Raw genomic sequence first — 57,671 nt, 5'->3', positions numbered from 1 at the left:
CACCGCATGCGCCATCGCATTGGCTTCCACATTCACCTTACCCGTCGCGCTGTCCGTCGTCTGGCTGTGAATGATTTCCGCCACATACGGGCTCACTGCGCCACTCGCCGCCTGCGCCAGGTTACCCCCCGCCAGACCCTGCATCGCCGCCGTTACCGCCTGCGCCACCTTCTGGTACTTTCCGCCCGTATCGTAGTCCGCCGTCGCCGTCCGGCTCACCTGCGCGCTGATTTGCTCCTCGCTCGGGCTGGCATTCCCTCCCGCTACCAGCTTCGCCCGCGCCGCTGCCCGCGCCGCCGGGTCGCCCTGCGCCGCCTGCGCGTTCAGCTTGCCCTGCGTCACCAGCACATCACTCACCTGGCGCCCGATTTCACCTATCTTCTGCGCCGTCGCCAGACGGTTCTGCTCTTTCTCCTTATCAAATATCGGACTCAGCGTCTGGTTCGCATGCGCCGCATCCCGGCTTAACCCCGTCACGTCCTGCTGCTGATTCGCGCCGTCGCGGATAACGATACTGCCCTCGCTCACCGCCGCCCGCGTCAGCGAACTGTCGCTGCCGCTGCCGTTCGCCCCCATCAGCAGACCGCTGGCCGCATTCCCAAGGAACTGCCCCGCCACGCTACCGCTCGTGCTCACCCCCGCGCTCTGCTGCTCCACGCTGTACTCGGCATAGTTTTTAATATCCCGGAAACCCAGCGTCCCGGTATCCAGCCGGTTCAGCTCCGCCGCCGCCGTGCTCGCCAGCACGCTGCCGTTCAGCTGCGTATGCCCGCCCACCTTCACATCAAAACCGCCCTCGCCGGCAAAAATCCCCGTCTGCGCCTCCACCGACGCCCAGGTGCTGTGCATTTTGCTCTGGCTCAGGTTAAGAGACCCCGAACCGCCGCCCATGCTGCCGCTCGCCCCCACGCTGCCGCTACGCTGCTTCGAATCGTAGTTATCGCTGTCCTGCTCGCTGCTCAGCGTCAGGTTACGCCCGACGTCCATTGTCACCTGATGGCCGCTCACCTGCGCCCCGGTCAGCGTCGTATCGCGACCGCTGACGATAGTCACCCGCTCACCGGCGCTGAGGGTCGTTTCGTTATGCGTCAGGCTGTTGCCCTTCTCGTGGCCCTTCCCGGCGTTGGCGCTGGCGCTGACCGTCAGCCCGTTCGCGCCCTGACCGAAGTTAATACCGACGCCAAACGAACTCCCATGGCTCTCGTTTTTACCGCTCAGGGTGCTGGCGTTCTCCGCAGAGAATAAATTCACATCGCGCGCGGCATTGAGCAACGCGCTGCCGCCGGCCTGCAGCTGGCTGCCCTCAACGTTGATATCCGTCTCCGTGGCGATAATGCTGAGATTGTTGCCGGCCATCAGGCTGCTGCCGCGGCTGGTGTTCTGCGTTTGTCGCTGAGTGGATTTCGAGGACTGGCTACCCCAGGAAAGGTTGATCCCTATCATGCTCTCCGAACTGGAATCCGCAGTCTGCATCTGCGATGCCTGATACGCCTGTACGCCCGATAATGCCGACTGCAGCCCGCTCAGCGCGGCGAGACGGCCATTGCTCTCGGTGCTGGCCTGGTTGGCGCTGGAAACCGCGGTATTAATGGCGCTGCCCACCATCCCGGATAACGCCAGCGTCAGGCCGCTGGTTTTCTGCTCCACGGTATGGGTCTGGGTGCTCTGGTTTTCCGCTGCCAGAATATTCACGGTTTTACCGGTCAACGCCATATTGTTGCCGGCCACCAGGTCAGATCCCTGAACCGTCAATACATTACCGGCGCTCAGTCTAAGGTTGCCCTGTGAGCTTCCGACGGTACTGGCGGCGCTACTCAACGCCGTCGTCACATCGGTGGCTTTCAGCGACGAACTGCCGACGCTGAAGCCAACGCCGCCGGTGCCGGAAAAGCCGCTATGTTTCTCTTTACGTAGATGGTTTTCCTGGCGACGCTCCTCGGCGGTGGTGATGGTCAGGTTACGCCCCGCCACAAGGTTGACGTCCTGGGTGCCGGCAACACTGCTGCCGGACACCAGCAGGTCGCGCCCGGCCTGCATCACAATACTGTCACCGCTAAAATTGCTGCCGATGGCGTTCTGCGCCCACACTTCATCGTGAGTGGTGAGCGAGCGGCGAGCCAGCAGGCCGCTGCTGCTTTGATGGCTGTTTTCCGTCAGGTGCCATGAGGACTCGCCGCTGCTGAGGTTAATATCATTGCCGGCGGCAACCGTCAGGCTGCTGGTCGCCGTCACGCTGGCGGCGCGGGCATTCATATCGTGGCCGGCGGACAGCGCCACCGCGCCGCCGTTAATTTGCGTGCCGATATCGCTACGCTGGGTCAAGGAACGATCGTTGCCTTTCCCCCAGCTTCCGCTTTCGCTATGGGTGGTGGCGAGCGTCTGCAGGTTGAGATCGTTGCCGGCGATAATCTGCGTCTGGCTGCCCGCCGCGCTGTTACTCACCATACTTGCCGTCAGATTAATGTTATGTAACGCCTGCAGCCCCAGCTGGCCGTTTTCATTCTGGACATAAATCCCCGCAGGCCGATCGAGGCTGATGTTACCTGGGCCGCCGCCGAGGGTGCTGGCGCTGTTGATATCACGCCCGGCTTGCGCGATCAGGCTATCGCCGCCTTGCAGCGTTCCGCCAATATTGTTGATATCAGTACGCGCGTTTAGCGTAAGCTGGTTGCCGCCGATATAGCCGCTGTTATGAATGTTTTCCGCGGTTAGCTGGGTCACGCCGCGGCTGTGGATGTGCCCGCTGTTGGTCACATCACGGCTCACGCTGAATGCCACGTTTTCACCGCCAAGCAACGCGCCGCTGCCATCGAGATCGCCCGCTTTAACCCGCGCGTAAACCTGCGGCACCAGCACCTGCTGCACGGAGCCATCCGTTAGCGTGACCTCTCTGGCGACCAGCCAGACCATATCGCTGGTCAGCAGCGCCATCTGCGCTGGCGTCAGCGCCACCCCGACCATCAGGTTGTACTGTTTGGCGAAGGCGACGCCCGCGTCCATCAGCGCCCGGTACTGCTCTTCATCGTTACTGTAGCCCTGCAGGTAGCGCCCGCCGCTCAGCTTAACGATCTGCTCACGCACCAGCCGCTGTTCGTAATAGCCGTCGCCAAGCCGCTTCATCGCCTGATCAACGCCCAGCTGATTTTGCATGTAGTCGCTGGCGAGCCACGCTTTACCGTTGGTAAAACGCGGATCGGTTTCCACCAGATAGCCTGCTTTAGCCTGCGGATCGATCTGATACAGACTGCTGACAGGAAGCCGGGTATCCGGCGTGACGACGCGAATAACCGTTCCGTCAGCGTTAACCGGCGTCACTTCCACCAGTCGTCCGGCGGGTATTTCGCCTGTTTCATCGGCGCGATCGCGCGGATTAATCACACCGCTATGGCCATCAATTTGGGTATTGCCCTGCCACTCCATGGTTTGCAAATCGATGGTCTGAACCGTCGGCGTCGGTTCATATTCGCTGCTTTTTTTCCCCTGGCTGGTTTTGGTGCCGCCAAACGGGCGGCTGGTCTTTTTCTCATACCAACGGGTCTGGGTGCCGACGTCGGTGGTCACCCGTTTGCCGGTCGTGGCGACGTTGTTTAGTTCGCCAATCACGCCACCGAGCGCTCCTCCGGCGATAATCTGGCTATCGTAGTTATTCAGCTTATCGCTGTTGATGATGAGCCGGCCGCCGGAGAGGATTTTGCCAGGATCGCTTTCCACCACCTGCGTTTCCACAACGGTACGCTGGTACTGGTATTCATAGAACTCATCGCCGCGGCTACCGTCCGGCATGATGGCGTCGTGAACGCCATATTTGTTTTTATAGCTGGTATCGACCAGCGACCAGTCGAAGCGCTGTACCGATCCTTTCAGCGCCGCTTCATGGCGCCATGACTGCTCGACCACCACATCTTTCGTCACCAGATGATCGTTGTAGTTATTGATTTGTTGGATATCGAGCGCCATATCACCGGCGGACTCAAGCGTTGCGCTGTGGTTATTAAACACTCCCGCCCGGCCGCTGAGCGAACCGTCTTCAGCAAGCTGACCGCCAATGGCGAGCGTACCGTCGCTGTAGATTAGCGCGTGATCCTGGTTATTGAGCGTGCCGACGCCCATTGCCAGCGATGCCCGTGCGGCAATCGTCGCCGCCACGCCGTTCTCCGCGGCGTTAGTCAGCGTTGCCGCCTGCAGCGCGACGGCGTCGCCGTACAGGCGCCCGCTGCCGATATTGGTTAACGTCGTGGCGACAATATGGGTTAAACCACCGTCAATCAGCCCCCGGTTGACCAACTCGCCGTTGACCGTCAAATGGTTCTCGCCAGCGCTGATTTCACCTTCCTGACGGTTATCCAGCTTCGCCGCATAGAGATTGAGCGCCCAGCCGGCGCTGATAACCCCCTGATTAATCAGCCCCAGCCCGGAAAGATTCCACTGCAGGTTGCCGTTGGCGATGACCCTCCCGGCGTTATGAAACGCCTGACGCAACGTGAGCGACATATCGCCCTGAGAGAGCGCCTCGCCATCGCCGCTGAGGGAATCGGCATCGAGGCTAAGTTTGCTCGCGGCAAGTAACGTTCCGCCCGTATTAGCCAACGCCAGGTTGACGCCTGCTATTTCCAGAGCGGCGGCGGAGACGATCTGCCCCTGCCGGTTATCCAGCCCCCGGTTGTGAATGGTGATGTTGAGATTACCGCCGGACTGCAGTTCTCCCTGCCGGTTATCAACGGTGGCGCTCTGAATACCCAGGGCATCAAAGGCGGTAATAGTGCCCTGCTGGTTATCCAGTAAACCGCTCGTCGTCAGGTTGACGCTGCCCCGCTGCGCCGTGCCTATCTGCCCGTGACGATTATTAAGATTTTCAGCCTGGAGTTGGATATCGCCGCTGGCGATGATATTCCCCTGCGAGTTATCCACCCCATGGCGCGCAGTGAGCTGAATGTCGCCCTGCGCCGCGCTGATTTTTCCGCCATGGTTGGTAAGATTGTCGGCGTCAAGCTTGATATTGCCATTTGCGGCAAGAACGCCTTCGCGGTTATCCAGCCCTCCTTCAGCGCTCATGGCCAGGTCGCCCTGCGCCGCAATCACTTGCCCCTGCTGGTTCCGAAGGCTGGCCACTTGTAGAGAAAGGCTGCCGCCAGCAACGATATTCCCTTGCGAATTTTCCAGCTCGTGACGCGTAGTGAGCTGAGCATTGCCCTGCGTCGTGCTGATTTTACCGCTGCGATTATTAATGTTATCGGAGTGCAAAACGATATTGCCGTTAGCGGCAATAGTGCCTTCGCCATTGTCCAGCGCGCCTTCGCTGGTAATAGACATGCCGCCGCTGCCGGTATGCAGCAGCGTTCCGTTTTGATTGAGCAACTGGCTGGTGCTGAGCGTCAAAGCATGGCTGTTGCTGGCAATCTCACCGCCGCGGTTATCCAATCCCGCACGAAAATCAAGGCGTAGATCGTCCTCGCCCATCTGCTGGATTACGCCCTGTTGGTTATCCAGCGCCATTGCTTTCAGCTCAAGCTGGCTGGCCGTCAACAGGCCACTGTGGTTGTTGAGTTTGCCGCTGGTGGCCAACTGGAGTTTTTCGCTGGCCGCCACCACCGCATCTCGGGTGGTGATATCGCCGGACGCGGCGCTGACCACGATCCGCGCCCCCGAGGTTCGACTGTTATCAAGATCCACCGTCCTGCCCTGCGCCGTCAGCGTTCCTGCCGCCATATTGCGGCCATTCAGCGCCAGCGAGCTCTGGCTATTCAGCGTCAGCGCGCCGCTGCTGGCGGTAGAACCATCGCTATTTAATCCGGCGGCGAGCGTACTGTTTTGCGCGCTACGCAAAGCGTTGGCGGCAATCCGCGTATCGCCTTGCGCGGCGATCATGCCGTCATTGGTTAGCGTCGCGCTGGCCGTCACCACGCTATCTTTTCCGGCGTACAGCTGCCCCTGGTTGTGAAGATCGCCCTTAACGGACAGTTGTAGATTCTGCGCGGACTGAATCACGCCGCTGTTGCTGAGCGCGCCATCAGCGCTGATTGCTACATCCCCCGCCGCCGCGCCGATATTGCCGGCATTGTGAACGCCTACGCCGCGCTCGGTACCGACAAGACGAATTTTATGGGCGTACATCCCGCCCAGGGCGCTGACGTCTATCGCCACCGCTGGCGGCGCACTGCCGTCGGCTGATTTTGCCGTCGTTCGGCTGTGCGCCGCATCGATCTGATGACGCCCTGCGGTGACCTTTAGCTCCTGCGCCCAAACCCCGGCGTTGATTTTCACCGCGCGGGCGAGCAGGTCGGTACTGTCTACCGAGCTCGCATCAAGGCCGCCGCCCTGTACGATAATTTCGCCGCGATTGACATCATAACCACTAATCTGCCCGTTACCGTACTGCACCTGGCCTGTCGTCAGCGTCGCGCGGTTGGCATTGATGAACCCGCAGCCATCGCAGCTAATTCCGGCAGGGTTAGCGATAACCACCTGCGCTTTTTGTCCGGCAACCTCGATATAGCCATTCAGCCGGCTCGGATCGCGGGTATTCACCTCGTTGAGGATCACTCTGGCTTCCCCTTTCGCCAGATTCGGGTTGCCGGCGACCATCCCGGCCAGTTGGGTTGAAGTGTTAGCGTGGCTGTTATTCAGCACCACGCCGCGCCCATCGACATCAAACTGGCTGTAGACGTTGCGTGAAACGCCTGCGCCGCTCGGTGTCTGAATATTGACCTGCGGCGTGCCATTGGCGCTATTGGCGATCTGCGGTTGCTGGCCGCCGGGCGCATGGTTATCGGCGACAATCGCCGCCTGAGCCGGAGTGAGACAGGAAAAAGCGAGCAGAAAGCTAAAAGCCAGCGGCGCCAGGGAGGACGTCAGCGTCGACCCGGTTCGCGCGTCGGCGCCGGATTGCGGCGACACGCCCGCCCGATGAGAGCGGGTCGTTTCCGCCACCACCATCAGCATCCCGCGAGCCTTATTAAATACGATTCGATAAAAGCGTTTATTCATTGCCGTTACTCGTCATCCGTTGTCCACCGCGGCGCGGAAGATCGTCCATGTGCGCAGCACGCGCCGCCGGGCGGCGCGTGAGTAAAGTCAGTAGTTCCAGCTGACGCTGAAACCAAAAGTCGCCGGGTCGGTTTTAAAGCCATCTGGTTTGGCTAAAGGGATACCGGCGAACAGGTCGTAGCTGGCGCGCTGGTACTGGCCGCGCAGCCCTGCCACGCCCCCGGCGAGGTGTTTGCCCACCAGCGTTTCACTGCCTGCGCCGCCGACTTCGCCGTAATCCGCCCCCAGATAAAACTCCTGCCCCGGCAACGGAGTCGACCAGGCGATATCGTTACGTACGTACCAGCCGTGACTGGCGGTCAGGGTGCGCTCGCCGTCAAAGCCGCGTACCGTCCAGCGGTTGCCGATGGAAAACATATCCGGCGAAGTCAGCGGCGTGCTGCTCATCTGCCGCTGATAGCGGCTGGTAAAGCGAAAATTTTGCCCGCCCAGGGCAAAAGGCAAATTGAGCTGAGCATTGAATTGCAGGATTTTGCTGAGGGCGGTTGCTTCTCCCCACTGCTCTTCCGGCGCGGGCTGAGCGCCAAACCAGCGGGTACCGCGCTGATAGCTCGCTCCGGCATCGAGAGTGGCGTTGCCCAGGTAATGGCGATGCTGCAGACCAAGCTTCCAGGCCGCCGTCTGCCGCCGCTGAACGGCAATCTCGGTGTCGTTAATGAAGTTGCGCTGCTCGCGGGCTAACACATCGGCGCTAAGCGTGGTCTTCTGACTACCGCTACGGTGCAGTACGCGGCTCATCTGGAAATCAACGTTCTTGCTTTTACCGCTGTACTGGTAATCGCCGTTGGCCCCCGCCACGGTTTGCACATAATCGTACTGGCTGGCGGTTAATCCGAGCTGCCAGTAACCCAGCGGAATCGAATAGTGGCCGGTCAGGTTCTTTGAGGATTTACCGCCGTTGCCGTCGAGGTTATGTGAGCCGGAAAGGTAAAAAAGATCGCTTAAGGCTAGCGGGTTATCCAGTGACAGCGTCAGGTTCCCCTGATAGCGGCCGGTGGCATTAGAGCCGGAATCATCGAGCGAGGCGTCGACGCGCCAGAAGCGTTCCTGTCGGCGGTTAATGACAATATCGCTTTGCCCAGGCGTTTCGCCCGGAACAATTTCCATGCTGGCCTGTACCGTCGGCAGGCGCTGCAAGTTTTCCAGCCCCTGTTCAATATCGCGCAAATCCAGTAGTTTCCCGTCAGTCGCCGGAAATGCGCTCGCCAGCCACAGATAATCATCGCTGTCCTCCGTAAGCCTGGCTTCACGGATATAACCCGGCATCACCACCAGGCGTAAAACACCGCTTTTTAAATCCTGCTGCGGGGCAAGGATCCGGCTGGTGATATAACCGCGATCGATTAATATATTCTGCAACTGGGCCATCAATAGATTTATTCCCTTCCCACCCAGACAACGCCCAATCGCTTTATTTGTCTGGCGCTGGAGCGGAAGCCAATGCGGTAAGGCTTCAGCGCCCTGCAAAATAACCTGAGAAATAGCAAAGCAAGGTTGTTCCACGGGAAATAAACCATCATCGACATTTATTTCTTCCGCGGATAAATGAATATCCGGTGACGGAGGCGCGAGCTGACTTTCCAAGGCTTGCTGGCGCTGCTGCTGGTTGATGAACTGCTGCTCACGTTCGGTATCCCCAGGCGCGGCGTATCCCCACACTGGCAGCGCAGAGATAATAAAAACCTTATGAATTAAACTCCATTTATTCATTATTATTAAAGCCAAAGCCATCCATGTTGGATACAACGAAAAGTTATAACCTTTAAATACATTCAAACGTGTATAAATATCAACTCATATTAACAAGGCAATCACCGCAAAAATAATTCAGCGGGAATTTCATCAATGGCAGGCTATTTTCATCGGATCAGTGAATATATTTCAGTAACCGATGTAAAGTGTGAAGTCATTATGAAATGAGAAAAATGAGTTTAAATTGATATATTCTGACGCAGGTATGCCTCGCGACACACGACAATACCCCGTGATCTCAATCACATATTTCCCTCTTGCTCACTTCATAGCCAACCGCTTACCCCGGCTAGCGACCGCTTAACCCCGCATATAACCACTCACCGATTTACCCAACTTTACGCGCGCGGCGTTCTGGCAAGATCGGAGGCAGCCTAGCTAATCAATACCTCCACCAACCCAAACACAAAACCAGACGGCTTCGGCCAATTATTAATCTAATTAACGCCAGGTTTTACTATGGATACCAAAAAACTACTCAAGCACATACCCTGGGTGATTCTCGGAATCATCGGGGCATTTTGCCTCTCAGTCGTCGCGTTGCGCCGCGGTGAGCACGTCAGTGCCCTGTGGATCGTCGTCGCGTCGGTTTCCGTGTACCTCGTCGCCTACCGTTATTACAGCCTGTATATCGCGCAGAAGGTGATGAAGCTTGACCCAACGCGCGCGACGCCGGCGGTCATTAATAACGATGGCCTGAACTACGTGCCGACCAACCGCTACGTGCTGTTTGGCCACCACTTCGCCGCCATTGCCGGGGCCGGCCCGCTGGTTGGCCCGGTACTGGCCGCGCAGATGGGTTATCTGCCGGGCACCCTCTGGCTGCTGGCCGGTGTGGTGCTGGCGGGCGCGGTACAGGACTTCATGGTGCTGTTTATCTCCTCGCGGCGTAACGGCGCTTCGCTGGGCGAGATGATTAAACAGGAAATGGGGCCGGTACCGGGTTCTATCGCCCTGTTCGGCTGCTTCCTGATTATGATCATCATCCTCGCGGTACTGGCGCTCATCGTGGTGAAAGCGCTGGCGGAAAGCCCGTGGGGCGTCTTTACCGTCTGTTCGACGGTGCCTATCGCGCTGTTTATGGGTATCTACATGCGCTTCCTGCGTCCAGGGCGCGTGGGTGAAGTCTCGGTGATCGGTATCGTGCTGCTGGTGGCATCTATCTGGTTCGGCGGCATCATTGCCCACGACCCGTACTGGGGCCCGGCGTTGACCTTTAAAGATACCACTATCACCTTTACCCTGATTGGCTACGCGTTCATCTCCGCGCTGCTGCCGGTATGGCTGATTCTGGCGCCGCGCGATTATCTGGCCACCTTCCTGAAAATCGGCGTGATCGTCGGCCTGGCGCTGGGGATCGTTATCCTCAACCCGGACCTGAAAATGCCGGCAGTGACCCAGTACATTGATGGTACCGGCCCGCTGTGGAAAGGCGCGCTGTTCCCGTTCCTGTTTATTACCATCGCCTGCGGCGCGGTCTCCGGTTTCCACGCGCTGATCGCCTCCGGCACCACGCCGAAGCTGCTGGCCAACGAGACCGACGCCCGCTTTATCGGCTACGGCGCGATGCTGATGGAATCCTTTGTTGCAGTCATGGCGCTGGTTGCGGCCTCGATTATCGAACCGGGCCTCTACTTCGCGATGAACACCCCGCCGGCAGGCCTTGGCATCGTCATGCCAAACCTGCATGAAATGGGCGGTGAAAACGCGGCGATGATCGCAGCGCAGTTGAAAGAAGTCACCGTCCACGCGGCGGCGACCGTCAGCTCCTGGGGCTTCGTGATTTCACCTGAGCAGATCCTGCAGACGGCGAAAGATATCGGCGAACCTTCAGTCCTGAACCGCGCCGGCGGCGCGCCGACGCTGGCCGTCGGTATCGCCCATGTGTTCCATAAAATCATCCCGATGGCGGATATGGGCTTCTGGTACCACTTCGGTATCCTGTTTGAAGCGCTGTTTATCCTCACCGCGCTGGATGCGGGTACCCGCGCAGGCCGCTTTATGCTGCAGGATCTGCTGGGTAACTTCGTGCCGTTCCTGAAAAAAACCGACTCGCTGGTCGCCGGTATTATCGGTACCGCCGGCTGCGTCGGGCTGTGGGGCTACCTGCTGTATCAGGGCGTGGTCGACCCGCTGGGCGGCGTGAAGAGCCTGTGGCCGTTGTTCGGTATCTCTAACCAGATGCTGGCCGCGGTGGCGCTGGTGCTTGGCACCGTCGTGCTGGTCAAGATGCAGCGCACCAAATATATCTGGGTCACCGTTATCCCGGCTGCGTGGCTGCTGCTGTGTACCACCTGGGCGCTGGGCCTGAAGCTGTTCAGCAGCAACCCGCAGATGGAAGGCTTCTTCTTTATGGCTCAGCAGTATAAAGAGAAGATTGCCGCCGGCGGCGAGCTGACCGCACAGCAGATCGCCAACATGAACCATATCGTGGTCAACAACTACACCAACGCCGGCCTGAGCATTCTGTTCCTGGTGGTGGTGTATAGCATCATCTTCTACGGCATCAAAACCTGGCTCAATGTCCGCAACAATAAGGTGCGTACCGATAAAGAGACTCCGTACGTGCCGGTACCGGAAGGCGGCGTGAAGACCTCGTCACATCATTAATCCTGATGCCGGATAGCGCTACGCTTATCCGGCCTACAAAAAGCACATTAACGTAGGCCGGATAAGGCGCGAGTCGCCATCCGGCTTTATTCGTTATCTGGAACTTACAATGTTTGGTAACTTAGGTCAGGCAAAAAAATATCTCGGTCAGGCGGCGAAAATGCTGATCGGCATTCCGGATTACGACAACTACGTCACCCATATGCAAACCAACCATCCGGATCAGCCGTACATGACTTATGAAGAATTCTTCCGCGAACGCCAGCAGGCCCGCTACGGCGGCGACGGCAAAGGCGGCGTACGCTGCTGTTAATGGAGGCAATAATGGCACCGATTGCAGTCACCCTATTAACCGGTTTTCTCGGCGCAGGAAAAACCACCCTGTTGCGCCACATCCTTAATGAGCAGCACGGTTTCAAAATCGCCGTGATTGAAAATGAATTTGGCGAAGTTTCCGTTGACGATCAATTGATCGGCGACCGCGCCACGCAGATTAAAACCCTGACCAACGGCTGTATTTGCTGCACGCGCTCCAACGAACTGGAAGATGCCCTGCTCGATCTGCTCGACAGCCGCGATCGCGGCGAGATTGCCTTCGACCGACTGGTGATTGAATGCACCGGCATGGCCGACCCAGGGCCGATTATTCAGACCTTTTTCTCCCACGAGGTGCTTTGCGAACGCTATCTGCTGGACGGCGTGATTGCCCTGGTCGACGCCGTCCATGCCGACCAGCAGATGGATCAGTTTACCATTGCCCAGTCGCAGGTCGGCTACGCGGACCGGATTCTGTTAACCAAAACCGATGTCGCCGGCGACACCGAAAAGCTGCGTGAACGGCTGACGCGCATTAACGCGCGGGCGCCGATTTATACCGTCATCCACGGCGATATCGATTTAAGCCAGCTCTTTAATACCAGCGGTTTTATGCTGGAAGAGAAGGTTGTCAGCGCCACACCGCGCTTTCATTTTGTGGCAGAAAAACAGAACGACGTCTCGTCGATTGTGGTCGAGCTCGACTATCCGGTGGATATCAGTGAAGTTTCACGGGTGATGGAAAACCTGCTGCTCTCCTTCGCCGAACAACTGATGCGCTATAAAGGCATGCTGTGGATCGACGGCGAGCCAAATCGCCTGCTGTTCCAGGGCGTGCAGCGCCTCTACAGCGCCGACTGGGATCGCCCATGGGGCGATGAAACGCCGCACAGCACGCTGGTGTTTATCGGCATTCAACTGCCGGAAGAAGAAATCCGCGCCGCGTTTGCCGGGCTCCGTAAATAGCCGCCGCAAGGAAGAATCCCTCCCCCGATGGGAGAGGGATTCTTCATGATGGATGGTTTAGCGGCGAACGACCACCAGCTTCTGATTCACAAACTCTTTGATACCGAGGTCGGAAAGCTCACGGCCAAAGCCGGAGCGCTTCACGCCGCCAAAAGGCAGCTCCGGCGCGGTATCCGTTAACCAGTTGATATAGACCATGCCGGTTTCAATCCCCGAGGCCATACGCTTCGCCCGCTCAATGTCCTGACTAAACACCGCGCCGCCCAGGCCGTAGTGAGAGTCGTTGGCGAGCTCAATCGCCTCATCATCGTCTTTCACCACGTATATCTGCGCCACCGGGCCAAAGAACTCTTCGAAGTACGCCGGGTTCTCACGGGTAATTCCCGTCAGAATAGTGGGTTCGTAGAAATTACCTTCGCCGGAAACCGGCTTGCCGCCGAGGTGTAATTTGGCGCCATGCTTCACCGCCTCGTCGACCTGTTTACTTAAGGTTTCCAGCGCCTCTTTCGACGAGAGCGGGCCAAGGGTGGTGCTTTCATCGAGCGGATCACCGATCTTCACCTGGCGGAAGGCATCGCTAAACTTGCTCAGGAACGACTCGGCGATTTTTTCATGCAGAATGAAGCGTTTAGCGGCGGTGCAAACCTGCCCGGCGTTGTTCAGCCGCGCCTGTACGCCTATTTTCACCGCGCGTTCCAGGTCGGCATCGTCGAGTACCACAAACACATCATTGCCGCCCAGCTCCAGCGTCGCTTTCTTGATATGTTTCGCCGCCTGCGACGCCACGATGCCGCCCGCTTTTTCCGAGCCGGTCAGCGCCACCCCCTGCACCCGATCGTCAGCGATGATTTTCGCCACCTGCTCCTGAGAGATAAACAGGTTGGTCCACGCCCCTTCCGGCGCGCCAGCCTCGCGCACCAGATGCGCGAAGGTCTCGGCGCATTGCGGAACGATGCTGGCATGTTTAGCAATAACCGGATTACCGGCCGCCAGATTTGGCGCCAGCACGCGCATTAACTGGTAATAGGGGAAGTTCCACGGCTCCACCGCCATTAAGACGCCGATGGGATGGTGTTCAACCCAGGCTTCGCCAAGGTCGGAGGGATACTTCACCGGCGCCAGGAACCGTTCGGCGTTGTCGGCATAATAGCGGGCGATCTGCGCGCAGAGTTTGACCTCGCCGCGGCTCTGTTTAATGAGCTTGCCCATCTCCTGGCTGGCGATTTTCGCCAGCTCCTCCGTCCGGCTGTCGATAAGGTCGGCAAGCTTATGCAGCACCGGCAGACGCTGCGCAATATCGCCTTTCGCCCACGCAGAATGATAAAGCGCATCGGCCTGCCGCAGCGCCGCCTCCACGTCCGCATCGCTGTGTGCGGGATAGCTTTTAATAAGCTGGTTATTCGCAGGATTCACTGTCTGATAAGCCATATCGCATGTCTCCTTGTTATCGCTATTAACGCAGTCAAAAATGCCGCTAAGGATATTAAGGGTAGTCGAGATAGCTGACGACGCGGGTAAAGTTAGGTATATCCGGAATATTCCATGAGGGCAAACCGCGCTTTCACGAGCCGTGCCGAAAGCTATTTTCTGCTTGCTGCATACGTGACCTGACTTTGGCAGCCCACTCGCAAATTGACCCGCGCCTACAGGAAGTTGTGCCGATTTTTGCATGACCTTGCCGTCAGGTTATATGCTTAACCCTATGGAAAAACTCGCTGAATTAAAACGCGCCAAACTGCTGGCGCTGTCGCTGCTGCTCATTGCGGCGGCGCTGTTTATCACTACGCTGCTGCTACCGCCGACGCCGTGGGTCAGCGCGCTGAAGGCTATTTCCGAAGCGGCGATGGTCGGGGCGCTGGCCGACTGGTTTGCGGTGGTGGCCCTGTTTCGCCGAATTCCGCTGCCGTTTGTCGCCCGCCATACGGCGATCATCCCGCGCAATAAAGACCGTATCGCCGATAATCTTGGCCATTTCGTGCAGGAGAAGTTTCTTGATACTCCCTCACTGGTGGCGCTGATCCGCCGCTACGAACCGGCCTTGATGCTCGGTAACTGGTTTAGCCAGCCCGAAAACGCCCGCCGTGTGGGCCAACATCTGCTACAGGTGATGAGCGGTTTTCTCGAGCTCACCGATGATACCCGTATTCAGCGTCTGCTGCGGCGCGCGGTGCACAAGGCTATCGATAAGGTCGACCTGACGCAGACCAGCGCCATGATGCTGGAGGGGCTAACCCGCGACAACCGTCATCAAAAGCTGTTGGATTCACTAATAAGCCAGCTGATCGCCCTGCTACAGCGCGACAGCTCACGTGCCTTTATCGCCCGCGGTATCGTGCACTGGCTGGAGACCGAACACCCGCTGAAGGCCAAACTGTTACCCACCGAGTGGCTTGGCGAGCACAGCGCCGAAATGGTCACCGACGCGGTAAATACGCTGCTCGATGAGGTCACTCAGGACCGCAGCCACCAGATTCGCCAGGCCTTTGACCGCGCGGCGCAGAAGCTTATCGACAATCTGAAATCCGATCCGCAAATGGCGCAAAAAGCCGATAACATCAAAGCGTATCTGAAAAACGATGAGACCTTTAATCGCTATCTCGGCGAGGTGTGGGCGGATCTGCGCGGCTGGGTGAAAAACGATATCAGCAGTGACGATTCGCGCATCAAGCAACGGATCGCCGAGGCCGGTCAGTGGTTCGGCGAAACGCTGGTGCGCGACGACGCGCTGCGTGAATCGCTGAATGAGCATCTGGAGCAGGCGGCGCATCGGGTCGCGCCGGAATTCGCCGCCTTCCTGACTCGCCATATCAGCGATACGGTCAAAAGCTGGGACGCGCGCGATATGTCGCGACAGATCGAGCTCAACATCGGCAAGGACCTGCAGTTTATTCGCATCAACGGCACGCTGGTCGGCGGCACTATCGGCCTCGGCCTGTGGCTGTTATCGCAAATTCCGGCCCTGCTGCATCTGCATATCGGCTGACAATGGTAGCATCATAACCATTCTAACGATGAATACCCGACGGCAAGGAGACGGCTATGTCATGGATTTCGCGATTGAGCGCCCGCTACTGCGCATCGCTGTTCTTTCCGATGGCGCTGATCCTGTACGATTTTTCCGCCTACCTGACCACCGATCTCATCCAGCCGGGGATCCTGCACGTAGTGCGGGATTTTAACGCCGATGTGGCGCTGGCTCCGGCCTCGGTGAGCCTGTATATGGCCGGAGGAATGGCGCTACAGTGGCTGCTGGGGCCGCTTTCCGATCGTATTGGCCGCCGACCGGTACTGCTGAGCGGCGCGCTGATTTTTACCCTCGCCTGCTTCGCCACCCTGTGGACGACCTCAATGACCCAGTTCCTGATTGCCCGTTTTGTGCAGGGCACCAGCATCTGTTTTATCGCCACCGTCGGCTACGTCACCGTGCAGGAGGCCTATGACGAAAAGCGGTCGATCAAGCTGATGGCGGTGATTACCTCCATCGTGCTGGTGGCGCCGATCGTCGGTCCGCTTTCCGGGGCGGCGCTGATGCACTTTATCCACTGGAAAGCGCTGTTTGGCATTATCGCCGCAATGGGGCTGGTGGCCTGGCTGGGTTTACTGTTTAACATGCCGGAGACGGTGCGTCGCGGCGACGTGCCATTCAGCCCGCTCGGCGTGGTGCGCGATTTTCGCGACGTCTTCCGCAACCGCATCTTTTTACTCGGCGCCGCCACGCTGGCGCTGAGCTATATTCCGCTGATGAGTTGGGTGGCGGTATCGCCGGTGATTTTAATGGACGCCGGCGGGCTCACCACCAGCGAGTTTGCCTGGAGCCAGGTGCCGGTCTTCAGCGCGGTCATTATCGCTAATCTGTCGGTGGCGCGCTGGGTGAAAGACCCGACTCGCCCGCGCTTTGTGTTAAGCGCCGTGCCCATCCAGATGGTTGGTCTGGCGATCCTGATTATCGGTAATCTGACGTGGCCGCACGTCTGGCTGTGGTCGGTGCTCGGCACCTGCTTCTACGCCTTCGGTATCGGGCTGATTTTCCCGACGCTGTTCCGCTTTACCCTGTTTTCCAACGACTTGCCGAAAGGTACCGTGTCCGCCTCGCTGAATATCGTGATCCTTAGCGTCAGCGCATTGTCGATTGAAGGCGCGCGCTGGTTATGGTTCCATGGCGGCAGATTGCCGTTCCACCTGCTGGCGGTAGCTGCCGGGATCGTCGCCGCCTGCTGTCTGGCAGGGTTACTCCGTAATTTGCGCCAGCGTTCAGAGGCGGTCATCGAAGCCCGGCAATCCTGAATAACCTACAGAGAATAACCACGCATGAGCGATATTGAACTCAGCCCGGCACAGCGCGATCTGCTGCGCGAGCGGCTAAGCAAGTACTGCGAAGAGACCTTTAACCTGGAGCTGGAACAGTTCGACGCCGAGTTTTTTGTCGACTTTATCGCCAAAGCGCTGGGGCCTTTGTTTTACAACGCCGGTATTGAGGAAGCCATCCGCACCCATCTGGCATGGAGCGAGCGCATTCAGGAAGAGATGGATTTGAAGAAGGTCTATTAACGCCGTCAGGATGGGCGGGAGATCAACAAACACATACAAATAACATGGTTATAATGGCGACTCTTTCATCATCTCCCGTGTACGGGGAAGGAAAATCATGTCGCTTATCACCGATCTACCCGCCCTCTTCGATCAATTCTCAGAAGCTCGCCAGAAAGGCTTTCTCAGCGTAATGGAACTCAAAGAGCAGAACGTGCCGCTGGTCGGTACCTACTGCACTTTTATGCCCCAGGAGATAGCCATGGCGGCGGGCGCCGTGGTCGTCTCACTGTGTTCCACTTCTGATGAAACCATCGAAGAGGCGGAGAAAGACCTGCCGCGCAACCTCTGCCCGCTGATTAAAAGCAGCTACGGCTTCGGCAAAACCGATAAATGCCCCTACTTTTATTTCTCCGATCTGGTGGTCGGCGAAACCACCTGCGACGGCAAAAAGAAGATGTACGAGTACATGGCCGAATTCAAGGCGGTACACGTAATGCAACTGCCGAACAGCGCCAGCGACGCCGCCTCCCGCGCGTTATGGAAAGCGGAGATCAAGCGTCTGCAGCAGGTGATTGAAACCCGCTTCGCCACGCCCATTAGCGAAGCGGCGCTGCATGAAGCCATCGTACTGAAAAATCGCGAACGCCGCGCGCTGGCCAACTTCTATCGCCTCGGGCAACTCAATCCGCCGGCGCTTAGCGGCAGCGATATTCTAAAGGTGGTTTATGGCGCCACCTTTCGCTTCGACAAAACCGCGTTGATTGACGAACTCAATGCCATGGCGGAAAACATCCGCCGACAATGGCAGGAGGGAAACCGGTTAGCCTCCCGCCCGCGCATTCTGATCACCGGCTGCCCGATCGGCGGCACGGCGGAAAAAGTCGTCCGCGCTATCGAAGAAAACGGCGGCTGGGTGGTGGGCTACGAGAACTGTACCGGCGCGAAGGCCACCGAGCGCTGCGTGGCGGAAGATGGCGACGTCTACGATGCCTTAACCGATAAATATCTCGCCATCGGCTGCTCCTGTATTTCACCTAACGACCTGCGCCTGCAATTGCTAAGCCAGATGGTTGAGGAATACCAGGCCGACGGCGTGGTCGATGTCATTCTGCAGGCTTGCCATACCTACGCCGTGGAATCGCTGGCGATTAAGCGTCACGTTCGCCAGCGGCACGACATTCCTTATATCGCGATCGAGACCGATTATTCGACGGCGGACTTCGGCCAGCTCAGCACCCGCGTCGCCGCGTTTATCGAAATGCTATAAGGAGCAAGCGTGATCTACTCGGTAGGTATTGATTCCGGCTCCACCGCCACCAAAGGCATCCTGCTGGCAGACGGCGCCATCGTGCGCCGTTTCCTCAGTCCGACGCCCTTTCGCCCCGCCGATGCCATTCACGAGGCCTGGGAGACGCTGCGCGCGGACCTAGCGGCAACGCCTTTCTTAACCCTCACCGGCTATGGTCGCCAGTTGGTCGATTTCGCCGATAAACAGGTCACCGAAATTTCCTGTCACGGGCTCGGCGCGCGCCTGCTGGCGCCGGAAACCCGCACGGTGATTGATATCGGCGGCCAGGACAGCAAAGTCATTCAGCTGGATGCGCAGGGCAACCTCAGCGATTTTCTGATGAATGACAAATGCGCCGCTGGTACCGGGCGCTTTCTGGAAGTGATTTCACGGACCCTCGGCGCCAGCGTCGACCAGTTGGACGCCATTACCGAAGGTGTAGAACCGCACGCCATCACCAGCATGTGTACGGTGTTCGCCGAGTCGGAAGTCATCAGCCTGCGTTCCGCGGGGGTTGCCCCGGAGGCGATTCTGGCCGGGGTGATCAACGCCATGGCGCGGCGCAGCGCGAACTTTATTGGCCGTTTATCGGCGCAGGGACCGCTGCTGTTTACCGGCGGCGTCAGCCACTGCGCCGCCTTCGCCCGCATGCTGGAGAAGCATGTTGGCATGCCGGTCGCGACCCATCCCGACGCCCAGTTTGCCGGGGCGATCGGCGCGGCGCTGATCGGCCAGCGCCAGCGGAGGCGCGGATGAGCAAATATCTATTCTTATTCCATTCAACGGCGGGCGTCGTGCGGATGCGCAAAGCCTTGCAGGCGGCAGGAATGACCTTCGAGGTGAAGGATATTCCCCGCCAGCTGCGCAGCGGCTGCGGGTTGTGCGTATTGATTGAGGGGAGCGAAAAAACAGCGCGAAGTTGGATAATCGCCGGGCATACTGCGGCGCTGTATCAGCAAAACGGGGAAGCGTGGCGCTGCATCGCCCGCTTCCCGCAGGAGGATTAATCGGTCACTACAAAGCGGGTCGGCGCGAAGCAGTTCAGTACCCGATGGACCAGAAACACCATGGTCAGCGTCGCCACCAGCGATACCGTGACCGAAGTGATGCGGTACAGGTCGCTGAACACCAGATCCTGATTCGGATGCAGATTCTGGCCAAACATAATACCGATAGTGGTGATGCTGGCGAATCCCACGCCCGCGCCCACTTTTTCCATCACGTGCAGGCGGGCGCTAAAGGCCAGACCAAGACCAATCAACGGCATCATCAGGATCATGTGGTTGCTGAAATCATAGATAATCAACTGCACCACCAGAATGTACAGACAAGCCAGTACCACCCCCGCCACACGCCAGATCGAGCTGATTACCGCGCCGCGATAATGCATCGGAAACAGGATCAGTACCCCGGCCATCAGCGCCGATAGCGAATCGCTCAGATCGCAGATCTGAAAGATCACAAAGATAATGGTCGCAACCGTGCCGGAAAGCAGCGATTCATGACGGATCCGCGCGGCGTCTTTCTCTATGCGCGGCGGCGGCTTACGCGGTTCAACATCCGGGATCAAATAGTGCAGCAGCGCGCTCAGCGCCACCGCCATCACGCAGGCCTCCATATTGGAGAACATCAGCGTGTGCCAGTTGCTGGTGGGATAGCTCATAAAATTGAGCATCGTGCTCTGGCACACCACGCCCATCGACCCCAGCAGGAACAGCGGCCCCTGGCTCATGAAGCGAAAGCGCATCACATACAGACCGAACACAACTAACGTCATGATCACCGGCCACTGCGACAGATAGCCAACGATGAGCACCATTTCGACGCAATTGACCGCCGCGCTGAACACAAACTGCCGGGCGACGTGGCGGTTGAATACCGGCACCAGCGACATCAGCATCAGCGGATAAACGACGAAAAACACGCCGTACTGCACGTCGTAGAAGGTCGAAATACTCAGCGCGATGGTCCCGGCAACGGCAATGCGTACCGTCTGGCGAAAATCATTGGCCGTATAGACGATATTGCCGTGCGGGGTAAAGACGTGCGCCAGGGTGTTAATAGACATAGTGCAACCAGCTCACCAGGTGGATCTGCAGGCCGGCAAAGGTGCGGGCGAAGGGGCCGTCGCTATTGTACAACTGGACGGTGGCGCGGGCGCCGGTCGGCAGCGGCTTATCCAGAGGTTGATCCAGCGCGACGTGAATCCGCATGCGCTGCGCATCGCGCACCCAGCGTGTGGACTGCTCAGGCTGCGACAGTTGGCCATTCACCGCTTCCTGACCGGCAAGAATACCGGCGTCGCTGCTGGTCACGTGCGCCGGGAACACTTTACCCGGCAGGGCATCGAAAACCACCGCCGCGTCGGTATTCACCGCCGTATGGCGCAGGCTTTTTTCACGAAAGTCGGCGACGATATCGGTATTGTTGTTAACCAGCGCCAGCACGGCGGTAGCGGCGGTGGCGTAAATTCCCGGATTAAGCTGCAGGTTGCTGACCATACCGTCGGTCTCAGCGCGCACCTGGGTCCAGCCGAGGTTGAGCTGCGCCTCTTCCAGCGCGTTGCGATATTTCTGCAGCGTCACGTTGCGCTTGTCGTCGCGCTCGCCGCGCTGGATCAGCAGGTTCTGAATCTGCGCATTCAGGGCGCTGACCGATTGTTCGCTGGTCTGCCATGTCGTGCGCACCTTATCGAGATCCGATTGCGACACGTTTTGCATGGTGCTCAGGCGCTGGTAGCGGTCGAGAGTGACTTTGTCATTACGCGCGGTGTACTGCGCGGTGCGCAGGTTGGCGCGAGCGGCAGCGATTTGCGCATCCAGCTGCTGGTTGCTCAGTTTGGCCTGTTCAAGGGCGATTTGCGCCGCTTCAACTTTATTAATGAATGGCGTGGGATCGAGCTCATACAGCAGGTCGCCTTTTTTCACCTGGCTATTGTTGTGCACGTAGACGTGCGAGACGTAGCCGGAGACCCGCGACGAGACCGGAGTCACCACGCGCATCACGGTGGAATCCGGGGTTAGCGGGATCCAGATATCGGCAACGATAAACCAGGCGAATATCACCAGGAAAGCGGCAATACTTACCCTTACCCAGCGGGCAAATTTTTGTTCTGGCGTCATCATAGTGTTTTAGATCTTGTTATCTTCTTCGCGGATTGTCCGCAAGTTGCAGGCGATTTGATTTAACGTGGCGCTGAAGGTGTCGAGATCCGCATCGGGGATGGTTTCCGTCACGCGCCGTTGATAAGTCTCAATGACGCGGTTCAGCTTTTCCAGGATGGTACGGCCTTCTGCCGTCAGCGTAAGCAGGCGGATGCGCTTGTCGTATGGCGATGTTGAGCGCAGTAGATACCCCTGCTTTTCCAGCTGCGTGAGGGTGCGCATTAGCGGCGGCAGTTCAATACCCTGCACTTCCGCCAGTTCGCTTACCGAGACGTTGCACCCCAGCTGATGCAGCTGCATCAGCACCGTCCAGCTTGACTGGGTCAGGCCGGTATCGGTAATGGCGCTGTCGATAATCGCGCGCCACTGGCGCACCACCATCGCCATGCGCATCCCCATCGGGCGGCGGGCAAACAGTTCGTCTTCGGTCATGTTACTTTCCTCACTTAGCTGTGGGGAAAATAATACTTATCAGGGTAAGTATCAAGAAACGAAGGATGTAGAAGCATCAATTGATAAATTTTGTGAATGTAATTCCCCGGTGGCGCTGACGCTCACCGGGGCTGCCAAAAAGCACTTTTTAATTAATCTGATCCCGGCGCAATCCGACATCTTTCAGCTGTTCGTCGCTCATTCGCTGCAATATTTTGCGCGTTTGCCCACGAAGCCACCATTTTCTAATCGCTCGCACTAGAAATACCCAGCCGATAAACGGCTGTTTTGCCCGATTCTCGTGAAATTCCATCCTCTACCTCCTCGCCTTGCCAGAGGCTTTATCTTCACGGATCCGGGCCAGAACAATACAGATTCACAAAACACTTTTCTTTAACATACAGATTGGCTAAAACGTACACCATGCCCCATTTTTGACCGCCATCTGTACTGGTTTATCTATCTGTATGGCGATAATTAAGGATACAGCATGACCCGTTATCAACATCTGGCCAGCCTGCTGGCTGAGCGTATCGAACAAGGGCTGTATCGCCACGGCGAAAAGTTGCCGTCGGTGCGCAGCCTGAGCCAGGAGCATGGCGTCAGCATCAGTACCGTTCAGCAGGCCTACCAGACGCTGGAACAGCAACAGCTGATCGTGCCGCAGCCGCGCTCCGGCTATTTCGTCGCCCCGCGCAAAGCCCAGGCGCCGGTGCCGCCGATGTCGCGCCCGGTGCAGCGCCCGGTGGAGATCACCCAGTGGGACCAGGTGTTGACCATGCTCGATGCGCGCAACGATAAATCGATCATCACCTTTGGCGGCGGTTCGCCGGACGTCACCCAACCAAGCCTTAAGCCTATCTGGCGCGAACTGAGCCGGGCAATTCAGCACAACCTCAGCGAAGTGCTTAACTACGACGAGCTGGCCGGGCGTCGCGAACTGCGCGAACAGATCGCCCGCCTGATGCTCGACGGCGGGTCAGTCGTCACCGCCGACGATCTACTGATCACCAGCGGCTGCCACAACGCATTATCGCTGGCGCTGCTATCGGTGTGTCATCCCGGCGATATCGTCGCTGTCGAATCCCCCTGCTACTACGGCACTATGCAGATACTGCGCGGCCTGGGGCTGAAAGCCATTGAGATCCCAACCGATCCGGAATCCGGGATCAGCATCGAGGCCTTAGAGCTTGCGCTGGATCAGTGGCCAATCAAAGGGGTGATCCTGGTGCCTAACTGCAACAATCCGCTGGGATATATCATGCCTGACTCGCGCAAACGCGCGGTGCTGTCCCTTGCCCAGCGCCACGATATCGTGATTTTCGAGGATGATATTTACGGCGAGCTGGCGACCGAATACCCGCGCCCGCGTACGATTCATTCATGGGATATCGACGGTCGGGTGATACTTTGCAGCTCGTTTACCAAAACCATTGCCCCCGGCCTGCGCATCGGCTGGATTGCCCCCGGCCGCTACTACGATCGTCTGCTGCAGATGAAGTACGCCGCCAGCGGCACCAACGTCCCTTCCACCCAACTGGCAGCCTGTAACTTTATTCGCGAAGGCCATTACCACCGCCACGTGCGGCGGATGCGGCAGATCTATCAGCGTAATATGGAGATCTACACCTGCTGGCTGCGGGAGTTTTTCCCCTGCGGCATCTGCGTCACCCGGCCAAAAGGCGGCTTTATGCTGTGGGTCGAGCTGCCGGAGCAGGTAGATATGGTCTGCGTCGCCAAGCAGCTGTGTCGGCTGAAGATCCAGGTCGCGCCAGGATCGCTGTTTTCGGCATCCGGGAAGTATCGCAACTGCTTAAGGATCAACTGCGCCCTGCCGCCGATTGAGAAGCATAAAGAGGTGATGGTCAAACTGGGGGAAGCGGTGAAAGTGGCGATGGAGTGATTTTCCGCTGACGCTGTACTCACCGGAGCGATGGGTTTATCACCCTGCGCCAGCTCGTTGCCAGGCAAGAGATTGCTATCTTCTTCTCTGCTCAGTCGAAGTGCTGGCGAAAATAGTAAGAGTTATTGATAATTACTATGGGTGTATCTCGCGGATCGCCAATTTAATTATACTTGGCATAATATGCTGCAAAATAAGCAGGTGAGCAGTAAAAATCAGGAAATTAGCTATAGCGAATAAGACAATAAACAAAAAAACATTAGATACACCACTTTATTATATTTAATACAACCAAGTATAAAATTTTGATTTTAAATAATAATCACCGCAAACACTCTTAGGCCACTCATAATTGCCTTCCTGCGATATTCCCGATACATTCACCCTTTCCCCGACGGGAAATACCAAATAAAAAAACACAACAATATTACCGGGATGAATCTAATGAAAATAACCAAAGATCGGGTGGTTTACGCCATGTCGCGCGATAACGTTCCTGTCGCCACCGTCAACAGTGGAAGTGAAGTGTTATTCGAAACCTGCGACTGCTTCTCCGATCAAATCACCTCAGCCGATGCCGTCTTTAATGAACTGGACTGGCAGCGCATTAACCCGGCGACCGGCCCCGTCTTTATTGAAGGCGCAGAGCCGGGCGATTGCTTAAAAGTCAGCATCAAACGCATCACCCTGACGGCTCAACAGGCGGTGATGGTGACCGCGCCGCAGCTCGGCGTCATTGGTGATGAACTGCATGAGCCCACGGTCACCATCGTCCCAATCGTCGAGGATCATGCGGTCCTCCCGGGGAACGTGCGCGTGCCATTGAAGCCGATGATCGGCGTCATTGGCGTTGCTCCAGCAGGAGAACCCATATCCTGCGGCACGCCGGATAGTCACGGCGGCAATATGGACTGCAAAATGATCGCCGCCGGCAGCACGCTGTGGTTGCCGGTCAACGTGCCCGGCGCGCTATTCGGGCTGGGCGATTTGCACGCCGCGATGGGGGATGGCGAAGTGTCTGTCTGCGGTCTGGAAGTGCCGGGCGAAGTCCTCGTCGAGTTAACCGTTGTTAAAAACCGTCAGCTACCCTTACCGATGCTGGAAAACAACGAAACGATTTTCACCCTCGCCTCCGCCGTTACCCTCGACGATGCGGCAGCCCTTGCGGCACGTAATATGGCCCATTTCATCGCCGACAATACCGCATTAACGCTGGTTGAGGCGATCAACGTGCTGAGCATCGCCGGAGACCTACAAATTTGCCAGGTCGTTGATCCGCTGAAAACCTGCCGCTACGCGCTGCCGAAAACGGTCGCCAAACAGCTTTCTCTGTCGATTGATGGGGGCAAGCATGAGCGTTGAACAGTTCGGCTATAAACAGGAGCTCCATCGAGCGCTGACCTTCCGCGATCTGCTGGTTTACGGCATGATTTTTATGGTGCCCATCGCCCCTTTCGGCGTCTTCGGCTACGTCTGGGATGGCGCGCAGGGCATGGTGGCGCTGGCTTATCTGATCGGCATGGTGGCAATGTTTTTCACCGCCATGAGTTACTGGTCGATGTCGCGCGCATTCCCGGTTTCCGGTTCGGTATACGCTTACGCTCAGCGCGGAATACACCCTATCGTCGGTTTTTTTGCCGGCTGGCTGATATTGCTGGACTACATTCTGGTGCCATCGCTGCTGTATATCGTCAGCGCGGCGGCGCTGGGGCCGATGCTGCCGGGCGTTCCGGGCTGGGTCTGGATTATCGGCTTTATCGCGATTAACAGCCTGATTAACTTACGCGGCATTACCTTTACCGCGCGGGCGAATAATACCATTTTGGTTGCTGAAATCGTGGTCCTCGCGATTTTTGTGGTGCTGGGATTGATTGCGCTTTATTCCGGAGCCGGGGCAGGCCACCTGACGCTCGACCCCTTGTATAATGCCGATAAATTCAGCCTGCCGCTGGTGATGGGCGCAGTCTCGATTGCCGTACTCTCTTTCCTCGGCTTCGATGGTATATCGACGCTGTCGGAAGAAACCAAAGGCGGCGTCGATACCGTCGGCAAGGCCTCGTTAGGCGCCCTGATGCTGGTGGGGACGCTGTTCATTGTCCAGACCTGGATTGCCGCGGATCTGGCGCAGGGTATGAAATTTGGCAGCCTCGATACCGCGTTCTACGACACCGCCAATCTGGCCGGCGGCCAATGGCTGAAATACGTCACCATGTGGTCCACGGTGATTTCCTGGGGGATCGCCAACGCGCTGGTTGCCCAGGCGGCGGTTTCACGCATCTTGTTTGCGATGGCCCGCGATAAGCAGCTCCCGCAGCTGCTGGCGAAGGTGCATCCACGCCTGAAAACCCCGTATGTCAGTACCTTATTTGTCGCGCTGATTTCACTGGTTTCCGGTCTCTGGTTCTACGGCGATATCGACAACCTCAGTCGGCTGGTGAACTTCGGCGCGCTGATGGGCTTCCTGGTGCTGCACGTGGCGGTGATCAACCACTATCTGATCCGCCAAAAGTCGCGCAATCTGGTGATGCACCTGCTCTTCCCGGTGATTGGGCTGTGCATTATCGGCTTTGTCATTTATGAGATGGATGTTGAAGCCAAAGTGCTCGGCCTGAGCTGGCTGGCCGTCGGCGTGGTCTATTACGCCATTATGCGTCTGGTGCTTAAGCGCAACGTGGAGCTGAATCTGGAAGGGTAAACATCACTGGGCGTCGGGCTCGCCGCTATTTGCGGGCCCGACGCCCCTGAGTATTTCCCCGCTCGCGCTGCGCTTAGCGGGGCTACTGGTTCACAGCCGTTTACGGGCCGGTAGCCCCGAAAAGGCGCGGCAAGCGCCGCCTCCGGGAGCCTCTCTATCACTCGCCAAAAAACACCATCCCCTTATACGGCTGCTCGCGGCAGGCGGCCAGGCGCTGGGCGAGGTTGCCAACATGTAGCTCCAGCTTGTGGCCGTCGGGGTCGAGGAAATAGTGCGATTCGCCTTCGCTACGGTTTAGCTTCCATACCGCTACGCCAGCGACCTCAAGACGGGCGGCAAAGCTGGCGAAATCCGCCTCGCTGATGCTAAACGCATAATGGGTGTAGTCGCTCTCCTCCGGCGGAGTGACGCGCCGCTGCGGATCCAGCGACAGGCACAGCCACAGATCGCCGCAGGAAAGATACGCGCCGCTATCCCAGCGCGCGTGCAGCGTCATGCCGAGTAGCTGATGATAAAACGCCACGCTCGGCGCCAGCTGGCTGACCGCCAGGGTCAGATGATTTAATCCGCTCAACATATCTGTTCCTCCGGTGAGATGCGCTAACCATACCCAATCCCACCCTAAACCACCATTGTGGCAGCGAAAGGACACCCTGCTGGCCGCTAAGACTGGCAACTTCGCCCCCGGTCTCTTTCTGACGCCGCGTAATAGTGTATGTTCTCAACTATCGACATTGAACAACCCGGTAATGAGATGAGACGTATTGAGGTAGTACTGCGGGAGCTGGAGAGGCTGAGCCAGGCCGTGACGCTGGAGGATTTAGCCAGGGGCTCGAACGCCTTCACCGCAGAGCAAATCGGCTTTAACCTCGGGCTGGCGCGCAACTCGGTGAGTAAAGATCTCAATCAGCTGTGGAGCGACGGGCTGGTGATTAAAACGCGCGGCCGCCCGGTGTTCTTTTTACATCGCCGGACGACGGAAACGCTGCTCGACCGTACGCTGACGGAAAGCGAACGCGAGCCGGCAACGCTCGCCGCTCTCCTGCCGCAGCCACAAGATAACAATGAGGCTGTCGACCCGTTCGCCATGCTGATCGGCCACGATCGCAGCCTGCACGATGCCGTGGAAAAAGGGAAAGCCGCGGTATTGTATCCCCACGGGTTGCACGTCCTGCTGACCGGCCCCTCCGGCGTGGGTAAAACCTTTTTTGCCGAGCTGATGCACCGCTACGCCTGCGAGCATGCCGGTGAAAAACGGCCGCCGCTGGTCTACTTCAACTGCGCGGAATACGCCAACAACCCGGAACTGCTGTCATCGCATCTCTTTGGCCACCGCCAGGGCGCCTTTACCGGGGCGACGGAAAACAAAAGCGGGCTGATCGAACAGGCCGACGGCGGCTATCTGCTGCTGGATGAAGTGCATCGCCTGCCCTATGAAGGGCAGGAAAAGCTCTTCTCGCTACTGGATAAAGGCGAATATCGCCCGCTCGGCGCCAGCGGCCCGGCGCGCAATATCGCCGTACGTCTGATTTGCGCCACCACCGAGCCCGTCAGCTCATCGCTCTTACGTACCTTCCAGCGGCGTATCCAGGTGGCTATCGATTTGCCAGGTATCCGCCAGCGTTCGGTTGAGGAGCAGATTGAACTGATCATCGGCTTTTTACAACGTGAAAGCCGCAAGATCGAACGCACGGTGAGTATCGATAAAACCTTGCTGCTATGGCTGCTGAATAAGCCGCTGGAGGGCAATATCGGCCAGCTCAAAAGCGATATCCAGTTTTTGTGCGCCCAGGCATGGGCCTCGGGGATGGCGGCCCATAACGAAGTATTGCTACTGGATAGCAAACTGGCGGACGGCCCAATCAATGCCACGCCGGAGCAGCGACAGCTGGTCGATGCGCTGTTTAATGGCCGCAACCTACTGAATATCGACGCCCGCACGCTACCGCAGTTGAAAAGCCCGGCAGCCGATGACAGCGTCGAGGAGAGCGACCTGTTCTACAGTTTCCTGACCCGCGAGTACGTTAACCTGCGCAACAGCAACGTGCCGCCCGCCGAGACGCTGGCGATCCTTAAAAATAAGCTCAGCTCGATTTTTGAATATGGCCTCTATAGCCGCGATAACGCCAGCCATGCCCCACGCTATGGCGATCGGATTGAAGAGCGGGTGGCTCTGCTGATCGGTTACGTTGAGCAGGTACTCGGCTTCGCCCTGCCGGAAAACCTGGTCAACCCGCTGCGTAAACACTTTCTCGCTCTCATCAGCTACGTACAACGCGGCCTGATCCCGCAGTTATACTCTTCGAGCCTGATCCTCGATCGCTGCAAAGATGAATACGATAATGCCACTCTGTTGTGCAAGAAGATCAACGACCTGCTGCATATCCAGTGCCCGGCCACCGAGGTGGTCTGGCTGTGCCTGTTCCTCAAAGAGTGCCGCCATTACCGCCAGCGCATCAGCGCCAACCCGGACTGCGGGGCGATCCTCATAGCCCATGGCGCCACCACGGCCACCAGCATGGCGCAGTACGTCAATCGGGTGCTGGAGCGCGAATTGTTCAACGCTATCGACATGCCGTTCGAACAATCGGTGCACGATACGCTGGAAAAACTGATCCAGTTGATCCACAGCAAAGGCTGGCAGCGGCTGATCCTGATGGTAGACATCGGATCGCTGGTTCATTTCGGTAGCACCATCAGCAAACTGTTCCAGATTGATGTCCTGCTGATGCCGAATATCACCCTGACCAGCCTGCTGGAGATCGGTCTCGATCTCAGCTACGAAACCGGCGATCTGCCGCGGTTGGTCAATCTGATGCAGGAAAAAGGTATCGCCAGCCAGCTGTGCACGCCGCAGCAGGAGAACGCCGGCAAGGTGCTGGTGATCTCCTGCATTACCGGCATGGGTACGGCGGAAAAAATCAAAAAGGTGCTGGAGGAGAGCTTTGGCGAGCTGATGTCGCAGGATACCCGGATGGTTATCCTCGATTACAACGAAGTTCGCAGCCCGGAGCGCCTGCAGCAGGCGATCAGGGCGCATGAACGGCTGGCGGGTATTGTCGGGACATTCCAGCCGGGGCTGCCCGATATCCCGTTTATCTCGCTGGAGGAGCTGTTTTCCGAGCAGGGGCCGGAGCTGGTGCTCAGCCTGCTGACCCCCGATTTGTCCAGCAGTGAACGTCGTCTGGAGATGGAGCGCAGCGCTTCACGGTTTATCAGCGCCCTGACCATGGAAAGCATTATCAACCATATTTCGGTGCTCAATCCGCAGCGCATATTAAAAGAAATGGAAGGGATCCTGAACCATCTCAGGAACACGCTGGCCATCGCGCCTAACCGCCAGGTGACACTACGCTTTCTGATCCACTGCTGCTGTATGGTCGAGCGTATCGTGATTAACCGTAAACCGTTACAAATGGCGCTGGAAACGCGGCCGGATATGGACGCTCAGGCATTTAGTGTCATCAAATCGGCTTTCCATCCGGTTGAAGAGGCCTATGCCATCCGTTTATCCGATGCCGAGTACATTTATATCTACGAATTATTATTTAGTTAACGCCTGTTCTGGCGCGGCTTTGCGGCCCGCCAGTCCTTTCCTCTTTGGTAGATGACACAAATTGTGGCACGCGCTTTGCTCTTATTAGTGCGTCAACGATTCGGCGCCAGGAGGCCACTTTGTCATCCACTGAACCTACCACCCAGTTACCCCAGATTCTGCTGCTGACGCACGGCGGCTGGGGCACGCAACTTTGCGACAGTCTGCGCATGGTGACCGGCGAAATCGCCGGCGTCAGCGAAATCGCGCTTATGCCGGTCGATACCCTCGGCGAGTTTTATCAGCGCGTCGAAGCGGCCGTGCAGGCGATGCCAGCAGGATCGCTGATTTTGACCGATTTTCTCGGCGGCACCACCTCCAACGTCGCCGCGCGCCTGAGCGCGGATTACCCCATCGCCGTCGTCTGCGGGCTCAACGCCTCGCTGCTGCTGGAGGCGTTGGATCTGCGCGAACAGGGTCCGCTCACCGGCTGCGTTGATGCGCTGGTCGAAGCAGGACGCAGCAGCTGCCGCGACGTTGTCGCCCACGTGAACCAATTAACCTCTTAAGGAGCCCATCATGGCAAAAATCGTTTTATGTCGTATCGATAGCCGTCTGATCCACGGTCAGGTCGTCACCAAATGGGTCGGCCAGTCGCAGGCCAATCGTATCGCCGTGGTCAGCGACGAGCTGGATGCCGATCCGTTTATGAAAAATATCTATTTAATGGCCGCGCCGCCGAACATCAAAGTCGACTGTTACGGCAACGCCAGCTTCGCCGCCGCCTGGAAAGAGAATCAGCTCGGCGATGGCAATGTACTGGTGCTGTTCCCGTCGCTGTCGGCCGTTCAGGAAGCCGTCCAGTTGGGCTTTGACGTGCAGACGATTCAGGTTGGCGGGCTGGGCGGCGGGCCGAACCGCAAGGCCGTGTTCCAGAACATCACCCTTGATGAAAAAGACGTCGGCATCCTCGGCGCTCTGAAAGATAGCGGCATTCAGGTGTTCTTTCAGACCATCCCGGAAGATAAACCACAGTCACTGGACGACATCCTGAAAAATTCTAACCAGTTGATAAAAAGGTAAAAACTATGGATACCTTACTTTTTGCGAGCCTGATGGGGTTGTATTACTGGTTCGCCCGATTACGTTTAGGCTATACCTTCTCCGCCATGTTGCTACAGCCCGTGGTGATCGCCGTATTCGTCGGCCTGCTGCTGGGCGATATGAAAACCGCGATGATCATCGGCGCGGGTATGCAGCTGGTCTATCTTGGAGTGACCTCCACGCCGGGCGGCAACGTGCCGTCGGACCCGGCGCTGGCCGCCTGTATCGCCATTCCGATCGCCGTGAAGGCCGGGATGGAGCCCAACCTGGCGATCGCGCTGGCAATCCCGTTTGGCGTCATCGGGGTATTCCTCGATCAGTTGCGCCGCACGCTCAACGCCGCGTGGGTGCATATGGCCGACAAACACGCCGAAAGCGCCAACATGGCGGGCATCATGCGCTGCGCCTTTATCTATCCGGCGCTGCTGGGGCTGGTGCTGCGCTTCCCGGTGGTCTTCGCCGCCAACTACTTTGGCCAAAGCGTAGTGGAAAAATTCCTCAAACTGATGCCGCACTGGCTGACCCACTCCTTTGAAATTATGGGCGGAATCCTGCCGGCGCTGGGCTTTGCCATCACCATCATGGTGATCGGCAAAAAGAGCCTGCTGCCGTGGTTTATCGGCGGATTTTTCGCGGTGCTCTACCTGAAGGTGGACATCATGGCGATGGCGATTTTCGGCACCTGCGTCGCCTTCCTGATTAAAGGCCTGGCCAAAAATGAAGGAGCTGCATGATGAGTAGCGATGTAATGGAACATGAACTGGTTGAACGCGCCCGCGAAACCCAGGCGCTGAGCAAAGCCGATATCACCAAGGCCTGGCTGATTTACTGGCTGGGGGCGGAAGTATCCAGCTCCTACGAACGTCTGCAGAGCCTGATTTTCTGCGCCTCAATGACGCCCATCATCAAAAAGCTGTACCCGGGAAAAGAGGAGCAGGCCGAGGCGCTCAAACGCCACCTGAACTTCTTTAACTCGGAGCAAACTTTCGGCTCGGTTATCCAGGGTATCTCCATCGCCATGGAAGAGCAGAAAACCCGCGGCGAGCCAATCAGCGATGCTTCAATCACCGGGATCAAAACCGGCCTGATGGGGCCGCTGGCCGGGATGGGCGACTCGATTATCTGGGCCGCGGTGATGCCGTTGCTGATTGCCATTTTCATCCCCTTCGCCGCCAGCGGCAGCGCGTTCGGCGGGATCGCCCCGCTGATCCTCTACCCGGCGATCACCATGGCGATAAGCTACGGACTGGTGCATAAAGGCTACACCCTGGGCCGTGACTCCATTATCGGCCTGCTGCAAGGGGGGCGAATTAAAGAATTGATTTACGGTGCCAACGTGCTGGGTCTCATCATGATGGGCGCGCTGTCGGCAAGCTACGTCAAAATCACCACCCCGCTGAAAATCAGCGCGCTTAAAGGCTCGGAAGTGGTGGTCCAGCAGATCCTCGACTCGATTGCCCCCGGCCTGCTGCCGCTGGCGGCAGTGTTCGCTATCTATTTCTACTTACTGAAAAAAGGGCCGCGCTACACCACCATTTTACTGTCAATCGTTGCTATCAGCATCGTCTGCTCGCTGTTGGGAGTGCTGTAAATCATGAACGGCAATATCTACCAGCAACTGGGCTTAAAACGGGTGATTAACGCCTGCGGCAAAATGACCATCCTCGGCGTGTCCGCCGTCGACCCGCAAGTGATGCAGGCCACCGCGCAGGCGGCGGGGGCCTTCGTCGAAATCGATAAATTAACCGACCGCGCGGGCGAGCTGGTTTCCGCCCACACCGGCGCGGAAGACAGCTATATCACCTCCTGCGCCTCCGCCGGGATCGCTATCGCCGTCGCGGCGGCTATCACCCGCGGCGAGCCGGAAAAGGTGGCGCAGATGCCGGACAGCAGCCAGTGGCCGAACGAGATAGTGATACTGCGCGGGCATAATGTCGATTACGGCGCGCCAATAACCAGCGCCATCCGCCTCGGCGGCGGGCGTATTGCCGAAGTCGGCTCCAGCAATCTGGCGGCGCGCTGGCAGTTGGAGCGCGCGGTGAACGCACGCACGGCGGCGCTTCTGTATGTGAAATCGCACCATTGCGTGCAAAAAGGGATGCTCGATATTGACGATTTCGTGCAGGTTGCCCGCCAGCATAATCTGCCGCTGATCGTCGATGCCGCCGCCGAAGAAGACTTGCGCCAGTGGGTTGCCAGCGGCGCGGGCATGGTTATCTACAGCGGGGCGAAAGCTTTTAATGCTCCAACCTCAGGCTTTATTAGCGGCAAGCGCACCTGGATCGCCGCCTGTAAAGCCCAGCACCACGGTATCGCGCGGGCGATGAAAATCGGCAAAGAGAATATGGTCGGTCTCGTCTACGCGCTGGACCGTTACCGGACGGCGGCGCCGGCGCCTGACGCCGCCGCGCTGCGTCCATTCGCCGAGGCGATTTCCGCGCTACCCGGCCTGTGCGCCGATATCGAGCAGGATGAAGCCGGTCGCGCCATCTGGCGCATTCGGGTCAGCGTCGACGCCAATGAACTGGGACTCAGCGCCCGTGAGGTTGAAGCTCAGCTACGCGGCGGCGATATCGCTATTTACGCCCGCCGCTACTATCTGCATGAGGGCCATTTTAGCCTTGACCCCCGCACCGTCGGCGAAGGCGAAATGTCGCTCATCGTCGCGCGCTTACAGGAGATTACGCAGCATGCAGCGGATTAACTTTTATCGCCAACGAGTGGCGATTAATGTGCTGGCCAAGGACATCGCCAACGCCCGGGAAATCTATGACGCTGCTGAAGGGCACGCGGTGATTGGCGTACTCTCGGCGCAATTTACCAGCGTCGAACAAGGCGTTGCAGAAGTGCGCCGCTGGATGGCGGAAGTGCCTTCTATTTCCGTCGGTCTCGGCGCCGGCGATCCGGCGCAGTTTTACAAAGCGGCAATGATCGCCGCGCAGGTCCACCCCGCTCACGTCAACCAGACCTTCACCGGCAGCGGCTTTGCCGCCGGGGCGCTGGCGGCGACCGGAGGCCAGCAAACCTTTATTAATGCGCTGGTCAGCCCCAGCGGCACGCCCGGTGAAGTACGTATTTCCACCGGCGTGCGCAGCGCCAAGGGCATCCCGGCCCAGGTTTCCTGCGATGCGGCGGTAAGAATGATGTTGGATATGGGCGCGCACGCGGCTAAATTTTTCCCGATGGGGGGCGAAAAGTCGCTGGCGGAGCTGAAAGCGCTCGCCCAAAGCGCGGCAGAAAACGGTATGACGCTGATTGAGCCCACCGGGGGCATCGATCTCGATAACTTTGCGCTGATTCTGCAAACCTGCCTGCAGGCCGGCGTCGCGCAGATCATGCCGCACGTGTACAGCTCCATTATCGATCCGCAAAGCGGCAATACCCGCCCGCAAGATGTCCATGCTCTGATGAACATCGTCAAGCAACTGGTCGATTAATCCCCCCGCGCGTGCGATGTAGGCCACTATTACCGCACGCGCTAACTGCCTGATCTGCTGAAGGTCACTGTCAATCTGTGAGCCTCCACGCAATAACCGCATCCCGCCGTGCAAAGCGCCCTCTCATATTGATAGCGATCAAGAATAATCATACCGTCTGGTCGGTATGATCCGGGCCATGAACATGGAAGCCCAGCATCGTAAAAAAGACCCCGTCCGTTTGCATCGTCAACTGCTTGAATCGGCGGCGATGATTGCCGGCCGGGACGGTATCGCCGCCCTGTCGCTGAACGCCGTCGCCCGCGAAGCTGGCGTCAGCAAAGGCGGGCTCATGCACCATTTTCCCAATAAACAGGCGCTAATTTTCGCCCTGTTCGCCCGGCTGTTGGCGATTATGGAAAAGGCGATTAGCGAGCTGATGGCCGCCGATAACATCGCTTACGGGCGCTTTACCCGCGCCTATTTGCGCTATCTGTCCAACCCGGAGCTGACGGATACCCACGAAAGCCGGCAACTGATGGTGCTGTCGCTGGCGATGCCCGACGAACCGGTGCTGCGAAAATGCTGGCGCGACTGGATGCTGGATCATCTGGCGCAGGGCGATGCGCTCGATAACGGCCCGACCGGCACGCTGGTGCGCTATGCCGCCGACGGCATCTGGTTATCGGAACTGACCGAAGGGCGCACCATGAGCAGCGAACACCGCCAGGCGCTGGTAAACGATCTGACAAAAATGACGCTTCCCGCGTGAAGCGAGTAGAGTGAGGCCGCGATGCGCTACAACATCAATGCCCGTCTCATTTATGACGCAACGGACGGCACCCTAACATTACCGGGCGGCAATGAGCCGGATAGCCAGCTATCCATTACCGCCAACGCGCTGCTCTATTTCTTTCTTCGCCATACCGGCGTCGTCAGTCGCGATGAAGTGTTGAAAAAGGTCTGGGACGATAACGGCTTAACCTCATCCAACAGCAATCTCAATCAATACCTGAGCATGCTGCGCAAAACCTTCCGCCACTACGATATCGATAACATTATTGTCACCGTGTCGCGCGGCATGCTGCAGCTGAATCAGGATCTCAGCATCGAACTGCTCGACGCCGAAGCGACGCCCGCCGATGCCGTTCTCACATGCGCTACGCCTGATGAAGCCGCCCCCGCTACGGCGCCAACGCCGCCCACCGCTTCTCTACATGCGCGCGGTATGTGCTGGTACCTGGCCGGCGGCTGTCTGCTGCTCATCGCCCTGCTGCTGGTGGCATTTAGTCTCGCCGGCACCCACACCGCCCGGCCAATCAATCTGACGCTGATGAGCCACAGCCAGTGCGAACTGCTGGCCAGCGATGAAATGCTGCGTTCGGTCTCCGCCACGGCCTACGGTAAGAATTTTGATGAGGTGCGTCAGCGGCTGAAACTCAGTTGCAAACCGGGGGAGCGTTTCGTTTTCTTCTACGGCGACCGGCTGGAGACTAACGGCCTGGGCCGGGTATTTCTCGCCCACTGCGCGATGCACGAAGACAACCCATTTAGCTATTGCGATAACTACTTTTACTACTCCTGGAAGCCGCAATGAGACTCGCGCCCCGCACCTTTTTCGCCCTCTCCGCCCTCGCGTTTATCGCCGCCGCCGGCTTTAGCGCCTGGCGTCTGCTGCCGGATGCCAACGATGGCGTGATGAGTTGCTCCACCAAAGCGATCATGCGTTTTGAAAACATGGAAAAAGAGAATGTGAACGGCAATATCCATTTTAATTTTGCCGCCAACGGCAACGGTTCGATGGTGGTGGAAGGCTATACCGATTCCGCCGCCGGCTGGCTCTACCTGCAGCGCTACGTCAAATTCAGCTACACCAGCCAACGTATCTCGGCAACCGAACGCCACTACCGCATTAAAAAATGGGAATCCAGCGCCTCGTCCATCGACGAATCGCCGAATGTCATCTTCGACTACTTCATGCGCGAGATGTCCGACAGCCACGATGGCCTGTTCCTCAACGCGCAGAAGCTTAACGACAAAGCTATCCTGCTGAGTTCTATCAACTCGCCGCTCTACATCTGCACACTAAAGTCCGGCAGCACGCTTAACTAACCCGCCCCCCCTGAACCGCCGCGAGGAAAATGCGCCCTCGCTCACGCTCCATTATTGTCCCCTTTTCCCAGGATGCTAAAAGCGCACGTTTTGCATTTAGCTTCGACGCCAAAACTTGAGCATACCCACAATTATTACGTGGCTATATTACCAACCGCTGGCAAGTAATTAGCATCTTATTAACATTCATCTCCCACCGATAAATAGCCTAAAAAAGCGCCATATCATCATAAAAATCAACACGCATAAAACAGAACGAACAGATAAATGGAAGGCTAAATAAGACTAAATCGCAGAGTAAAAACCTAAAATATTCATCTCCACGGATTTAAATTTCACTTCCTTCCCCATTCCCTATAGTGAACCCCGAACGCCGCTTCCGCGTGTTGATGCCGTTACGCGGACGGTTTTCCCGAATAACAAAACCTGTTCTGGAGGAAATCACGATGGGTGATGCATTGGGGCTTATCGAAACCAAAGGTCTGGTGGCCTGTATTGAAGCAGCGGACGCGATGTGTAAAGCCGCCAACGTCGAACTGATCGGCTATGAAAACGTCGGCTCTGGCCTTGTCACCGTGATGGTGAAAGGCGACGTCGGCGCGGTAAAAGCGGCGGTGGATTCCGGTGTGGAATCCGCGCAGCGCATCGGCGAAGTGGTGACCTCGCTGGTCATTGCGCGTCCGCATAACGACATCAACAAAATCGTCATTAAACACAAGGCCTGAAGGCCAGGAGAACGCAAATGGGTGATGCATTAGGTCTGATTGAAACCAAAGGTCTGGTGGCCTGTATTGAAGCGGCGGATGCGATGTGTAAAGCCGCCAACGTCGAGCTTATCGGCTATGAAAACGTCGGCTCCGGCCTGGTCACCGCGATGGTGAAAGGCGACGTCGGCGCGGTAAAAGCAGCGGTGGATTCCGGTGTGGAATCGGCGCAGCGCATCGGCGAAGTGGTGACCTCGCTGGTTATCGCCCGTCCGCATAACGACATCAACAAAATCGTCTCGCATTACAAAATTGCGGACTAACGGAGAAACCTGATGAAAGAAGCGCTTGGTCTTATCGAAACCAAAGGTCTGGTGGCCTGCATTGAAGCCGCGGACGCGATGTGTAAAGCCGCCAACGTCGAGCTTATCGGCTATGAAAACGTCGGTTCCGGCCTCGTCACCGCAATGGTGAAAGGCGACGTCGGCGCGGTCAACGCGGCGGTCGACTCCGGCGTGGAAGCGGCGAAACGCATTGGCGAAGTCGTCAGTTCTCGCGTCATTGCGCGTCCACATAACGACATCGAAAAAATCGCGGCGCAGCACAAAGCATGACCTGACAGGGCGCGCCCCGTCTCCACTCTTTTCGTCTGATGAAGGATAGACTCATGATTGAACTGGATAACGATTTGCAATCCCGGCAGAACGCGCGGGAACTGGTGCGCAACGCCAAAAAGGCGCAGGCGATTCTGGCCACCTTTTCGCAACAGCAAATCGACGCCATCGTGAAAAACGTGGCCCAGGAAGCAGCGCACCACGCCGAAGCGCTGGCGAAAATGGCCGCGGAAGAGACCGGTTTTGGCAACTGGCAGGACAAAGTGCTGAAAAACCGTTTCGCCTCGCTGCGCGTCTACGACGCCATCAAAGATATGAAGACCGTTGGCATCATTCATGACGACCCGGTAAAAAAAGTGATGGACGTGGGCGTGCCGCTCGGCGTGATTTGCGCGCTGGTACCCTCAACTAACCCAACCTCTACGGTCATCTACAAAGCGCTGATCGCCCTCAAGGCCGGTAACGCCATTATCTTCTCCCCGCATCCGGGCGCGCGTCAGTGCAGCTGGAAGGCGATTGAAATCGTCAAACGCGCGGCAGAAGCGGCCGGTGCGCCGGCAGGCAGCGTTGACGGCATCACCCAGTTAACGCTCGAAGCCACCTCCGAACTGATGCACAGCAAAGACGTGTCGCTGATCCTCGCCACCGGCGGTGAAGGCATGGTGCGCGCGGCCTACGCTTCCGGCACCCCGACCATCAGCGGCGGCCCGGGTAACGGCCCGGCGTTTATCGAACGCAGCGCCGATATCCACCACGCGGTGAAAGATATCGTCACCAGCAAAACCTTCGATAATGGCGTGATCTGCGCCTCCGAGCAGTCGATTATCGTCGAACGCTGCATTTACGACGAGGTTCACCGCGAGCTGGAAGCGCAGGGCGTCTACTTCATGAATGAAGATGAGGCGGCGAAAATGGCGGCGCTACTGCTGCGCCCGAACGGCACCATCAACCCGAAAGTGGTCGGCAAAACCGCGTTGTACCTCAGCCAGATGGCGGGATTCTGCGTCCCGGCCAGCACTAAAGTACTGATCGCCGAGCAGACCACCGTATCGCCGAAAAACCCCTACTCGCGCGAAAAACTGTGCCCGGTACTCGGCCTGTACGTGGAAGAGGACTGGAAAGCCGCCTGCCACCGCGTGGTGGAGCTACTGACCAACGAAGGACTCGGCCATACGCTGGTGATCCACACCCGTAATCAGGACGTCATCCGCCAGTTCAGCCTCGAAAAACCGGTCAACCGCATTCTGATTAATACTCCGGCGGCGCTCGGCGGTATCGGCGCGACCACCAACATCTCTCCGGCGCTGACCCTCGGCTGCGGCGCGGTCGGCGGCGGCTCCAGCTCCGACAACGTCGGCCCGATGAACCTGCTCAATATCCGCAAAGTCGGCTATGGCGTGCGTTCGATTGACGAGCTGCGCGCGCCGGGCAGCCGCCCTGAGCCCCAGCCGACCATCGTTACTCCGGCGAGCGATCCGCAGCGCAGCATTCTTGATGACGTGCGTTTCAACGCTCCGGCCAATGCCGCGCCAGCGTGCTCCGCAGGCAACGATGACCGTTTCGCCAGCGCAGGCGCCGCCAGTATGGAAGGTGAAATCAACGAACAAAACGTGGAACGCGTTATTCGCCAGGTGCTGGAGCGCCTCGCTAAGTAACGCACTGATATAAGGCGATAAACGATGATTCTCGCAAAGGTAACCGGCCATGTCGTCGCCACGCAGAAATGCGATGAGCTACGCGGCAGCAACCTGCTGTTGATCACCCGCTTAGATGACAAACAGCAGCCGATGAAAGACCAGACCTGGGTTGCCGTCGATAACGTCGGCGCCGGCATGCACGACATCGTGCTGGCGGAAGAGTACTTCGCGCTCAATAAAGACCGCTACAAAGCGATGTCGGTGGTCGCCATTGTCGAGAACGTGTTTCGGGACGCCTAACAGGAGTGAATAGCCCAATGAGTGAATTTTTACTGAAACCGCGGATTTGCTTCGGTCAGGACGCCCTCTCGGTGCTGAACGAACTTTCCGCCCGCAGCGTACTGCTGGTGACCGATAAAGCGATGGTGAAGTTTGGCCTCGCCGAGCGCGTCACCGCCCTGTTGCGCCAGCGCGGGATCGCCTGGCAGATGTGGGACGACGTAGTGGCGGATCCGGATATCGCCACCGTGGTGCGCGGCATGAAGCTGATGGATAACCACTATCCGGATCTGGTTATCGCGCTCGGCGGCGGTTCGGTAATCGATGCCGCCAAAGCGGTTATTTTCTCCCTGGCGCAGACCCGTCCGCAGGGCAACCGTCCCCGTCCGTGCTTCGTCGCCATCCCCACCACCAGCGGCACCGGCTCGGAAGTCACCGCCTTTTCGGTGGTGAAAGCCAATGCGGAGAAGCTGGTGCTGGTGGATGCGTCGCTACTACCGGATATCGCCATTCTTGACCCGGCGCTGGTGGCTTCGGTGCCGCCGGCAATTACCGCCGACACCGGCATGGACGTGCTGTGTCACGCCCTTGAGGCCTACGTCTCCCGCGCCGCCAGCGACTTTTCCGACGCGCTGGCGGAGAAAGTGGTGCAGCAGGTATTTCGCTATCTGCCGACCTGCTGGCGCAGCGGCGACAACCTGCAGGCGCGCGAAAAGATGCACAACGCCTCCTGCATGGCGGGGATGGCCTTCACCAACGCCTCGCTTGGGATAACCCACAGCCTGGCCCACGCCCTCGGCGGCGTCTTCCGCGTGCCACATGGCCGCGCCAACGCCTTGTTGATGGCGCAAGTCGTCGCCTGGAACGCCGATTTCGACGGTCAGTGCGACACCCTTGCGGCAACGAAATATGCCCGTCTGGCGCATCTGCTGGATCTGCCAGCCGCCTCGCCGCGCCAGGGCGTCGCCAGCCTGCTGGTCGCCATTCAGGCTTTAAAAGAAGAGATGAGCATGCCCTCCGGCATTAGCGACACCGGCATTGAGGCGGCTGAATTCGAACGCCGTTTGCCGGAGATGGTCGGCCAGGCGCTGCGCGACAGCTGTACCCCTACCAACCCACGCGCGCCGGACGCTAACGCGTTAACCGAGCTTTATCGCCGGGCCTGGTCCGGTTGCCAGGAATCGCCCGGCGGCGCTCCGCTTGCACGGGCCTACGGGTAACAGATAACCGGGTGATCGCTGAGTTATTTGTAGGCCGGGTAAGGCGTCAGCCGCCACCCGGCAGGAATACGGACACTGTATCCACAACCGGGTTGTCATCAGCCGCGGAAAAAGAACATCTGGAGAATACTACATGGCACACTACAGCTTAACGCCGCGCGTCAAAGTGCTGGCAGACCGTTTACGCTCGCAGGCAAGCACCCTGTGCACCGAGCACGCCGCGATCCTCAGCGCGCTGGATAGCGATATCGCGGGCATTCCCGCCGCCGTCAAACCGGCTCGCCGTTTCTATGAACTGATGCGCCAGCTGCCGCTGACCATCAGCGCCGACGAACTGATCGTCGGTAACCAGACCCGTAAACCGCACGGGGCGATTTTCCATGATGAAAGCGCCGCGCATCGCCCATCCGCGTTCCAGTTCCTCAACCTCAACAGCGATCTGGATTCACCGGACTACAACCTGGTCGTCGAAAAAGGCGTGCTGGCGATTAAGCACCAGTTGGAAGAGAAAACCCGCGCCCTCGGCAGCGCCGTTAGCCGCAGCGGTATGGATGAAGTCAACGGCTGTCGCGCCGCCATCTACGCCTGCGACGCCCTGTTAGCGCTGGCGCAAAATCTGGCCAACAGCGCCGAACAGCTGGCGGCCGCGGAAACCAATGCTTATCGCAAAGCCGAGCTGCTCGATAGCGCGGCCATTCTGCACCACGTTCCGGCCCATCCGGCGCGTAATTTCAAAGAAGCCTGCCAGGCATTCTATCTGTTCCAGCTGGCGCTACAGCTGGACAACGGCAGCTATGCGGTTAACCCGCAAGGGGCGGATATCGCGCTACTGCCTTACTTCCAACGCGATATCAACAGCGGCGCGCTCAATGCCCAACAGGCCTATGAAATCGTGGAGTGCCTGTGGTTCAAGCTGGCGGAACTGAGCGAAGTCCGCGCCGCCTGCGCCATTGACGGTTATCCGATGCTCGACGCCATGCTGCACGGCGCCGCTTTTGATAACGCCGAAGTGAACGAACTCTCGGCGATGTTTATCAGCGCCCAGCGCAACCTCAGCGCGCTGAATCTGCCGGTGCGTCTGTTTAGCGGCGTACAGCAAGTCAACCACGCGCCGTTCGCCGCCTGCGCCGACACGCCGGCGATAGAAGGCTTAACCCCGCGTATGCAGCGCCTGCGTAACCACTACCTGACGGTGCGCCCGAGCGTCTCTATCTACCGCGCGCTGGCCTTTACTGAAGTGGTCAAAGCCAACCCGGGCATGCCGACCATTCTGCTGCGCGCCAAAGCCTTCCGCCACGCCTGCGAAACCGCGCCGATTCTGATTCAGGACGATGAGCTGATCGTCGGCCATCCGTGCGGCAAGCCGCGCGCGGGCGCCTTCTCGCCGGATATCGCCTGGCGCTGGGTGCGCGACGAACTCGACACCATGAGCACCCGCCCGCAGGATCCGTTTGAAATCAGCGAAGCGGATAAAAAAACCATTCGCGAAGAGATCGTCCCGTTCTGGGAAGGGCGTTCGCTGGATGAGATTTGCGAAGCGCAATACCGTGAGGCCGGCGTCTGGGCCTTCAGCGGCGAGACCTTCGTCAGCGATCTCTCCTATCACCAGATTAACGGCGGCGGCGATACCTGTCCGGGCTACGACGTGCTGCTATTCACCAAAGGGATGAACGGCATTAAAGCCGATGCCGAGGCGCATCTGGCCGGCCTGAGCATGGAAAATCCGCAAGATATCGACCGTATCTACTACTACAAAGCGGCGATTGAAACCTGTGAAGGGGTGGTCAACTACGCCCGCCGCATCGCCGCCCACGCCCGCGAACTGGCGGCTAAAGAGCAAAACGCCCAGCGCCGCGCCGAACTGCTGACCATCGCCGACGTCAACGAAAACGTGCCGGCCAATCCGCCGAAGACCTTGCAGGAAGCGCTGCAGAGTATCTGGACCGTCGAATCACTGTTTGAAATCGAAGAGAACCAGACCGGGCTGTCGCTGGGGCGCGTCGACCAGTACTGCTACCCGATGTTCGAAGCCGATATCCGCGAAGGCCGCCTGACCCACGACAGCGCGCTGGAGCTGCTGCAGGCGTTCATCATCAAATGTGCCGAACTGATGTGGATGTCGAGCGAGCTGGGAGCGAAATATTTCGCGGGTTATCAGCCGTTTATCAACCTCACCGTTGGCGGTCAGAAACGTAGCGGCGGCGATGCCTGTAACGATCTGACCTATCTGATTATGGACGCCGTGCGCTTTGTGAAGGTTTACCAGCCGTCGCTGGCCTGCCGTATCCACAACCAGTCACCGCAGAAATACATGGAAAAAATCGTCGACGTGGTGAAAGCGGGAATGGGCTTCCCGGCCTGCCACTTCGATGACTCCCACATCAAGATGATGCTGCGCAAAGGCTTCGATTTTGAAGACGCCCGCGACTACTGCCTGATGGGCTGCGTTGAGCCGCAGAAATCCGGGCGCATCTATCAGTGGACCTCCACCGGCTACACCCAGTGGCCTATCGCTATCGAATTCGTGCTCAACCGCGGGCGGATGGTGCTGTTCGATAGCTATCAGGGGCTGGATACCGGCGACCTGCACGACCTGCGCACCTTCGACGATTTCGACGCGGCGGTGAAACAGCAGATCGCCCACATCGTGCGCCTGTCGGCCATCGGCACCGTCATCAGCCAGCGCGTCCACCGCGATGTGGCGCCGAAGCCGCTGATGTCGCTGCTGGTCGAAGGCTGCATGGAGAGCGGCAAAGATGTCGCCGCCGGCGGCGCGATGGTCAACCACGGTCCGGGGCTGATTTTCTCCGGCCTGGCGACCTACGTCGACTCGATGGCGGCAATCCGCAAGCTGGTGTTCGAAGAGAAGAAATACACCCTTGAGCAGATCCGCGATGCACTACTGGCCAACTTTGAAGGTTACGACGCGCTGCGCCGCGACTGCCTGAACGCGCCGAAATACGGTAACGACGATAACTACGTCGACCAGTACGCGCTGGATATTACCGAATGGACCGAGAAAGAGTGCCGTAAATACAAAATGCTCTACTCGACCCTCAGCCACGGCACCCTGTCTATCTCCAACAATACGCCAATCGGCGAGCTGACCAACGCCACGCCGAACGGCCGCCTGGCGTGGATGCCGCTCTCCGACGGCATCAGCCCAACCCAGGGTGCGGACAAACAAGGCCCGACGGCGATTATCAAGTCGGTCAGCAAGATGAACGTGGAAACCATGAACATCGGCATGGTGCACAACTTCAAGTTCCTCAAAGGGCTGCTGGATACCCCGGAAGGTCGCCACGGCCTGATTACCTTGCTGCGTACCGCCTCGATTCTCGGCAACGGCCAGATGCAGTTCAGCTACGTCGATAACGAAGTACTGAAGAAGGCGCAGCAGGAGCCGGAGAAATACCGCGACCTGATCGTTCGCGTCGCTGGCTACAGCGCCTACTTCGTTGAGCTGTGCAAAGAGGTCCAGGACGAGATCATCAGCCGTACGGTGATTGAGAAGTTCTAGCTCTCTTAAAGAGAATTAAATGAGCTGTATTTGAGAAATAACCGGAAGTTCTCCGTCCCGTAACGGGACGGAGCGGGAGGCAAGCGTGATCGCAAAACAAGAATTAACGGGCCGAATTTTCAATATCCAGAAATATTCGATCTATGACGGCGATGGCATTCGCACGCTGGTGTTTTTTAAGGGCTGCAACATTCGCTGCCCGTGGTGCGCCAACCCGGAAGGGCTGAGCAGCCAGTTCCAGGTGATGTTCTCGCACGACAAATGCATTAACTGCGGCGACTGCGTCAGCGTCTGTCCGGCGGGTATTCATTATCGGGCGGAAGAGAACGGCGAAATGAAGCACTTCGTCGACCGCAATAAAGACTGCATCGGCTGTCGCAAATGCGAAGAGATTTGCACCCAGAACGCGCTGGACATTATGGGCAAGGACGTCACCGTCAGCGAGCTGATGGAGATCATCATGCAGGACTACGACTTCTACATCTCCTCCGGCGGCGGCGTCACCATCGGCGGCGGCGAGATGAGCCTGCAGACCGATTTTGCCGTCGCCTTATTCAGCGAATGCAAAAAGATGATGATTAACACCGCCGTCGAAACCCAGGGCACCACCCCGCTTGCCAACTACCAGAAGCTGGCGCCGGTCACCGACACCTTCTTGTTCGACATAAAGCAGATTAACAGCGAATACCACAAGGCGATGCTCGGCATCGGCAACGAAGGGATTCGCCGCAATCTCGAATGGCTGGTGGATTCCGGCGCCAACGTCATTGTGCGCATGCCGCTCATTCGCGGCTACAACGACTCGTTCGACGCCATTACCGGCGCCATTGATTACGTACAGAAGCTGGCGAAGCGCGGGAATATCCGCCGCATCGACATGCTGCCGTACCACCAGTTGGGACGCAAAAAGTACGAACGCCTGGATATGCCCTACCCGATTACCCAGGACCCGTCTTATTCACCGGACGAACTGAACCGGCTGGAAACCTTCTTCCAGCAATTTGATTTTGATATTCGCTTAGTCCGCCATTAACAGGAGCCGACCATGAAAAGTTTAGGCGTAATTGAAACGCGAGGATGGGTCGCCGCCATTCAGGCCGTCGACGCCGCCTGTAAAGCCGCGGGAGTGACCTGCATTGGCTATCGCAAACCAGGCTCCGGGCTGGTGAGCGTCTGCTTTGAAGGGGAAATCAGCGCCATCCACACCGCTATCGAACGCGGCGTGGCGGTCGCAGGCGCCGAGCACACCGTGAAGTCGCTGGTGATTGCCCGCCCGGAACGCTGCGTGGTTGAAGCGTTAAGCAACCTCAAAGGCAACCCGCCGCGCGAGCAAAAAACGGCCGAACCGGTGGTTATCGCCGCCCCGGAACCCATCGTCCCCCCTGCCGCCCCGAACGAAACGGAAGATAAACATCCGGCGCTGAAGAAAGGGAAGAAGTCATGATCGACACCCTGGTTCGCGAAAAAATCGCCGCCCGCCTGAGCGCAACGGCGCCGGCGATCCCGGTGGGGATCTCCAACCGCCACGTCCATCTCGCGCAACAGGACGTCGAGGCGTTGTTCGGCAAAGGCTACAGCCTGACGCCGTTTAAACCGCTGCGCCAGCCGGGGCAGTTTGCCGCCCAGGAGTGCGTGACCGTTGTCGGGCCGAAGGGCTCGCTGACCAACGTCCGTGTCCTCGGGCCGACCCGCCCGGTTTCGCAGCTGGAAGTGTCGCGCGCCGACTGTTTCACGCTGGGGATTAAGGCGCCAGTTCGTGAGTCCGGCCAGCTGGAGAATGCCGGTAGCGCGCTGCTGATTGGGCCCGCTGGTCACGTTGAACTCCATTCGCAGGTGATCTGCGCCTGGCGGCATATTCATATGTCGCCGCAGGACGCACGCCGACTCAACGTTAGCAATGGCCAGAAGGTCAGCGTGCGCAGCAACGGCGAGCGCCAGCTGACTTTCGATGAAGTGGTGGTGCGGGTGCGCGATGACTTCGCGCTGGAGTTCCACATCGATACCGAAGAAGCCAATGCCGCCGGGTTGAAAAACGGCGCGCAGGTGACGCTCATCGGCTAACGGAGGCTCGCCATGACCGACGAACAGATTGAAGGTTTAGTTGCGCGAGTTTTGCAGCGTCTGCGCCCGCCGGTACTGGTGATGGTGACCGCCGCTGACGGCTATCGCGCGGCTATCCGCCAACGCCTGGCGGGAAGTGGCTATCCGCTACGCCTCGCGCTGGAGGATGGCCTCGCTGACGCCGCCGCGTGGCGAGAGGTGGGCGAGATTATCCCGTCATCGGCCTGGCAGGAGGCCCTGCCGTCAGCGCCGTGGCGGGCGGTACTGCTGCCGTTTCTCGATTATCCGCTGGCTTCAGACCTGCTGAACGGCACGCTCAGCAGCCCGCTCGCCCGCTGCGCGCACGAGGCGCTGCTGGCGGGTATTCCCGTGCTGGCGCTGCGCTACCACTGCGATCCGCTCAGCGAACTCAACCAGCTACGCGGCGCGCAGGCCGACAGCGCCTATGCCGGGCATCTGCAGGCCACGCTGGCTCGTCTGGAAGCCTGCGGCGTCTTCCTCGGCACCATGAATGAGCTGCTGGCGACGCTGGACGCACCCACCGCGCCTGCCGCCGCCAGCAGCGAACCGCGCCGTTATCTCACCGTCACAGACGTGGTGAATAATCCGGCGCTGGCGGCGGCCCCGCACGCGCAGCTGACCGATGCGGCCATTGATTATTTAAAAAACAGAAAGATATGACCTTACCCAACTATGAACCTGGAGCTTAACGATGTCTTCGAAAACAAAATGCTGGTTATGGATGCTGCTGGTTATCCTCTCCGAAACCTCGGCAACCTCGACGTTAAAAATGTTCGGTAGCAGCGAAGGCAGCACAAAAATGCTGCTGCTCGTATTGCTGATTGCGCTCTATTGCACCTGCTATTACTCGCTCTCAAGGGCGGTGAAAGATATCCCGGTCGGTCTGGCGTACGCCACCTGGTCCGGTACCGGTATCCTGGTGGTCTCGACGCTGGGAATGGCATTCTACGGCCAGCATCCGGATACCGCCGCCATCATCGGCATGGCGGTGATCGCCAGCGGCATCGTTATCATGAACCTGTTCTCGAAAATGGGTTCCGAAGAGAGCGAAGAGGCTGCGCCCGTGACGCCAGTCGCCTCCATGGATAAGAAAATCGCCAACTAACAGGAAAGGAACACCCTATGTTTAATCTCGGATTTTTATGGCTGGCGCTGTCTATCGGCTCCGAAATCACCGGCACCTCAATGATCAAAAAAACCAACGGCTTCAGCAAGCTGGCGCCTTCGGTGCTGGTGGTCTGCGCCTACGGCCTGTGCTACTTCGCCCTCACCCGCGCGATGAGCACCATTCCGGTGGGCGTAGCCTACTCGCTGTGGTGCGGCTTCGGTATCGTCGGCGTCACCATCTGCTCCATGATCCTCTATAAGCAGAAACCGGACCTGGCGGCCATTATCGCCATGGCGCTGATTATCTCCGGCGGCGTGATCATGAACGTCTTCTCGACCATGTAATCGAAGCAGGTTTACCCCGCCGTGATTTCGTGGCAGGATAAAAAGATGAACAGAAACGTTATCGTTACCTACCCCCGTCGTTGGTGGCTGCCTGCATAACAGGCGGCACGATACACGTTTCCATTTTCAAAGCCGCCGGAAGGCGGCTTTGTTATTTCCAGGACGTCTTTCGGCTGAACAGTCTGATAAGGAGTCCCTGATGAACCATCCACAAACCATCCTCACCGGCGACCGCCCGACCGGCCAACTACATCTTGGCCACTACGTCGGTTCGCTGCGCCAGCGCGTCGCGCTGCAGCACGACCACCAGCAGTTTATCCTGATCGCCGACCTGCAAGGGCTCACCGATAACGGCAGCAACCCGCAAAAAATCAGCCACCATATCCTCGAAGTCATGGCCGATTATCTGGCCGTCGGCATCGACCCCAGGCTCACCACTATTTGCCTGCAGTCCGCTCTGCCCGCGCTGGCGGAGCTCAGCGCGCTGTATATGAATATCGTCACCGTCGCTCGCGTGGAACGTAATCCGACGGTAAAAAATGAGATAGCCCAGAAGGGATTCGCCCGCTCGCTGCCGGTTGGCTTCCTCGCCTATCCGATTAGCCAGGCCGCCGATATCACCGCCTTCAAAGCCGAGCTGGTGCCGGTGGGCGACGATCAGCTACCGATGATTGAGCAGACCAATGAAATCGTTCACAAAATGAATAGCCTCACCGGCGAACCGGTACTGCGCCACTGCAAAGCGTTACTCAGCGAAGTGAGCCGCCTGCCGGGCATCGACGGTAATGCCAAAATGTCGAAATCGCAGGGCAATACGCTGACGTTATCGGCCAGTGAAGAGGAGATTCACCGCGCGGTCAGCGCGATGTATACCGACCCGACACACCTGAGAGTCAGCGATCCGGGGCATGTTGACGGCAACGTGGTGTTCACCTATCTCGACGCTTTCCATAGCGATAAGGCGCGGGTTGCCGAGATGAAAGCCCACTATCAACGCGGCGGGCTGGGCGATCGCCAGTGTAAGAATGAACTGGAAACCTGCTTGCAGGAGCTACTGGCGCCGATCCGCGAACGCCGGGCTACCTACAGTCTGGATAAAGCAATGCTGCTGGAATTGTTGCGCCAGGGTAGCGAACGCGCCCACCAGCTCACGCAGCAGACGCTGCATGAAGTGAAGCGCGGGCTGGGGCTGCCGGTACTGTTTTGAGCTTCAGAGCCCTGCCCCGGTCGCGCTACGTTTACCGGGGCTCGGTTTTATACCCTGCCTTTGTGCATTTTCACGCAGTTGCGCCCCTCGCGTTTGGCGGCGTACAGCGCATTATCGGCATCGCGCAACAGCAGGTTGTAATCGGGATGGCCGGAGTGCACGGCATAGCCAATGCTGGCGGTGATCGGGATCTGCGTGTCGCCGCCAACGTTAAACGCCAGTTGGCTAATTTTCTTGCGCAGGCGGTCGAGGATGGTAAACGCCTCTGACACGCCGGTCTCCACCAGCACCAGCAGAAACTCTTCTCCGCCGTAGCGGAAGATATAGTCGCTGGAACGGATATTATCGCTGAGCAGTTCCGCGACATGTTTAATCGCCCTGTCGCCGACCATATGGCCCCAGTTATCGTTAATGCCTTTGAAATGATCGATGTCGATGATCGCCACCGTCATCGGCAGCTCATGCTCCATTGCCAGCGTCACTTCATGCTTCAGCACTACCGGCAAATAGCGGCGGTTAAGTAAGCTGGTTAACGCATCTTTGCCATTTTGCATCTGCGACAAGCTGCTAAAAATCACCCCCAGTTGGCTGCCTATTTGCTGGCAATGAATATGGATCCCCTGAATCAGGTTTTGTGTATTTTTATAATCCATGACAGAGGCGGATGCCCGCCAACCTATTAATAAGTCGTCGACCTGCGAAATTAATGCGGCGATTTCGTCCATCTGGCTATTTTTGTTAAAATAGCGTACGCATTTATGGCGGAACCAGAGACCAAATTCCGATTCAGATAATAACGTAGCGTTAGTATTTGCTTTATTTTCGCTAACAATATTAAAAATCGCCGTATTTTCCCAACCGGAAAGCGCCGCTTGCTGTTTGCCATATTCCATCGGGACATTGTCCATCAAACTATACAGGCGATAAGCCTCTTCGTTTTTGGTCGCCCGATAGTGCGATAAGGTATAGGCATGGCACATCATCTCAACGGCCATATTAATCGCCATAATAGCGTAATAGATGGCATCGACGGCAATCGGGCGGTCGTTAACGTGGCTGCGGATATACTCGATAAGCCCGGCCTTAATCTGCCGGGCGCCGCGCAGCACCGCCTCTGCCGGGATGCCGATCCGCGCGTGGATGCTGCCAATCTGATATTGGCGTTCCGCCAGCGCCGGCAACTGCGCTTTGTCGCTGGTCAGGATCTCCTTCACCCATAGCGCCAGCGAGCGGCTCAGTCGCTCCTGAACTAAATCATAAGTCAGGTGGCGAGCAATATCCGGATCCTGAAAAATAAAATCATAAAACCGGGCCGCTAACGCTTCCGATTGCTCCTCTGCGATATTTTTAAGTACCTCCTTAACGGCTGGCGTCAGGCTGTCATACAGCGGTAGCCACTCCTTAAAAATAACAGAGATATATTTTTTGCTTTCATCGTTCATGAATAAAGCGCTCGCCGGGCGTTAGTCTATTTCGGGGTTGCCGATCATACATGAGTTGCCGCTGGTCAACCAGACGAAGAAAATCATAGGGATAGCGTAGTTCTCAGCCATTACAATGAGGGGTTCGCAATTCCATAGTTTATATATGGACTTTGCCGCTACCAATGTTAGTATCCAGATTATAAATATGCGTGTTTCATTTAAGGCCAGGATTGCTGATGATGACCACTCTAAAAGCACATCTTCCCCACCGGTTGGCAACGTAACAGGATTTTGCGCCGGACGGCCTTATCTCCCCTTTTTTATCGTCCCGCCGGGCGAAATAGCGAAACGCGCACCACTCAGCAATATGGAACAGAGCGAGTCGCGTATGGATAAGAACAAACGACGTTGGACCGGGTATATCGTAGTTGCAGCGGTGGTTATCGCCGCAGCATGGTGGATGTTGCGCCCGGCCGGGCTCCCGCCGGGCTTCGCCGCCAGTAATGGCCGCATCGAGGCGACGGAAGTCGATATCGCCACCAAAATTGCCGGGCGTATCGAGACGATTCTGGTCAAAGAGGGGCAGTTCGTCCATAAAGGCGATGTGCTGGCGCGGATGGATACGCGGGTACTCAATGAGCAGCGCCTGGAAGCCGCCGCGCAAATCAAAGAAGCGCAAAGCGCGGTTGCCGCCGCCAATGCGTTACTCGACCAGCGGCAGAGCGAAATGCGCGCCACCGAAGCGGTGGTGAAGCAGCGCCAGGCGGAGCTCGATTCCACCGCTAAACGCCACGTCCGTTCCAGTACCCTTTCGCAACGAGGCGCCGTCTCCGCTCAGCAGCTGGATGACGATCGCGCGGCCGCTGAAAGCGCCCGCGCGGCGCTGGAATCGGCGAAAGCGCAGGTCTCTGCCGCCCGCGCCGCCATTGAAGCCGCCCGTACCAGCATTATACAGGCTAAAACCCGCGTTGAAGCCGCCGAAGCGACCCATCGGCGGATCCTCGCCGATATTGACGATAGCCAACTAAAAGCGCCGCGCGACGGCCGCATCCAGTATCGCGTTGCTGAGCCAGGCGAAGTGCTGGCCGCCGGAGGGCGGGTATTAAACATGGTCGACCTGGCTGACGTCTATATGACGTTCTTCCTGCCAACGGAGCAGGCGGGCCTGTTGGCGCTCGGCAGTGAAGCGCGCTTGATCCTTGATGCCGCGCCAGAGCTGGTGATCCCGGCAAATATCAGCTTTGTCGCCAGCGTCGCGCAATTCACGCCAAAAACGGTAGAAACCAGCGACGAGCGGCTCAAGCTGATGTTCCGCGTCAAGGCGCGCATTCCGCCAGAGCTACTGGAGCAGCATCTGGAATATGTCAAAACCGGCCTGCCTGGGATGGCCTGGGTACGACTGGATAAGCAGAAAAGCTGGCCTGAAGCGCTGACGGTGAGGTTGCCGCAATGAAACTGACGCCGCAGGATACTTCGCCTCCCGTCGCCCTGCTGGAAAACGTTGGCCAGCAGTTTGGCGCCACCATCGCGTTGCGCGATATCAACCTGGCGATCCCGGCGCGGCGTATGGTTGGCCTGATTGGCCCGGATGGGGTCGGCAAATCAAGCCTGCTCTCGCTTATCGCCGGGGCGCGGGCCATCGAGCAGGGTAACGTGATGGTGCTCGGCGGCGATATGCGCGACGTTCGTCACCGCCAGCAGGTATGCCCGAAAATCGCCTGGATGCCGCAGGGCCTGGGGAAAAACCTCTACCATACACTATCAGTCTATGAAAACGTCGACTTCTTCGCTCGCCTGTTTGGTCACGATAAAGCCGAGCGTGAACTTCGTATCAACGAACTGCTGCAGAGCACCGGGCTGGCGCCGTTTCGCGATCGCCCTGCCGGTAAACTCTCCGGTGGAATGAAACAAAAGCTTGGGCTGTGCTGTGCGCTGATCCACGACCCGCAGCTACTCATCCTTGATGAACCGACTACCGGCGTCGATCCGCTCTCCCGCGCGCAGTTCTGGGATCTGATAGACAGCATTCGCCAGCGCCAGCCGGAAATGAGCGTGCTGGTTGCCACCGCCTACATGGAAGAGGCCGAGCGCTTCGACTGGCTGGTGGCGATGAACGCCGGCGAGATTCTGGCGACCGGTAGCGCGGCGGCGCTCAAAAAACAGACCGGTAGCCAGACACTGGAACAGGCGTTTATCGCGCTTCTGCCGGAAGCGCAGCGCCTGGCGCATAAAGACGTTGTCATCCCGCCGCGCGACAGCAGTGAGGAAGAGATCGCTATTGAAGCGCGCGGCCTGACCATGCGCTTCGGCAACTTTGTCGCCGTCGACCACGTTAACTTTCGTATCGCCCGTGGCGAAATTTTTGGCTTCCTCGGCTCTAACGGCTGCGGCAAATCCACCACCATGAAGATGCTCACCGGCCTGTTGCCCGCCAGCGAAGGCGAGGCCTGGCTGTTCGGCCAGCCGGTCGACCCGAAAGATATCGCCACCCGCCAACGAGTGGGTTATATGTCGCAGGCTTTCTCGCTCTATAGCGAACTGAGCGTACGGCAAAACCTGGAGCTGCACGCCCGCTTGTTTCACATTCCGGATCATGAAATAGCCGGCCGGGTCGCTGAAATGAGCAAACGCTTTATGCTGACCGAGGTTGAAGACGCGCTTCCCGCCGACTTGCCGCTGGGGATCCGCCAGCGCCTGTCATTAGCGGTCGCGGTAATCCATCGCCCGGAGATGCTGATCCTCGATGAACCCACCTCTGGCGTTGACCCGGTGGCGCGCGATATGTTCTGGCAGCTGATGGTCGACCTGGCGCGGCAGGATCGCGTCACCATCTTCATCTCCACCCACTTTATGAATGAGGCCGAACGCTGCGATCGCATCTCGCTGATGCACGCCGGCAAGGTGCTGGCCAGCGATACGCCGCAGGCGCTGGTTGAGCAACGTGGCTCAGCCAACCTCGAAGAGGCGTTTATCGCCTGGCTGCAGGAAGCGGCGGATGCCGCACAACCGACCGTTTCTGTCTCTACCACGCCCGCGCCGCCTGCTGTCGTATCACACCAGCAGAACGCGTCCCCACGCCAGTCATTCAGCCTGCTCCGCCTGTTTAGTTATAGCCGCCGCGAAGCGCTGGAACTACGCCGCGATCCGGTACGATCGACGCTGGCGCTGCTGGGGACGGTGATCCTGATGTTTATCATGGGGTATGGAATCAGCATGGACGTCGAGGATCTGCGCTTTGCCGTCCTCGACCGCGATCAAACTATCAGCAGCCAGAACTGGTCGCAGAATATCGCGGGCTCACGCTACTTTATCGAGCAGGCGCCACTGCAGAGTTATGACGAATTGGATCGTCGAATGCGTAACGGCGAGCTGGCGGTAGCGATAGAAATCCCGCCGAACTTTGGCCGCGATATCGCCCGCGGAACGCCGGTGCAAATTGGTGTCTGGGTGGACGGCGCAATGCCAAATCGCGCGGAAACGGTGCGCGGATACGTACAGGCGATGCATCTGGCCTGGCTGCAGGAGATGGCCGGGCAGCAAAGTAGCCCGAATCGTGAGACCTCGCTTATTTCCATCGAGACCCGCTATCGCTATAACCCGGACGTAAAGAGCCTGCCGGCCATCGTCCCGGCGGTGATCCCGCTGCTGCTGATGATGATCCCGGCGATGCTCAGCGCGTTGAGCGTAGTGCGTGAAAAAGAGCTCGGTTCGATCATCAACCTGTACGTGACGCCGACCACCCGCAGCGAGTTCCTGCTCGGCAAACAGCTGCCTTACATCGTGTTGGGGATGTTTAACTTCTTTCTACTATGCGCTTTATCGGTCTTCGTATTTGGCGTCGCGCATAAGGGCAGTTTCCTGACCCTCACCCTGGCGGCTCTGCTGTATGTCACCATCGCTACCGGGCTGGGATTGCTGATCTCAACATTTATGAAGAGCCAAATCGCCGCTATTTTCGGTACCGCGATTATTACGCTGATTCCGGCCACCCAGTTCTCCGGGATGATCGACCCGGTGGCATCTCTGGAGGGGCCAGGTCGCTGGATCGGACAAATCTACCCGACCAGCCATTTCCTGACCATCGCCCGCGGCACCTTCTCCAAGGCGCTGAATATTAGCGATTTGTGGGTTTCGTTCATTCCACTATTGATTGCGGTGCCGCTGGTGCTCGGGCTGAGCGTGTGGCTGCTGAAAAAACAGGAGGGGTGATGCGCGGATTACGCAATATTTATAACCTCGGTATCAAAGAGCTGCGCAGCCTGCTCGGCGATAAAGCGATGCTGGCGCTGATTGTGTTTGCTTTTACCGTGTCGGTTTACTCCTCGGCCACGGTAATGCCCGGCTCACTGCACCTGGCGCCTATCGCCATTGCCGATATGGATAAATCACAGCTCTCATCGCGGATCATTAACGGCTTTTATCGGCCGTGGTTTTTAACGCCGGAGTTGATCAGCGCCGATGAAATGGATGCCGGGCTGGATGCGGGACGATACACATTCGCCATCAATATTCCGCCAAACTTCCAGCGCGATGTGCTGGCCGGTCGTCAGCCGGAGGTGCAGGTCAACGTCGACGCCACGCGAATGAGCCAGGCCTTTACCGGCAACGGCTATATCCAGAATATTATCAGCGGTGAAGTGAACAGCTTTGTCGCCCGTTATCGCGACAACAGTGCGCTTCCGGTAGAGCTGGCGGTGAGGATGCGCTTTAACCCTAACCTTGAGCAAGAGCGCTTCGGCGCGGTGATGGCGATTATTAACAACATCACCATGCTGGCAATTGTCCTCACCGGCTCAGCGCTTATCCGCGAGCGAGAGCACGGCACCATTGAGCACCTGCTTGTGATGCCGGTAACGCCGTTTGAGATAATGATGGCCAAGATCTGGTCGATGGGTCTGGTGGTACTGGTTGTCTCCGGGCTGTCGCTACTGCTGATGGTACAGGGAGTTTTGCAGGTACCGATTGAGGGGTCGATTCCTCTGTTTATGCTGGGGGTTGCGCTCAGCCTGTTCGCCACCACCTCCATTGGCATTTTTATGGGCACGCTCGCCCGTTCTATGCCGCAACTGGGGCTACTGATGATCCTGGTGCTGCTGCCGCTGCAGATGCTCTCCGGCGGATCCACGCCACGGGAGAGTATGCCGCAGCTGGTTCAGGACATTATGTTGACCATGCCGACCACCCATTTCGTCAGCCTCGCGCAGGCGATACTTTACCGCGGCGCCAGCTTTACCATCGTCTGGCCGCAGTTTTTAATTTTGTTCGCTATCGGCGGCGCTTTCTTTACCATTGCGCTGCTGCGTTTTCGCAAGACAATTGGTGAGATGGCATAAAACCTGGAGCAGGCGCTGCGCCGATGGCTTATTTTTGACGATTCATAAAGCGGCGCAGACCCCAGGTGAAGGCCATTGCCATACTGAAAAGGATGAATAGCAGCACAACCCAGCTGATAGAAATGCGTAGCAACGTGCCGGGCGTCATAAACGGCTGAAGATAAACGGTGAAAGAGTGGGCAGGCGATTTTCCCAGCAGTTGATAAGTGCTATCAGTAAGCCACACGCCAACCCGGCAGAACAGCCAGATAATCGCTGGCCAGCAGAGCAGAACCAGAAAGGTAAAGCGCTCCTGAATGTAAGTAACGATCTGGCGCAACGGCGGCCAGTTAAGCAGGATTTTCATTTATATTCTCATATTGCCAGCCGATGACCTGCAACATTCATCGCAAGGCATTCCGGGCAGCATCCATACAGGCAATCTACCCTATTTGTATATCAAATTTACCGTCACTTAAACCAGATCAAGTTAACAAAGTGTTAATGATGTATCACATCAACACCAAAAAGAGTGGATAACCCTGTCGTTGGTGGGAATAAGCGGGAGGAGAGTATTAAGCGACGGGAATAAATTTTCAAGCCCACAACTGGCTGATTTTTATGGCTGATAGCAGCGCGCCATTATTTCGCCGCTGGGCAATATAATGGCGCGGAAATATAAGTGGGTGATTAATCGTAGCTGCTGATAATTATTTTCCTGTTTGCATCATTCGGTAAATTCACCGTTTGGGTAACCACCCCGTGAGATGGGACTGCCATATTTTGCGTGTTAATGAGGTAATTATTTTGCCCACAACGCTGTTGAGCTTTTTCGTTAATGATATTGGTGCTGCAGGTAGGTGTAGCCACACGCCCGGAGATGGTTAATGTAGCGGTATCAGCAGCGAATGCAGGCAAGCTCAATCCATAAGCTAATGTCAGAATCCCAATTAGCGGTTTTTTCATTGAATTTATAACCAGTTAACAGGATGAGAAATAAGCGATTTGCTTTCTATTTTTCTCCCTCAGGAGAAGTGATGCGTTGATGTCATCACGCAGGAAAGATAATCCATATAATTAATAAGGACAATTATACTGAGAGCTATTAGTGTGATAGGTATTACTGATGTTAACGAACCAGGCGACCGGGCCGGATGTTTTCCCGGAGGCGGTGCTGCGCACCTTTTCCGGGCTACGGGGTCTGTAGCCCCGGTAAGCGCAGCGCCACCGGGGGAGATGGCAGCGCGTCTGACCGCAAAACACAAAAACAAAAGGCCCGGTCTTTCGACTGAACCTTTCGTTTACGTTGCTATGACAGCGGCTTTCCCCGGAGGCGGTGCTGCGCACCTTTTCC

Annotated in this window: 50 protein-coding genes (1 of these 50 running past the window's edge); 39 read left to right on the top strand and 11 right to left on the bottom strand. The window is 57.9% G+C overall.

Annotated features, from left to right (window positions below):
* Both ABLV07_RS19725 and ABLV07_RS19720 read right to left on the bottom strand, forming a co-directional pair.
* A protein-coding gene (locus tag ABLV07_RS19725; protein WP_348853813.1) for a hemagglutinin repeat-containing protein crosses the window boundary here: on the bottom strand, positions 1-6,984 show its 5' portion. Its footprint begins 1,053 nt before the window's first position; only the first 6,984 of its 8,037 coding nucleotides appear in the window; it begins with the start codon at positions 6,982-6,984; the stop codon falls past the left edge of the window.
* Positions 6,985-7,071: 87 nt separating this feature from the next.
* On the bottom strand, positions 7,072-8,754 hold the full coding sequence (locus tag ABLV07_RS19720; RefSeq protein ID WP_048230067.1) for a ShlB/FhaC/HecB family hemolysin secretion/activation protein: 1,683 nt from the start codon (positions 8,752-8,754) through the stop codon (positions 7,072-7,074).
* A 501-nt stretch (positions 8,755-9,255) separates the two neighbouring features.
* On the opposite strand from ABLV07_RS19720, the gene ABLV07_RS19715 reads away from it, so the two are divergent.
* The 3 genes from ABLV07_RS19715 to yjiA all read left to right on the top strand — a co-directional run bounded on the left by ABLV07_RS19715 (position 9,256) and on the right by yjiA (position 12,687).
* A complete protein-coding gene (locus ABLV07_RS19715) occupies positions 9,256-11,406 on the top strand; it encodes a carbon starvation CstA family protein (RefSeq protein ID WP_015368441.1) in 2,151 nt (716 codons plus the stop codon).
* Between the two features lie 109 nt (positions 11,407-11,515).
* On the top strand, positions 11,516-11,719 hold the full coding sequence (locus tag ABLV07_RS19710) for a YbdD/YjiX family protein (protein ID WP_002887451.1): 204 nt from the start codon (positions 11,516-11,518) through the stop codon (positions 11,717-11,719).
* Between the two features lie 11 nt (positions 11,720-11,730).
* Positions 11,731-12,687 carry a GTPase gene (gene yjiA / locus ABLV07_RS19705; protein ID WP_047041211.1) on the top strand — a complete coding sequence of 319 codons (957 nt, stop codon included), beginning with the start codon at positions 11,731-11,733 and terminating at the stop codon, positions 12,685-12,687.
* 57 nt (positions 12,688-12,744) lie between these two features.
* Here yjiA and ABLV07_RS19700 read toward each other — a convergent pair whose 3' ends face one another.
* Positions 12,745-14,115, bottom strand: a complete 1,371-nt coding sequence (locus ABLV07_RS19700; protein ID WP_047054112.1) for an NAD-dependent succinate-semialdehyde dehydrogenase — start codon at positions 14,113-14,115, stop codon at positions 12,745-12,747.
* Positions 14,116-14,377: 262 nt separating this feature from the next.
* Between ABLV07_RS19700 and ABLV07_RS19695 the strand changes: the two genes are divergently transcribed.
* The 6 genes from ABLV07_RS19695 (at position 14,378) to ABLV07_RS19670 (ending at position 19,512) form a co-directional block, all read left to right on the top strand.
* Positions 14,378-15,670 carry a DUF445 domain-containing protein gene (locus tag ABLV07_RS19695; RefSeq protein ID WP_161799876.1) on the top strand — a complete coding sequence of 431 codons (1,293 nt, stop codon included), beginning with the start codon at positions 14,378-14,380 and terminating at the stop codon, positions 15,668-15,670.
* Positions 15,671-15,726: 56 nt separating this feature from the next.
* Positions 15,727-16,971, top strand: coding sequence for a multidrug efflux MFS transporter MdtM (gene mdtM, locus ABLV07_RS19690; protein ID WP_020079709.1), 1,245 nt, complete (start codon positions 15,727-15,729; stop codon positions 16,969-16,971).
* A 24-nt stretch (positions 16,972-16,995) separates the two neighbouring features.
* Entirely contained in the window at positions 16,996-17,235 is a 240-nt protein-coding gene (locus ABLV07_RS19685) for a DUF2164 domain-containing protein (protein WP_348853812.1), read from the top strand.
* Between the two features lie 97 nt (positions 17,236-17,332).
* Positions 17,333-18,484: a double-cubane-cluster-containing anaerobic reductase gene (locus ABLV07_RS19680; RefSeq protein ID WP_348853810.1), complete on the top strand. Its 1,152-nt coding sequence runs from the start codon at positions 17,333-17,335 to the stop codon at positions 18,482-18,484.
* 9 nt (positions 18,485-18,493) lie between these two features.
* Positions 18,494-19,261 carry a putative 2-hydroxyacyl-CoA dehydratase activator YjiL gene (yjiL, locus tag ABLV07_RS19675; RefSeq protein ID WP_348853809.1) on the top strand — a complete coding sequence of 256 codons (768 nt, stop codon included), beginning with the start codon at positions 18,494-18,496 and terminating at the stop codon, positions 19,259-19,261.
* The gene (locus tag ABLV07_RS19670) at positions 19,258-19,512 is read left to right on the top strand and encodes a DUF3343 domain-containing protein (protein ID WP_045389402.1); all 255 of its coding nucleotides are present in this window, start codon (positions 19,258-19,260) and stop codon (positions 19,510-19,512) included. The genes yjiL and ABLV07_RS19670 overlap by 4 nt, the downstream gene beginning before the upstream one ends.
* Here the strand turns inward: ABLV07_RS19670 and ABLV07_RS19665 are convergent.
* From ABLV07_RS19665 to ABLV07_RS19650, 4 genes are all read right to left on the bottom strand, one after another.
* Complete coding sequence (locus ABLV07_RS19665) at positions 19,509-20,573, bottom strand: DUF2955 domain-containing protein (protein ID WP_045365322.1); 1,065 nt, start codon at positions 20,571-20,573, stop codon at positions 19,509-19,511. The two genes, ABLV07_RS19670 and ABLV07_RS19665, sit on opposite strands and share 4 nt — an antisense overlap.
* Positions 20,563-21,630 (bottom strand): HlyD family secretion protein, encoded by a 1,068-nt coding sequence (locus tag ABLV07_RS19660; protein WP_015368453.1) that lies wholly within the window; start codon positions 21,628-21,630, stop codon positions 20,563-20,565. The genes ABLV07_RS19665 and ABLV07_RS19660 overlap by 11 nt, the downstream gene beginning before the upstream one ends.
* A gap of 6 nt (positions 21,631-21,636) precedes the next feature.
* Complete coding sequence (locus ABLV07_RS19655; RefSeq protein ID WP_015368454.1) at positions 21,637-22,101, bottom strand: MarR family transcriptional regulator; 465 nt, start codon at positions 22,099-22,101, stop codon at positions 21,637-21,639.
* A 148-nt stretch (positions 22,102-22,249) separates the two neighbouring features.
* Positions 22,250-22,414, bottom strand: a complete 165-nt coding sequence (locus ABLV07_RS19650) for a DUF1127 domain-containing protein (RefSeq protein ID WP_021468364.1) — start codon at positions 22,412-22,414, stop codon at positions 22,250-22,252.
* Positions 22,415-22,591: 177 nt separating this feature from the next.
* Between ABLV07_RS19650 and ABLV07_RS19645 the strand changes: the two genes are divergently transcribed.
* The 3 genes from ABLV07_RS19645 (at position 22,592) to ABLV07_RS19635 (ending at position 26,699) form a co-directional block, all read left to right on the top strand.
* On the top strand, positions 22,592-24,004 hold the full coding sequence (locus ABLV07_RS19645) for a PLP-dependent aminotransferase family protein (RefSeq protein ID WP_015704271.1): 1,413 nt from the start codon (positions 22,592-22,594) through the stop codon (positions 24,002-24,004).
* Positions 24,005-24,448: 444 nt separating this feature from the next.
* A complete protein-coding gene (locus tag ABLV07_RS19640) occupies positions 24,449-25,366 on the top strand; it encodes an acetamidase/formamidase family protein (RefSeq protein WP_047056419.1) in 918 nt (305 codons plus the stop codon).
* Positions 25,356-26,699, top strand: coding sequence for an APC family permease (locus ABLV07_RS19635; RefSeq protein WP_042892579.1), 1,344 nt, complete (start codon positions 25,356-25,358; stop codon positions 26,697-26,699). The genes ABLV07_RS19640 and ABLV07_RS19635 overlap by 11 nt, the downstream gene beginning before the upstream one ends.
* Before the next feature lie 157 nt (positions 26,700-26,856).
* Here ABLV07_RS19635 and fosA read toward each other — a convergent pair whose 3' ends face one another.
* A complete protein-coding gene (gene fosA / locus ABLV07_RS19630; protein WP_015704268.1) occupies positions 26,857-27,276 on the bottom strand; it encodes a FosA5 family fosfomycin resistance glutathione transferase in 420 nt (139 codons plus the stop codon).
* Between the two features lie 177 nt (positions 27,277-27,453).
* Here fosA and dagR point away from each other — a divergent pair, with 177 nt between their 5' ends.
* From dagR to trpS, 24 genes are all read left to right on the top strand, one after another.
* Positions 27,454-30,255, top strand: a complete 2,802-nt coding sequence (gene dagR, locus ABLV07_RS19625) for a transcriptional regulator DagR (RefSeq protein ID WP_348853807.1) — start codon at positions 27,454-27,456, stop codon at positions 30,253-30,255.
* Between the two features lie 119 nt (positions 30,256-30,374).
* A complete protein-coding gene (locus tag ABLV07_RS19620; RefSeq protein WP_020079721.1) occupies positions 30,375-30,803 on the top strand; it encodes a PTS fructose transporter subunit IIA in 429 nt (142 codons plus the stop codon).
* 10 nt (positions 30,804-30,813) lie between these two features.
* Positions 30,814-31,317, top strand: coding sequence for a PTS system mannose/fructose/N-acetylgalactosamine-transporter subunit IIB (locus ABLV07_RS19615; protein WP_348853805.1), 504 nt, complete (start codon positions 30,814-30,816; stop codon positions 31,315-31,317).
* 5 nt (positions 31,318-31,322) lie between these two features.
* Positions 31,323-32,072 (top strand): PTS sugar transporter subunit IIC, encoded by a 750-nt coding sequence (locus ABLV07_RS19610; protein WP_015368463.1) that lies wholly within the window; start codon positions 31,323-31,325, stop codon positions 32,070-32,072.
* Entirely contained in the window at positions 32,069-32,929 is an 861-nt protein-coding gene (locus ABLV07_RS19605) for a PTS system mannose/fructose/sorbose family transporter subunit IID (RefSeq protein ID WP_015368464.1), read from the top strand. Before ABLV07_RS19610 ends, ABLV07_RS19605 begins: the two co-directional genes overlap by 4 nt.
* Positions 32,930-32,932: 3 nt before the next feature.
* Complete coding sequence (locus ABLV07_RS19600; RefSeq protein WP_348853804.1) at positions 32,933-34,042, top strand: DgaE family pyridoxal phosphate-dependent ammonia lyase; 1,110 nt, start codon at positions 32,933-32,935, stop codon at positions 34,040-34,042.
* Positions 34,029-34,775 carry a 2-dehydro-3-deoxy-phosphogluconate aldolase gene (locus ABLV07_RS19595; protein WP_100279242.1) on the top strand — a complete coding sequence of 249 codons (747 nt, stop codon included), beginning with the start codon at positions 34,029-34,031 and terminating at the stop codon, positions 34,773-34,775. Before ABLV07_RS19600 ends, ABLV07_RS19595 begins: the two co-directional genes overlap by 14 nt.
* 166 nt (positions 34,776-34,941) lie before the next feature.
* Positions 34,942-35,526: a TetR/AcrR family transcriptional regulator gene (locus ABLV07_RS19590; protein ID WP_015704263.1), complete on the top strand. Its 585-nt coding sequence runs from the start codon at positions 34,942-34,944 to the stop codon at positions 35,524-35,526.
* Between the two features lie 21 nt (positions 35,527-35,547).
* Positions 35,548-36,351, top strand: coding sequence for a winged helix-turn-helix domain-containing protein (locus ABLV07_RS19585; RefSeq protein WP_157195082.1), 804 nt, complete (start codon positions 35,548-35,550; stop codon positions 36,349-36,351).
* Positions 36,348-36,866 (top strand): FidL-like protein, encoded by a 519-nt coding sequence (locus tag ABLV07_RS19580; RefSeq protein ID WP_023322003.1) that lies wholly within the window; start codon positions 36,348-36,350, stop codon positions 36,864-36,866. The genes ABLV07_RS19585 and ABLV07_RS19580 overlap by 4 nt, the downstream gene beginning before the upstream one ends.
* A gap of 446 nt (positions 36,867-37,312) precedes the next feature.
* Complete coding sequence (locus ABLV07_RS19575) at positions 37,313-37,591, top strand: BMC domain-containing protein (protein WP_012542984.1); 279 nt, start codon at positions 37,313-37,315, stop codon at positions 37,589-37,591.
* Between the two features lie 17 nt (positions 37,592-37,608).
* A complete protein-coding gene (locus ABLV07_RS19570; RefSeq protein WP_002442227.1) occupies positions 37,609-37,893 on the top strand; it encodes a BMC domain-containing protein in 285 nt (94 codons plus the stop codon).
* Between the two features lie 12 nt (positions 37,894-37,905).
* Positions 37,906-38,184: a BMC domain-containing protein gene (locus ABLV07_RS19565; protein WP_004146125.1), complete on the top strand. Its 279-nt coding sequence runs from the start codon at positions 37,906-37,908 to the stop codon at positions 38,182-38,184.
* Between the two features lie 53 nt (positions 38,185-38,237).
* Positions 38,238-39,839: an acetaldehyde dehydrogenase (acetylating) gene (locus ABLV07_RS19560; RefSeq protein WP_126027705.1), complete on the top strand. Its 1,602-nt coding sequence runs from the start codon at positions 38,238-38,240 to the stop codon at positions 39,837-39,839.
* Positions 39,840-39,863: 24 nt separating this feature from the next.
* Positions 39,864-40,121: a EutN/CcmL family microcompartment protein gene (locus tag ABLV07_RS19555; protein WP_015368471.1), complete on the top strand. Its 258-nt coding sequence runs from the start codon at positions 39,864-39,866 to the stop codon at positions 40,119-40,121.
* A gap of 17 nt (positions 40,122-40,138) precedes the next feature.
* A complete protein-coding gene (locus ABLV07_RS19550) occupies positions 40,139-41,320 on the top strand; it encodes a 1-propanol dehydrogenase PduQ (RefSeq protein WP_126027706.1) in 1,182 nt (393 codons plus the stop codon).
* 133 nt (positions 41,321-41,453) lie between these two features.
* The gene (cutC, locus tag ABLV07_RS19545) at positions 41,454-44,840 is read left to right on the top strand and encodes a choline trimethylamine-lyase (protein ID WP_126027707.1); all 3,387 of its coding nucleotides are present in this window, start codon (positions 41,454-41,456) and stop codon (positions 44,838-44,840) included.
* An 85-nt stretch (positions 44,841-44,925) separates the two neighbouring features.
* Positions 44,926-45,873, top strand: coding sequence for a choline TMA-lyase-activating enzyme (cutD, locus tag ABLV07_RS19540; protein ID WP_348853803.1), 948 nt, complete (start codon positions 44,926-44,928; stop codon positions 45,871-45,873).
* Positions 45,874-45,885: 12 nt separating this feature from the next.
* Positions 45,886-46,284, top strand: coding sequence for a BMC domain-containing protein (locus tag ABLV07_RS19535; protein ID WP_047080332.1), 399 nt, complete (start codon positions 45,886-45,888; stop codon positions 46,282-46,284).
* The gene (locus ABLV07_RS19530; RefSeq protein WP_015368476.1) at positions 46,281-46,901 is read left to right on the top strand and encodes a phosphate propanoyltransferase; all 621 of its coding nucleotides are present in this window, start codon (positions 46,281-46,283) and stop codon (positions 46,899-46,901) included. Before ABLV07_RS19535 ends, ABLV07_RS19530 begins: the two co-directional genes overlap by 4 nt.
* Positions 46,902-46,913: 12 nt before the next feature.
* Complete coding sequence (locus ABLV07_RS19525) at positions 46,914-47,582, top strand: hypothetical protein (protein ID WP_059476342.1); 669 nt, start codon at positions 46,914-46,916, stop codon at positions 47,580-47,582.
* Positions 47,583-47,613: 31 nt separating this feature from the next.
* Positions 47,614-48,027, top strand: a complete 414-nt coding sequence (locus ABLV07_RS19520; protein WP_047054127.1) for a multidrug efflux SMR transporter — start codon at positions 47,614-47,616, stop codon at positions 48,025-48,027.
* A gap of 17 nt (positions 48,028-48,044) precedes the next feature.
* Entirely contained in the window at positions 48,045-48,374 is a 330-nt protein-coding gene (locus ABLV07_RS19515) for a multidrug efflux SMR transporter (RefSeq protein ID WP_004204123.1), read from the top strand.
* Between the two features lie 199 nt (positions 48,375-48,573).
* Positions 48,574-49,581 carry a tryptophan--tRNA ligase gene (gene trpS / locus ABLV07_RS19510; protein ID WP_042896117.1) on the top strand — a complete coding sequence of 336 codons (1,008 nt, stop codon included), beginning with the start codon at positions 48,574-48,576 and terminating at the stop codon, positions 49,579-49,581.
* 47 nt (positions 49,582-49,628) lie between these two features.
* Here the strand turns inward: trpS and ABLV07_RS19505 are convergent, their stop codons facing one another.
* Positions 49,629-51,023 (bottom strand): diguanylate cyclase, encoded by a 1,395-nt coding sequence (locus ABLV07_RS19505; RefSeq protein WP_042896120.1) that lies wholly within the window; start codon positions 51,021-51,023, stop codon positions 49,629-49,631.
* A 370-nt stretch (positions 51,024-51,393) separates the two neighbouring features.
* Here ABLV07_RS19505 and ABLV07_RS19500 point away from each other — a divergent pair, with 370 nt between their 5' ends.
* From ABLV07_RS19500 to ABLV07_RS19490, 3 genes are read left to right on the top strand one after another with little or no spacing between them, the layout of a single operon-like run.
* Positions 51,394-52,458, top strand: a complete 1,065-nt coding sequence (locus tag ABLV07_RS19500; RefSeq protein WP_026612414.1) for an HlyD family efflux transporter periplasmic adaptor subunit — start codon at positions 51,394-51,396, stop codon at positions 52,456-52,458.
* On the top strand, positions 52,455-55,214 hold the full coding sequence (gene rbbA, locus ABLV07_RS19495; RefSeq protein WP_348853800.1) for a ribosome-associated ATPase/putative transporter RbbA: 2,760 nt from the start codon (positions 52,455-52,457) through the stop codon (positions 55,212-55,214). Before ABLV07_RS19500 ends, rbbA begins: the two co-directional genes overlap by 4 nt.
* Positions 55,214-56,338, top strand: coding sequence for an ABC transporter permease (locus ABLV07_RS19490; RefSeq protein WP_015368483.1), 1,125 nt, complete (start codon positions 55,214-55,216; stop codon positions 56,336-56,338). The genes rbbA and ABLV07_RS19490 overlap by 1 nt, the downstream gene beginning before the upstream one ends.
* A 28-nt stretch (positions 56,339-56,366) precedes the next feature.
* Here ABLV07_RS19490 and ABLV07_RS19485 read toward each other — a convergent pair whose 3' ends face one another.
* Both ABLV07_RS19485 and ABLV07_RS19480 read right to left on the bottom strand, forming a co-directional pair.
* Entirely contained in the window at positions 56,367-56,684 is a 318-nt protein-coding gene (locus ABLV07_RS19485) for a hypothetical protein (protein ID WP_015704250.1), read from the bottom strand.
* A 323-nt stretch (positions 56,685-57,007) separates the two neighbouring features.
* On the bottom strand, positions 57,008-57,283 hold the full coding sequence (locus tag ABLV07_RS19480; protein WP_072035705.1) for a DUF2574 family protein: 276 nt from the start codon (positions 57,281-57,283) through the stop codon (positions 57,008-57,010).
* Positions 57,284-57,671: the final 388 nt, after the last annotated feature.

This window comes from Klebsiella sp. CN_Kp097, assembly GCF_040064495.1.
Lineage (GTDB): Bacteria > Pseudomonadota > Gammaproteobacteria > Enterobacterales > Enterobacteriaceae > Klebsiella > Klebsiella aerogenes.
The sequence above is the reverse complement of the archived record's forward strand: the minus strand, read 5'-3'. Positions and strand labels throughout refer to the sequence as shown.

Bases quoted from the DNA above. Each gene is read 5' to 3' on its own strand.
- ABLV07_RS19520 (WP_047054127.1), top strand. From the start codon at position 47,614: ATGTCTTCGAAAACAAAATGCTGGTTATGGATGCTGCTGGTTATCCTC.
- ABLV07_RS19635 (WP_042892579.1), top strand. From the start codon at position 25,356: ATGAGCGTTGAACAGTTCGGCTATAAACAGGAGCTCCATCGAGCGCTG.
- trpS (WP_042896117.1), top strand. From the start codon at position 48,574: ATGAACCATCCACAAACCATCCTCACCGGCGACCGCCCGACCGGCCAA.
- ABLV07_RS19645 (WP_015704271.1), top strand. From the start codon at position 22,592: ATGACCCGTTATCAACATCTGGCCAGCCTGCTGGCTGAGCGTATCGAA.
- ABLV07_RS19580 (WP_023322003.1), top strand. From the start codon at position 36,348: ATGAGACTCGCGCCCCGCACCTTTTTCGCCCTCTCCGCCCTCGCGTTT.
- ABLV07_RS19670 (WP_045389402.1), top strand. From the start codon at position 19,258: ATGAGCAAATATCTATTCTTATTCCATTCAACGGCGGGCGTCGTGCGG.
- fosA (WP_015704268.1), bottom strand. From the start codon at position 27,276: ATGTTGAGCGGATTAAATCATCTGACCCTGGCGGTCAGCCAGCTGGCG.
- ABLV07_RS19660 (WP_015368453.1), bottom strand. From the start codon at position 21,630: ATGATGACGCCAGAACAAAAATTTGCCCGCTGGGTAAGGGTAAGTATT.
- cutC (WP_126027707.1), top strand. From the start codon at position 41,454: ATGGCACACTACAGCTTAACGCCGCGCGTCAAAGTGCTGGCAGACCGT.
- ABLV07_RS19575 (WP_012542984.1), top strand. From the start codon at position 37,313: ATGGGTGATGCATTGGGGCTTATCGAAACCAAAGGTCTGGTGGCCTGT.
- ABLV07_RS19615 (WP_348853805.1), top strand. From the start codon at position 30,814: ATGGCAAAAATCGTTTTATGTCGTATCGATAGCCGTCTGATCCACGGT.
- ABLV07_RS19515 (WP_004204123.1), top strand. From the start codon at position 48,045: ATGTTTAATCTCGGATTTTTATGGCTGGCGCTGTCTATCGGCTCCGAA.
- ABLV07_RS19665 (WP_045365322.1), bottom strand. From the start codon at position 20,573: ATGTCTATTAACACCCTGGCGCACGTCTTTACCCCGCACGGCAATATC.
- ABLV07_RS19655 (WP_015368454.1), bottom strand. From the start codon at position 22,101: ATGACCGAAGACGAACTGTTTGCCCGCCGCCCGATGGGGATGCGCATG.
- ABLV07_RS19490 (WP_015368483.1), top strand. From the start codon at position 55,214: ATGCGCGGATTACGCAATATTTATAACCTCGGTATCAAAGAGCTGCGC.
- ABLV07_RS19525 (WP_059476342.1), top strand. From the start codon at position 46,914: ATGACCGACGAACAGATTGAAGGTTTAGTTGCGCGAGTTTTGCAGCGT.
- yjiA (WP_047041211.1), top strand. From the start codon at position 11,731: ATGGCACCGATTGCAGTCACCCTATTAACCGGTTTTCTCGGCGCAGGA.
- ABLV07_RS19600 (WP_348853804.1), top strand. From the start codon at position 32,933: ATGAACGGCAATATCTACCAGCAACTGGGCTTAAAACGGGTGATTAAC.
- ABLV07_RS19695 (WP_161799876.1), top strand. From the start codon at position 14,378: ATGCTTAACCCTATGGAAAAACTCGCTGAATTAAAACGCGCCAAACTG.
- ABLV07_RS19565 (WP_004146125.1), top strand. From the start codon at position 37,906: ATGAAAGAAGCGCTTGGTCTTATCGAAACCAAAGGTCTGGTGGCCTGC.
- ABLV07_RS19640 (WP_047056419.1), top strand. From the start codon at position 24,449: ATGAAAATAACCAAAGATCGGGTGGTTTACGCCATGTCGCGCGATAAC.
- ABLV07_RS19500 (WP_026612414.1), top strand. From the start codon at position 51,394: ATGGATAAGAACAAACGACGTTGGACCGGGTATATCGTAGTTGCAGCG.
- ABLV07_RS19605 (WP_015368464.1), top strand. From the start codon at position 32,069: ATGATGAGTAGCGATGTAATGGAACATGAACTGGTTGAACGCGCCCGC.
- ABLV07_RS19720 (WP_048230067.1), bottom strand. From the start codon at position 8,754: ATGAATAAATGGAGTTTAATTCATAAGGTTTTTATTATCTCTGCGCTG.
- mdtM (WP_020079709.1), top strand. From the start codon at position 15,727: ATGTCATGGATTTCGCGATTGAGCGCCCGCTACTGCGCATCGCTGTTC.
- ABLV07_RS19530 (WP_015368476.1), top strand. From the start codon at position 46,281: ATGATCGACACCCTGGTTCGCGAAAAAATCGCCGCCCGCCTGAGCGCA.
- ABLV07_RS19610 (WP_015368463.1), top strand. From the start codon at position 31,323: ATGGATACCTTACTTTTTGCGAGCCTGATGGGGTTGTATTACTGGTTC.
- ABLV07_RS19595 (WP_100279242.1), top strand. From the start codon at position 34,029: ATGCAGCGGATTAACTTTTATCGCCAACGAGTGGCGATTAATGTGCTG.
- ABLV07_RS19505 (WP_042896120.1), bottom strand. From the start codon at position 51,023: ATGAACGATGAAAGCAAAAAATATATCTCTGTTATTTTTAAGGAGTGG.
- ABLV07_RS19715 (WP_015368441.1), top strand. From the start codon at position 9,256: ATGGATACCAAAAAACTACTCAAGCACATACCCTGGGTGATTCTCGGA.
- ABLV07_RS19585 (WP_157195082.1), top strand. From the start codon at position 35,548: ATGCGCTACAACATCAATGCCCGTCTCATTTATGACGCAACGGACGGC.
- ABLV07_RS19555 (WP_015368471.1), top strand. From the start codon at position 39,864: ATGATTCTCGCAAAGGTAACCGGCCATGTCGTCGCCACGCAGAAATGC.
- ABLV07_RS19485 (WP_015704250.1), bottom strand. From the start codon at position 56,684: ATGAAAATCCTGCTTAACTGGCCGCCGTTGCGCCAGATCGTTACTTAC.
- ABLV07_RS19480 (WP_072035705.1), bottom strand. From the start codon at position 57,283: ATGAAAAAACCGCTAATTGGGATTCTGACATTAGCTTATGGATTGAGC.
- dagR (WP_348853807.1), top strand. From the start codon at position 27,454: ATGAGACGTATTGAGGTAGTACTGCGGGAGCTGGAGAGGCTGAGCCAG.
- rbbA (WP_348853800.1), top strand. From the start codon at position 52,455: ATGAAACTGACGCCGCAGGATACTTCGCCTCCCGTCGCCCTGCTGGAA.
- ABLV07_RS19570 (WP_002442227.1), top strand. From the start codon at position 37,609: ATGGGTGATGCATTAGGTCTGATTGAAACCAAAGGTCTGGTGGCCTGT.
- ABLV07_RS19550 (WP_126027706.1), top strand. From the start codon at position 40,139: ATGAGTGAATTTTTACTGAAACCGCGGATTTGCTTCGGTCAGGACGCC.
- ABLV07_RS19535 (WP_047080332.1), top strand. From the start codon at position 45,886: ATGAAAAGTTTAGGCGTAATTGAAACGCGAGGATGGGTCGCCGCCATT.
- ABLV07_RS19680 (WP_348853810.1), top strand. From the start codon at position 17,333: ATGTCGCTTATCACCGATCTACCCGCCCTCTTCGATCAATTCTCAGAA.
- ABLV07_RS19700 (WP_047054112.1), bottom strand. From the start codon at position 14,115: ATGGCTTATCAGACAGTGAATCCTGCGAATAACCAGCTTATTAAAAGC.
- ABLV07_RS19650 (WP_021468364.1), bottom strand. From the start codon at position 22,414: ATGGAATTTCACGAGAATCGGGCAAAACAGCCGTTTATCGGCTGGGTA.
- ABLV07_RS19710 (WP_002887451.1), top strand. From the start codon at position 11,516: ATGTTTGGTAACTTAGGTCAGGCAAAAAAATATCTCGGTCAGGCGGCG.
- ABLV07_RS19685 (WP_348853812.1), top strand. From the start codon at position 16,996: ATGAGCGATATTGAACTCAGCCCGGCACAGCGCGATCTGCTGCGCGAG.
- ABLV07_RS19560 (WP_126027705.1), top strand. From the start codon at position 38,238: ATGATTGAACTGGATAACGATTTGCAATCCCGGCAGAACGCGCGGGAA.
- ABLV07_RS19590 (WP_015704263.1), top strand. From the start codon at position 34,942: ATGATCCGGGCCATGAACATGGAAGCCCAGCATCGTAAAAAAGACCCC.